The sequence below is a fragment of the Acidocella sp. C78 genome (assembly GCF_907164655.1).
On record NZ_CAJQZK010000070.1, the window covers coordinates 54,966 to 108,761 of the forward strand.

Consider the following 53,796-nt stretch of genomic DNA (forward strand, 5'->3'; position numbering starts at 1 on the left):
TGTGTCCATCTCCGCGTTGTCGAACGGATCCATGCCCGGCAGATCGATCAGTGTCGGCCGCAGCGCGGCCGGCCGCCGCCGGATGGCCTTGGTATTTGCCGCAGTGTCGATGAATTCGGCCCGCAGGATCCGACAAAGCGCCGCCAGCTGGGCAGAGGCCCCCGCGCGGTTCTGATCGGCGTTGATCACGGTCGGCCGGATGCCGGAGAGTGTAAAGCGCGTGGCGAGTTTTACCGTTGTCATCGTCTTGCCGGCGCCCGGCGGCCCGGCGATGATCAGCGGCCGATCGAAATCAAGCTTGCCGAAGGCAAAGGCGCCCGAGACGGCTTCGTCCGGTGACTGATCCGCCCACGCAGTCGCGATCTCGGCCGGCACGCCGTGAAACGATAGCGCCTGCCGCCAGGGATTGGCCGCATCCTGCGGCACTTCAGGATCGAGTGCGACGGTGATTTCGAACTCGCGTCCGCGCCGGCGGCTGTCGAGGATCAGCGCATCGGGACCGAGGAGGCGATGGGCCTCGGCGAATGCCTCGCGCATGGAGGCCGACCTGATCACTTTGACTTTCATTCAAATCGCTCCAACGGTTCTGATGCGCGCGCGCGGGAAAATTTCGGTCTGGGCAAGCACCGGGGTGGACGGGCGGATACGTTCGAGGATCGCCCGCACATGGGCGCGAAGTTGCGGACTGGTGAGCAGCACGGGCGTCTCGCCCTCGGCGCCAGCGGCCTCGAAAACCTGGGCGAGCCGGCGGGTGAACTCGGTCAGCCGGTTTGGCGGAAGCGAAAGCTGCCGCGCCTCCGCAGGCCCCACCAGCGCCTCGCTGAGCTCGGTTTCCCATTCCGGGCCGATAATCACGAGCGGCACATATCCGTGCATGCCGGTATGGGCGTCTGTGAGCTGGCGAGCGAGGCGGGTGCGGACATGCGCGGCAATGACCGGGATCGCCCGCAACTGCATCGAGACCGCCTCGTGAATGCCCTCGAGGATTGTCGGGAGATCGCGGATCGATACACGCTCGGCCAGCAGGGCTTGCAGCACGCGCTGCACCCCGCCGACGGAGAAATGAGTCGGGATGAGGTCGGTAACCAGACGCTGCTGTTCACGCGGCAGATCGTCGAGCAGCTTCTGGGTTTCGGCGAAGGAGAGCATCTCGGCCATGTTGTCCTTGACCACCTCTGTCAGATGCGTGGTCAGCACGCTTGCCGGGTCGACCACGGTGCAGCCGAGACCGATCGCCCGTTCACGGTCGACCTGATCGATCCAGATCGCCGGCAAGTTGAAGGCAGGCTCCGTGGTCGGGTCGCCTGGCAGTTCCGGCAGGGTCCCCGAAGGCGTCATTGCCAGCAACCGGGTCGGCTGCAGAACGCCGGATGCCGCCTCGATCTCCTTGATCCGCACGGAATAGGTCGTTGCGGCCAGTTGCATGTTGTCCTGAATCCGCACCGGCGGCAGGATGAAGCCCATTTCGGTGGCAATGGCCCTGCGCAGCGCCTTGATCTGCTCGGTCAGGCGGGGCGTGTCGCCACCCGCCAGCACAAGCAGCGCATAGCCGAGTTCAAGCCTGATCTGGTCGATCTTCAGCGCATCGGTAATCGGCGGCTCCGCCGGAATGGCGGGTTCCGGCGTCGCCTCCTCATGGCCGGACGGCGGCGGATTCTTCCAACGGTAATAGGCCCCCCATCCCGCAAGGCCGGACAAGGCGAGAAACGGGATGAACGGCAGCCCCGGCAGGATTGCGAGCACGAAAGCACCTGCCGATGCGATCGCGAGCGGCTTGTGCGAGCGGCTGAGCTGGGCCACCAGCGCCGCATCCGCGGTGCCTTCAGCGCTGCCTTTGGTCACCACGATACCAGCGGCCACCGAAACCAGCAGCGCCGGGATCTGCGACACCAGCCCCTCACCGATCGAGAGGGTGGTGAATGCCGATGCCGCGTCATGCACGGACATGCCGCGCTGCACGACGCCAATGGCAAAGCCGCCAACGATATTGATCGAGGTGATGATCAGCGCCGCGATCGCGTCGCCGCGCACGAATTTCGCGGCACCGTCCATCGCGCCGTAAAAGCCGCTCTCCTGCTCCAGGTCCGCACGTTTGCGGCGGGCTGTCACTTCGTTGATCGCGCCGGAATTGAGCTCGGCGTCGATCGCCATCTGCTTGCCGGGAATGCCATCCAGGGTGAACCGCGCCGCGACCTCGGCGATGCGGGTTGAACCCTTCGTGATCACGATGAAATTCACCACGATCAGGATCGCAAAGACGATCAGCCCGATCAGCAGGTCCCCCCCCATGAGGAAGCCGCCGAACGCCGCGATGACGTGGCCGGCGGCTTCGGGGCCTTCATTACCATGCGAGAGAATTTCGCGTGTCGCCGCGATGTCGAGCGAGAGGCGAAGCAGCGTCGTCAGCAGGAGGACTGTCGGAAAGCTCGTGAAATCGATCGGCCGGCGGATGAACAGCGCGACCATGAGCACGAGGATGCTGCCGGTAAAGGACAGCGACAGGCCGGTATCGAGCAGGAAGGGCGGCAGCGGCACGATCAGGATGGTGATGATGCACACCACTCCGATCGCGAGACCGATATCGGTGCCGATCCGGATTTCCTGCAGACGCCCCCGCAGGGTCGCGATGTCCGTCGCGGCCATCAGGCGGCAACACCGTTATGCGGCGCCGGAACATCGGCGCCGCGCGCGGCATAGTCACGCAGCTTGTTGCGCAGCGCGCGGATGGAGATGCCCAGAATGGTTGCCGCATGCGTGCGATTGCCGAGGCAGCGGTTCAACGTCTCCAGGATCAGCGCCTGTTCGACATCCTCGACCCGCCGCCCGACCAGCGCGCCGATCGTGCCACCGGACGAACGGGCTTCGCCGGCTTCATTCATGCCCGGCGGCTCTCTCGCTTCACCGGAGAGTCCGATATGCTCGACATCGATCATCGGCCCCGGTGACAGCAGCACCGCACGGTGCATGATGTTTTCAAGCTCGCGCACATTGCCGCGCCACGAATGGGCAATCAGCCGCTCCACCGCGCGGCTGCTCAGGTGCTTCACCCCCGCCTCGTTCAACCGGGCATAATGCGCGACGAAATGATGCGCGAGCGGCGCAATATCACCCGGACGCTCACGCAGCGGCGGAATCCGCAGGGCGACGACATTGAGACGAAAGAACAGATCCTCGCGGAAACGGCCATCCGCAATCGCGGCACCAAGGTCGGCATTCGTGGCGGCGAGGATACGCACGTCCACCGGCACCGGGCGGTCGCCACCCAGGCGATCGACCGTTCGTTCCTGCAACGTGCGCAACAGCTTGGCCTGCAGGCGCACATCCATCTCGCCGATCTCGTCAAGCAGAAGGGTGCCGCGATCAGCCGCCTCGAACTTGCCGGCGCGCCGCGCGACGGCACCTGAGAAAGCCCCTTTTTCATGACCGAACAGCTCCGATTCCAGGAGCGTGTCGGGGATCGCGGCGCAGTTGAGAGCCACGAAAGGCCCCTTGCTGCGCCGTGAGCGGCCATGGATGTAGTGCGCCAGCACCTCCTTGCCGGTGCCGCTCTCGCCGGTAATCAGGATCGACGCGGTGGACTGCGCCACCTGATCCGCCTGGGCCAGAACCGCCCGCATGGCCGGATCGCGCGCAATGAACTCACCCTGCTGCTCTGCCGAAACTGCCGACAGAATGGCCGCGATGAGGTCGGAATCCGGCGGCAGAGGCAAATACTCCCGCGCTCCGGCACGGATTGCATCAACCGCTGCATCCTCGTCATCCTCGGCGCCGGCTGCGACCACTGTTGTGGTAAACCGCTCGGCCGCCAGCCGCTTCATCAGATCGCCCAGATTATGTGCGACATCGCAGATAATGAGGTCGGTTCGTGCATCCGTACGCAGGCTGTGCAGGGCCGCATCGATGGTCTCCGCCTGGGAAAGCGTCGCACCGCGGGCGGCGGCAATCCGCGCCGCGACGCCGAGTTCACCCGACAGGGAACCGATGATGAGAACCCGCATGGCCGTCTTACCCGTTACGGTCGGACTTGACGATTTCGGTCATCGTGATGCCAAGCTTGGTTTCATCCAGCATCACGACCTCGCCGCGGGCAATCAGGCGGTTGTTGACAAAGATGTCGATCGGGTCGCCCGCCTTGCGGTCAAGCTCGACAACGGCGCCGCGACCCAGCTTGAGCAACTGGCTGACCTGCATGGTCGACCGCCCCAGAACGGCGCTGACAAGCACGGGGATGTCGTAAACCGCTTCCAGATCACGATTCGGACGCTGGGAGTCGCCGCCCTCACCTGCCGGTCGGCGGGAAACGGGGGCGAGTTGCAGATCCGACAAGGTCTGCCCGTTGGGGGTCGGCTCAGTGATGTCAGATGACAAGGTCGTCTTCCTTTCCGGTACCGATCTCGATTTCGCCCTGGGCTGCGAGTTCCTTGGCGGTATTCACGATCGTGAGTTGTGCAGCATCGACATCCCGCAGCCTGACGGGACCAAGTGCCTCGATATCCTCGCGCAGCATCTTCGCGGCGCGTTCGGTCATGTTGCTCATGAACAGGTCGCGGATCTTTTCCGAAGCCCCCTTCAGGGCAAGCGGCATGATGTCACTGTCGACCGAGCGCAGGACGGTCTGGATGTCGCGCGGCGCGAGGCGGATGAGATCCTCGAAGGTAAACATCAGCGAGCGGATGCGGCTTGCGGCTTCCTGATTCCGGCTTTCCAGCGCGCTGAACATGCGGCTCTCGACGGTACGATCGAAGGAGTTGAAGATTTCTGCGAGCTTCTCGTGGGGGTCGCGCTGAATGCTCGAGGCGAGGTTGACCATGAAGTCGACCTTCAGGGTCCGCTCGACATCATCGACCGCTTCGCGCTGCAGCCCTTCGATCGTCAGCATCCGCTCGATCACCTCGATCGCCAGAGGTTCCGGCAGCAATGCGATGACCCGGGCGGCATGCTCGGCTGTCACCCGGGACAGAACCATTGCCGCCGTCTGCGGGTGTTCATGGCAGAGATAATCGGACAGGACCGACTCGTTCACCTTGCCGAGCTTGTCCCAGATGTTCTTTCCCGCCGGCCCGTGGATATCCTCAAGAATTTGGTCGACCCTGCCTGGCGGGATCATCTTGCGCAGCAGCCTCTCGGCCAGCTCCGCCGAGCCCGATACACCCGAAGTCCGCCCCATTCGCCCGGCAAATTCAAGGCAGAGCGCCTCAATGGTCGTCGCGGGCACCGAACGAAGGGCTACCATGGCGCGCGACACCTCGCGCAGCTCGTCGTCATTGAGCATCGCCATCAGCTTTCCGCCGGCTTCCTCGCCCAGGGCAAGAATCAGCGCCGCCGCGCGCGCAGGCCCCTTGAGCTGGAGCTCATCCGTCTCGCTCATTGCACCGGTTCCTGGCCGATCCAGTCACGCAGCACAGCTACGCTCGCGTCGGGATGCCGCTCGATCAGGTCGGCAATCACCTTCACCGGGTTGGTCTCCTCAACGCCGGCCGGGCCCGCAATGGCCGCAACTTGATCGCCATCCGCCGCCGATTGTTGTTCGATCGCGACCACGGCCGGTTCAAGAATTCGGCGGACCATCGGCTTGAACACCACCAGCAGTGCCGCGATGGCAACGCCGGCCGCCAGAACCAGGCGCAGCAACGGCATCAGCAATCCGCTCGAAAGGAACCGGTCGAGGAACGACGGCGCGTGCACCGCCGGTAGCTGGTTCGGCGCAAACTGCAGCGACTGGACGTCGACGACATCGCCACGCGCCTTGTTGTACCCGATGGCGGTTTTGACGAGGTCGCGGATCTGCGCGATCTGCGCGGCCGTGCGGGGTTTCCAAGTCACTTGCCCCTTGGCCCCCTTGGTCGGCACTTCATCAAGCATAACGGCAACGCTGATCCGGGTGATCTGCGGTGTCGCGTGCACGATATGTTTCACGCTCTGGCTGATCTCGTAATTCGTTGTCTGCGTCGACTTGCTTTGCGTATCCAGCCGCGTCGGCGACGAACTCTTCGCCTGGGCACCAGGCAGGTTGTTCGAAACGGAAACGGTCTTGTTCGCCCCGTTGCTGCGCGAGCTCTTCGAGCGCGTCTGCTCCTGGCTGCGCACGACCTGTCCGTTCGGATCGTAGGTGGTCGAGGTCTGGTCGCTGCGGTCGAAATCCATCGAGACGGCAGTAACAACCCGCACCGCGTTCGGCCCGACGACGGCGGCCAACATCGACCGCACCGCGTCCGACAACTGGCGTTCGGTCGAGCGCTTCAGCGCCGCATCGCGGGCGTTGAGCAGGGAGTCATCGGTGCGTCCGGCCTGGGCAAGCAGATCGCCCCGGTTGTCGACGATCGATATGTTGGTCGGCTTGAGCCCCGGAACCGCCGAGGCCACGAGGTTGAGAATAGCATCGACACTTTCATGATCGAGCGGTGCGGCGCCAGCCAGCGAGAGCATGACACTCGCCTGCGCCGGCGCCGTGCTGAGACTGAATTCGTCCCGTCTTGGCAGCACAACCTGCACGCGGGATGCCGACACGCCATGGATCAGGTCGATTGTTCGCTCAAGCTCCGAATCGAGGGCGCGGGTTTCGTCGATCCGGTTCAGAAAACTGGAGCCAAGGAGGGGGTTCTTGTGATCGAATATGGCGAAACCATCGGATGAACCCGCCGGAAGGTTGTGTTGCGCCAGCAGCAGCCGTGCCTCGTCGAGCTGGGCGGGCGTCACGAGGACGCTATGCCCCCCCTCCCCGATCGCATACGGGATATGTGCAGCCTTCAGTGTCGCGGTGATCTGGCCGGCATCCTTGAGGCCGAGACCCGAATACAGCGTTGCCGACGGGGACGGCCCGCCGGTCAGCACCAGCGCTGCCATCAGCCCCAGCACAGCAACCGCCACCGCACCCATGGCACCCAGTTTCACCGGGCCAAGTGCCTTCAGGTTCGCAATCAGCTGTTTCATCGGCCGTGGGACCCTGATTTTGAGTCCCGACGCAGCCAGTTGTTGAACTGCATATATCCATCCTGCGGTTACGACTTTTTGTCGCAGGATCAACATCGCTCAACAGAGTAACTGTTCGGTTAACACTCGGCAGAATTTGCCGAGTCGCGTCGCTCCCGAAAAAATTGTTGCAATAATGACGCGGCTGCCGTCTCCCCGACGCCGCCAATCACCTCCGGCCGATGATGGCAGGAGGATTGAGCGAAAACCCGTGGCCCGTGCTCGACTCCACCGGATTTCGGATCATAGGCGCCGAAGATCAGGCGCTGGATGCGGAACAGCGAAATCGCGGCGGCGCAGAGCGGGCAAGGCTCAAGGGTCACATAAAGCCGGCAACCCTGCAGAAATTTCCCACCACGCCGCTGCGCCGCCGCCCTGAGCGCCAGCAGCTCGGCATGCGCGGTCGGATCGGCGCGTGCCTCCACCTCGTTGCCGGCGGCAGCGAGCACGGCGCCCGCGGCATCGACGACGACTGCGCCGACCGGCACTTCGCCGCGGCGAGCGGCGGCCTCGGCCTCGGCGAGGGCTTGGCGCATCGGGGTCACATCCGCTCTCTTGCCTTGAGGGCGGGATGAGGTCTAGCTCTGCCCATGAAAAACCGTCCCCTGATCGGACTGACGCTGGATGCTGAGCAGCCTGGCGGCTACTCGAAATTCCCCTGGTATGCCCTGCGCGCCAACTATATGGATGCGATCGCCGATTGCGGCGGTGTGCCCGTGGCCTTGCCGCACCGGGCGGAGCTGGCGCCGGACATGCTGGATGCGATTTCGGCATTGGTGGTTACCGGCGGCGCGTTCGATGTCGACCCCACGCTCTACGGCGAAGCCGGGCGGCATGAAACCGTGACGCTGAAGGAGGGCCGCACCGCGGCGGAGGCCGCGCTGATCGGCGGCGCGCTCGCCCGCGACATGCCGGTTCTGGGTATTTGCGGCGGCGAGCAGCTGCTAGCTGTGGCCCTCGGCGGGACGCTCATCCAGCATATTCCCGATTCGGTGCCCGACGCTCTGCTCCACGAGCAGCCCAACCCGCGCAACAAGCCCGGGCACGAAATCGCCATAACGCCCGGAACCCGCCTTGCCGCCATTGTCGGCACAGCCACGATGCTGGTGAACTCGGCGCATCACCAGGCGGTGCGCACGCCCGGCCCACGCCTCACCGTCAATGCGCTGGCGCCGGACGGCGTGATCGAGGGGGTGGAATCGGCAACGCACCGGTTCTGCCTCGGCGTGCAGTGGCATCCGGAATTTCTGATCGACCCGGGCGACCGACGCCTGCTGGAAGCCTTTGTCGAGGCGGCGCGATGACGGATCCGGAAAATGGCGAACGTGGCGAGAGGATTGCGAAATTTCTGGCTCGTGCCGGTATCGCCAGCCGCCGGGACGCCGAACGCATGATCGAGGCCGGGCGGATCTCGCTGAACGGCGCCAAGGTTCTGCACCCGGCAACCTTCATCGCGGCCGGCGATATCGTGCTTGTCGACGGCACGCCGGTGGCAGCCCCGGCGCGCACCCGGCTCTGGCGCTACCACAAGCCGGCGGGTCTGCTGACCACGCATCGCGATCCCGAGGGCCGGCCCACAATCTTCGAGCGGATGCCCGCCGAACTGCCCCGCGTGGTGAGCATCGGCCGGCTCGATCTGAACAGCGAGGGCCTTCTCCTGCTCACCAATGATGGCGCTCTCGCCCGCCAGCTCGAACTGCCGGCGACCGGCTGGCTGCGCCGCTATCGCGTGCGGGTGCATGGCACCATCGACCCGGCGCGGCTCGCGGCGCTGAAAGGCGGCCTCGTGGTCGACGGCGTGCGATTTGGCCCGATCGCGGCTGAAATCGACTCCACCAAGGGTTCGAATTCCTGGCTGTCGGTTGGTCTCAACGAAGGCAAAAATCGTGAAATCCGCAAGGTGATGGCGGCTCTCGGGCTGGACACGACCCGTCTCATCCGCATCGCCTATGGCCCATTCCAGCTCGGCAACCTGCCACGCGGCGCGGTCGCGGAGGTCAACCCCAAGGTGCTCCGCGAGCAATTGCCGAAAGCCGGTTGATGAGCGGCCCGCGGATCATCGCCGGAGCCTGGCGGGGACGTGCCCTTGCCGTGCCGGAGGGCGTCATCACGCGGCCAACCTCCGGGCGGGTGAAGCAGGCGCTGTTCGACATCCTTCTCCACGCGCCCTGGGCGGAGGGCGCTGTCGCCGATCAGTCGGTGCTGGATGCCTTCGCCGGCTCCGGCGCGCTTGGGCTTGAAGCCCTGTCGCGCGGCGCGGCAGTCGCCACTTTCATCGAGCAGGATCGCGCGGCGATCGCGGCACTTCACCGCAATGTCGCCGCATGCCGTGCGGCGGATCGCAGCCGGATCGTCAGCGCCGACATACTTGCCCCGCCCCGTGGCACGCCGCATGGCCTCATCCTGCTGGACCCACCCTATGGCAAGGGCCTCGTGCCACGGGCGGTCCGGGCACTCGCCGAGGCCGGATGGCTCGCCCCTGGCGCGCTGATCGCCGCCGAATTCGGCAAGGCCGACCCCCCGCCGGCCGACCTTTCCGTGCTCGCCGAACGCGCCCACGGCGCGGCGCGGCTGGCCATCTGGCGTCACGCCGCCTGACCATCATGGTCAGGTCATGATGACCGCGACATGCCCCTTCTCGCCGGCATAGCCGAGATAGCGATAGCTCCGCCCGCCCCCGGCGCAGAATTCGTGGAACGCCTTGTATTCGTGCTGCCGCCAGCCGGGATAGTTGAAATACTCGTCGAACACGATGACCGTGCCGGAGCGGATGCGGTCGGACAGCAGATCGAACACGGTTTTCGTCGAGGAATAGATGTCGCAGTCGATATGCAGCAGCGCGACCGGCTCCACCGTCTCCGCCAGGAAAGCGGGCAGTGTCGCGTCGAACCAGCCGACATGCAGGCGCACATTGGCCGGCACTTTCGGCAGCGCACCGCGCCGGTCGAAGGCGCCGCGGGCCGAGGCGGTGCCAGCCCAGTCCTCCGGCAGGCCTTCGAAGGAATCGAACCCGTGCACCGTGCGCTGCGTCGCCCGCGCCAGGCAGTTGACCGACAACCCTTTCTCGACCCCGAATTCGAGCACGAGACCATGTTCCGGCGCACGCGACAGGGCGAAGCGCAACAGGTCGAACCGGTCGCGCAGCATCATCGCCGCCTGCATGTGTGTCATCACATAATCCACCGCTTCCCGCTTGGCCGCGAGGCGGATGTCGAAGGCAAGGTCGTTGAGATACCACGAGTGCAGGATCTTCCTGTACGCCCGTGCCAGAAGCCCGCCGCGCAGGCCGCGCTGAAGAATCGCCATGGTCAGAGCGGCTTCGGCACGCCGGCGCTGGCCAGGGCAGCCTCCTGCCGCGCCTCCAGCGATGCGGCATCGAATTCCGCAACCGTCTCCTGGAACAGCTGGTGCCAGTTCAGCTCTGCCCGCAGCCGGAGGAACACGCTGCCGAGCCCGATCGCCGAGCGGTCCATCAGCACGAATTCGCGCGGCGGCCGAACCCCGCCGGTCCGCTTCAGCCCCTCATGCACTTTTTCGGCAACGCTGCGGCCGAACGTCACGTCGTTGGTCTCCTGGATCGCCCGCACCCGGTCCTGCATCAGCGGCTCGTAGAGAAAGCGCGCCCATTCGTTCAGCACGTCCAGCTTCTCGCGGGTGATGTCGGTGAACCCCCAGGAGGTGTAGGCATGATGGGCAAGCTCATCATCCCTATCGCGGATCGCCCGGAAAAGGTCGATCACGCCGGCAACGAAGCGCGCGCCGAACACGCGGATGGCGCCGAAATCGAGCAGGTTGATGCCGCCAGCGGCGTTCACCTGGTAATTGCCCAGATGCGGATCGCCGTGGATCACGCCATAGCGGTAGAACGGGACATACCAGGCGCGGAAGAGTGCGCGCGCGACCCGGTTGCGGCTCTCCTGGTCGGGATCGGTATCGAGAAACGCCTGCATGCCGATGCCATCGAGCCAGGTCATGGTCAGCAGGCGGCGGGAGGAATATTCGGGGATCGGTTCGGGAATGACGATATCCGGCTGCCCCTCGAGCATGATCGCGTAAAGCCGTGCCTGCGCCGCCTCGCGTGTGTAGTCGAGCTCCTCGCGCAGCCGCGTCGCCAGTTCGACATAGATGTCGTCCTGGTGGATCGCGTTGTCCATCCGCTTGTAGACGGCCATCGCGAGCTTCAGCTGCCGGAGATCGGATTCCACCGTGCTCGGCATATCCGGATATTGCAGCTTGCAGGCGACGATGCGGCCATCCGGCAATTCGGCCTTGTGGACCTGGCCGAGACTGGCCGCCGCCGCCGCCTCGCGACCGAACGTACGGAATTTTCGTTCCCACTCCGGGCCAAGTTCGGCGGTCATCCGGCGGCGGACGAACGCCCAGCCCATCGGCGGCGCGTTGGCCTGCAACTGCGCGAGTTCCCGCGCATATTCCTCGGGCAGCGCGTCCGGCACGGTGCTGAGGATCTGGGCGATCTTCATCATCGGCCCCTTGAGGCCGCCGAGGATGGTCTTCAAGTCTTCGGCGTGGCGTCCGCGATCGGTGCGGATGCCGAAAACCCGCTCGCCGGCCACCCGCGCGGCAATGCCGGAGACGGCCCCCGACGTGCGTGCGAAGCGCCTGATTTCGCCGAACAGCGTGCCGCCATTATCCGCTTCGTTGGCCATGTATCCCCGGTTTCCCTCAGTGTTCCAGTTCGTCGATGAAGCCGGCGATGACATCGAGCCCACGGCGCCAGAAGGCCGGGTCCGATGCGTCGAGGCCGAACGGCGCCAGCACCTCGCGATGCCGCCTGGTGCCGCCCGCGGCCAGCATGTCGAGATAGCGGTCGACGAATCCGGCCGCTTCACCCCGTGCCGCGGCATCATGGTAGACGCCATACAGGGCGTTCACCAGACAGTCGCCGAACGCGTAGGCATAGACATAGAACGGCGAGTGCACGAAATGCGGCACATAGGCCCAGAACATCCGATAGTCATCGGAAAATTCGAAGGCGGGACCAAGGCTTTCACGCTGCACCGCGAGCCAGATGGCGCTGATCTCATCGGGCAGCAGCTCGCCGCGCCGCCGTGCCGCATGCAGGCGCTGTTCGAACTGGTGAAAGGCGATCTGCCGGACCACCGTGTTCAGCATGTCCTCCACCTTCTGCGCCAGCATCAGCCGCCGCCGCTGCGGGTCGGTCTCGGCATCGAGCAGCGCGCGGAAGGTCAGCATCTCGCCGAACACGCTGGCGGTTTCCGCAAGCGTCAGCGGCGTCGACGCCATGAGATAGCCCTGGCGCGCGGCAAGCACCTGGTGCACGCCGTGGCCAAGCTCATGGGCCAGCGTCATCACGTCCCGGGTGCGGCCGTGATAGTTCAGCAGGACATAGGGATGGACATCCGGCACGGCGGGATGGGCGAACGCACCGCCGGACTTGCCGGGGCGGGGCACGGCGTCGATCCAGCCGCCGTCGAAGAACCGGGCGGCGACCGTGCGCATCTCGGGGCTGAAGGCGCCATAGGCGCCAAGTACCGTCTCGCGGGCCTCGGGCCAGCCGATCCGCCGGTCGGGCTCGCCCGGCAGCGGCGCGTTGCGATCCCAGTGCTGCAACCGCTCAAGGCCCAGCCATCCGGCCTTCAGCGCGTAGTAGCGGTGCGCCAGCCGTGGATAGGCATCCGTCACCGCCGTCACCAGCGCCTCGACCACCTCGGGCTCGACCCGGTTCGCCAGATGGCGCGCCGCCTCGGGCGAGGGATAGCGCCGCCAGCCATCCTCGATCGCCTTGTCCTTGGCGATCGTGTTGAGGATCTGGGCGAAGAGCCGCGAGTTGCGTTGCAGTGTTGCGCCGATCGCCCGGCCGGCGGCCTCGCGCCGGGCACGGTCCGCATCGGACAGCCGGTTGAGCGCGGCCGACAGCGTCAGTTCCTCGCCGGCCACCGGCACCCGCAGGGCGGCTGTCGTCTCGTCGAACAGGCGGGACCAGGCGGCATGGCCGGTCACTTCCTTTTCGAGCAGCAGCCGCTCTATCTCGCCGGAGAGCTGATGCGGGCGCAGCGCACGCAGGTCGCGCAGCCACGGCGCATACCGGGCGAGCGCGGGATCGGCGAGCGCCGCCTCAAAGGCAGTGTCGTCGATCAGGTTGATCTCGAGCGGGAAGAAAACGAGATTTCCGCCAATCGCGGTCGCCCGTTCCGCGATCGACTGGTAGAACGGCCCGGCGGTCGGCACCGTGGCATCGGCGCTGAAATTGAGCTGCGCGAATGTATGCAGCCGTCCCAGCCCCTGCTCGATCGCCTCGTACCGCGCGATCGCCGCCGCGAGGCCCGCCCCGTCAAGCCCGGCGACAGTTCCGCGCAGCGCTGCCGCGAAGGCGACGGCATCGGCCTCAAGTCGCGCCAGGTCCGCCTCGATCGCCTGGTCCTCGGTCCCGCGATAGAGATCCGTCAGGGTCCAGGACGGCAGGGCAAAGGCGGCATCAGTGCCGGTCTCGGGTCGCACCGTCACGCCAGCCATGTCGTCGGGCAGGGCCAGTGGGCGGGTCAGCGTCATCGAAAACTCCTTGGTGCCAGCCTTGTTCGAGCCTCGAACCCGGCGGATCTCGAATCCGGGGCCGAAGCCGGCGCGTTCAATCTCTCAGTCCCCCGCCAGCCGGATCCACCCGCGTCGCTCAATGGCAGGGCCTTAGAGCATCATCCGATCAGATGGAATCATCTGATCGGATAAAGATGCTCTGAATATCAATATCATAGAGCACTACATCCGATCCGGATGGATCGGAGAGTGCTCTAGAAATAGGCCGGAAAATCCACCCGTCAAATGCCAGGCTCTGGCGCGGCCCGCCGAGGGCGATTATCAGCCGGGACGAGATGAATTACCGCCACGCCTATCATGCCGGCAATGCGGCCGATTGCCTGAAGCATGCCTTGCTGGTCCTGCTGCTGCGCGCGCTGACCCGCAAGGCGAAGCCGCTCTTCGTGCTCGATACCCATGCAGGACTCGGCGCCTACGATCTTGCCGGCCCCGAAGCCGGCCGCACCAGCGAATGGGAAAGCGGAATCGGCAGGCTGCGCGCCGCCTCACCCGCCGCCCTCGCCGACTATCTCGCGCTGGTGCCACCGGGCCTTGCCTATCCGGGCTCACCCGCCATCGCCCGCGCCCTGCTGCGTCCCGGTGACCGCCTCGCCCTTTGCGAGCTTCACCCCGAGGATGCGGCGGCGCTGAAACGCCGGTTCCGCGGCGACCCGACGGCACAGGTTCACGCCCGCGACGGTTACGAGGCCGTCTCCGCGCTGCTGCCACCCGCCGAGCGCCGCGCCCTCGTGCTGATCGATCCGCCCTTCGAACGCCCCGACGAGTTCGCCGTGCTGGCGAGGACGCTCGATGCCGGGCGGCGCAAATTCCCCACCGGCGTCTTCGCTGCCTGGTATCCTGTCAAGCATCGCGCGCCGGTCCGTGATTTCATGGCCGACATCGCCGCCAGGGGCATCCCCGATGTCATCGCCTGCGAAATGCTGATCCGCCCGGCGCTCGACCCGGCGCGACTGAACGGCAGCGGCCTGCTGGTGATCAATCCACCCTACGGATTCGAGGCCGCGGCATCCCCGGTGCTGGAAGCGTTGCGCGCCACACTGGGCGAGGAAGAGGCCAGCACCGCCATCATTCGGCTTGCCGGAGAGGACGTGAGATGACGCAGCATCCCGAGATCGTGGTGATCGGTGCCGGAGCCTGGGGAGCCGCCCTCGCCGCGCTGTACGCCGCGCAGGGATTGCGGGTGACGCTGATCGCGCGCGATGCCGCGAAAGCCGCGGCGCTCGCGGCCACACGCACGAGCCCGCATTTGCCCAGCCTCCGCCTGCCTGACGGCCTCGCCATCGCGGCACGGCCGCCCGAAGCACCCGTCACGCTGCTCGCCGTGCCCTTCCAGCACTTGCGGGAAACGATCGGCCGCCTGCCGCAAGGCGATGGCACGCTGGTTCTCTGCGCAAAGGGCGTGGAGCGCGAAACCGGCGCGCTGGGGCCGGAAATCGCCGCCGAACTGGAGCCGCGACGGCCCTGCGCGATCCTGACGGGCCCGAACTTCGCGCACGAGATCGCCGCCGGCCTGCCGGCCGCCACCGTGCTGGCGATGACGGATGCCGTAGCCCGGCGCGACCTCGTCAAACGTCTCGCAACACCACGCCTGCGCGTCTATGGCAGTGCGGACCCGATCGGCGCAGCACTCGGGGGGGCTGCGAAAAACGTCATCGCCATCGCCGCCGGCGCGGTGATCGGCGCTGGACTCGGCGAGAATGCGCGCGCGGCGCTGATCACCCGCGGTCTCGCCGAGATTGCCCGCCTCACCGAGGCCATCGGCGGCGCTGCGGAGACGATCTCGGGCCTCGCCGGGCTGGGTGACCTGATCCTGACCGCGACGGGCGGCGCCAGCCGGAACTATCGCGCCGGGCTTGCCCTTGGCCGGGGCGAGCGCCCCGCAGCGGAGGGCGGCGTGATCGAAGGCCTCGCGACCGCTCCTGCACTGCTCGCCCGCGCGCGGGCGGCCGGGTGCGAAATGCCCGTCACGGAGGCGGTGACGGATCTGATCGGAGGGCGCAGCACGCTGGAGGCCAGCATGCACCGGCTGCTTGGCCGCGCCTTGCGGGACGAGCGCTGAACCGCGTCAGACGCCGAATTCGGCAGCCAGCGCCTCAACCGAGTTGACGACAATCTCCCACGGCCCGGACGGATTGGCGCGATCCCCCGTGGCGGCGCCGAATTCGAGCGGACGACTGATGAACGCCGTCCGCAGGCCGAAGCTGGACGCGGCGGCGAGGTCATCATTGTGCGCAGCAGCCAGCATCACTTCGTGCGGCGCGAGGCCGAGATAGTCGCAGGCCCCGAGATAGACCTCGGCATCGGGCTTGTAGTGGCGGAAAATGTCAGACCCGAAGGTGACATCCCAGGGAAAACCGTTTCGCCGCGCCAGCGAAACCTGCAACGCGACATGCCCGTTCGACAGCGGACCGATGATCGCCGCCTGCCGCAGCCGCGTGAGCCCGGCGACCGTGTCGGGCCAGGGCGCCAGCCGGTGCCACAATTTGACCAGGTGCTCGCAATCGGCGTCCTCCAGCGGGCCGAAGCCATGCCGCCGGGCGAGATCGACGATCGCATCGCGGTGCAGGTCATCGAGCAGCGTCCACGGTATGGCGCCGCGGCGCACCCGGTCCATCGAGGGGCGATAGGTCCGGCGCCAGGCATCGGCAACCTCGGCCCAGTCGGCGCTGCGGCCGCGGGCGGAGCCGAAAGCGGTCAGCCCGGCGATGACGCTGCCGCGCCAGTCGACCAGCGTGCCAAATACATCGAACAGCACGGCGCGAGGCTGTGCCATGCGCGTCAGCCGGTCACGATCAGGATGACGACGAGCGCGACCGCGACGGCCTGCAGGCCGACGCGCCAGCGCATCAGGCGGTTTTGCCGACGCGGGTCGGCGCCGCGGGTCATGCCGACGGCGCCCGCCAGCAGCACGGCCACCACCGCGATCATGTCGATACCAAGCAGGATCAGGAGAATATCACGCATGACGATCATAATAATGGGGGAATCCCGATGCTGATAGGGGGTGACTGTTGACATCGGCCGCAATGACCCGTTTCTCCCGAACCATGGTCCGCGTCCTGACGCTCGTCATCCCGCTCCTCGCCATGCTCGTCGCCGCCATGCCACAGGCCGCAGCGGGAAGCGCCGCGCCCGCCGGCCGGACCACAGCCGCGCCGGCTGCCGCCCCGGCGGCGCTCACGCCGGCGCAGATCAACACCGCGATAACCACGTTGCAGAACCCGGCGCAGCGCAGCGCCCTCATCGCGACGCTCGAGGCGATGAGGGCTGGCAAGGCCGTGAGCCCCGCGCCCGTCGCAGCCGCGCTCGGCCTGGGCATCACCCAGAGGGCCGAGGCCTGGACGAAACAGACCTTGCAGGGCGTGGGCCGGGCGCTGAGCGATGCCACCGACGTGTCGCTGATCTGGCACTGGATCACTTTCGTCGCGACCGATTCCTGGCTCCGCCACACCGTGCTGAAGGCCACGTGGCGCCTCGCCGTGGTCATGGCCACATGCCTTGCGCTGGAATTTGTCACCCGCCGGGCCTTGCTGAAGCCGCGAACGCGGCTCGCGCACGGGCCAGCCAGCGCGCGCGGTGGCGACAAGCCCGACCCGCCGAAAGCCAATGCCGGCATTGCCGCGGCGGAAGCCGGCGAAACCGAACATCGCCGCCGGCGCCAACCGCTGCGGCACTGGCTGCGCCGGGTTCCGCGCGCTCTCGCCCATTTCGGCCTTGAACTGGCGCCCGTTCTTGTCTTCGCGCTGGCCGGCTTTGCCCTCATCTCCAGTGACATCGCCGACGATCGGGTCTCCCGCCTCGTCATCATCGCCGCGCTGGAAGCCTATATCGTCTCCCGCGTCGCCATGGAGTGCCTGCGGCTGCTGTTTGCTCCGCATGCGCCGGAACTCCGCCTGACCGGCCTTGACGATGCACGCGCGCGATGGCTCGATCGCTGGCTGCGCACGATCGTCGGCACTGTCGCCTTCGGCTACGCCGCGATCGCCACCGGCGGCCTGTTCGGGCTCTATCCGGCAGCCAGCAGGGTGATGATCAAGATCGTCTCGCTGGCGGTGCATCTGATGCTCGCGGTGATGATCCTGCAGGCGCGGCGGCCGGTCGCGGCCTTCATCCGCGGCGAAACCGCCGCCACCGGGTTCACCGCGACACTGCGCGTCGGGCTCGCGCATACCTGGCACATACTCGCACTCTTCTACGTGATCGCCCTTTGGGTCGCCTGGGCGATCGGCATTCCGCACGCTTTCTTCATCATGCTCCGCATCGTGATCGTGCTCGGCCTGGTGACCATCATCGCGCGCGGAATTGCGGCGAGCATCGCCTCCGCCCTCGATCATGCGTTCGACGAGCGCGGCACGCTGCACCTCCAGCATCCCGGCATGCACGCGCGGCTGCGAACCTATCTGCCGGTCTTCAAGCTGGCGGCGGCGGCTCTCATCGCCGGGCTTGGCCTGCTGGTCACCCTGCAACTCTGGGGCATCGGCGTGTTCGCCTGGTTCACGGGCACCACGATCGGCCGGCAGATCGCCTCCGCCATCGTCACCATCGCCACGGCAATTCTCGCGGCGCTCATCGTCTGGGAAGCCGCGAACGCGGCGCTGGAGGCGCATGCCGAGCGTCTTGAGCGCCAGGGCCGTGCCGGGCGGGCCGCGCGCTACCGCACCGTGATGCCGATGCTGCGCTCAACGCTCATGGGCGCAATCCTCGTGGTGGTGACGCTGGTGGTGCTTGACACGATCGGCGTCAATGTCACCCTGCTGCTCGGCGGTCTGTCGATCTTCGGCCTCGCCATCGGCTTCGGCTCGCAGAAGCTGGTGCAGGACATCATCACCGGCCTGTTCCTGCTCCTCGAAGACGCCGTGCAGGTGGGCGACTGGGTGACGCTCGCGGGTGTTTCCGGCAGTGTCGAGAAACTCTCAATCCGCACGATCAGGCTGCGCGCCGGCGACGGGTCGCTGAATGTCATCCCGTTCAGCGCGGTCAGCACGGTGTCCAACTTCTCGCGTGAGTTCTCCTTCGCGCCGATCAGCGTCGGCGTCGCCTACAAGGAAGACATCGACCGGGTCTTCCAGGTGATCCGCGACGAATTCGCGACCATGCGCGCCGATCCGGACTGGGCGCCGAACATCCTCGGCGACATCGAGCTCTGGGGGCTCGACCAGTTCGGCGCATCCTCGCTCGACATCGTCGGCCGGATGCGCACCCCGGCCGGGCAGCAACATGCGGTGCGCCGCGAATTCAACCGCAGACTGAAGAACAGGTTCGACGCCGAGGGGATCGAGATTCCCTTCCCCTATCAGCGGCTTACCATCGATCCCGCTGAGTTCCGCGCCGCATTCGGCACGCCGCCTCGCCCCGCCAGCTCACCGGCGCCCGACCCCGCGTCCGGGAATGGCTGAGTTTACCGCCGCGCGCCCTGTTACCCGGCCTGGAACGTGTTATTTCTGATGCATGGACCCCGTCGGCACTCGCAGTGAACTCGGCCTGAACCTCGTCGCCGAAGGCTTTGCCTTCCTGCCAGGGGCGGCGTTTGACCGCATGCTTCCCGCCGAGGCTATCGCCCCTGCCGCGTGGGGCGCGTTCGCGGCGAGTTGGGACGCCATGCCGCTCGATCAATACATGGCCGATGGCGGCCGCTACCGCCGGCGCCGCTTCGGCGTGTTCGCCGCGGTGCCGGATCAGCCCATCCGCCGCGCCACGCACCAGCCGCATTTCCAGACCCGCGAATACAACGCCCTGAATGGCGGGGTGGAGCGCTGGTTCGAGCCGATCCCCGACGCCATTGCCAATGGCGACACGTTCCAGGCCCTGCTCGGCTTCACCCGATCCCTGTTCGAGGAACGAACCGGCAGCATCGCCTGGCATATCGAGGCGCACCAGTTCAGGATCGAGGCGAATCCGGACGGCGCAGGCCTGCCCACGCCGGAGGGCATGCACCGCGACGGCGTTGATTTCGTGCTGGTCCTGATGGTCCGCCGCGAAAACATTGAGCAGGGCACCACAACCATCCACGATCTGCACGGCAACGATCTCGGCAGCTTCACCCTGACGGCGGCGCGAGATGCGGCCCTGGTTGACGATCAGCGGGTGTTTCACGGCGTGACGCCGGTCATCCCGCTCGATCCCGTGCGTCCAGCCTTCCGCGACGTGCTGGTGCTGACCTACCGAAGGGTCTGACCCGCCAGCATCGGCGCCTCGCGGTTCGGCCGATCCGCAAGGCGTCCGTCGCCGTTCAGGCAATCCAGGGCGGTGTGGGCAGTCCCTTGCTCTGCAGGAATTCCGGGTTGAAGAGCTTCGACTGATAGCGCGAGGCGCCGTCGCACAGGATGGTAACGATCGTGTGGCCCGGCCCCATCTCACGCGCGACGCGGATCGCCGCGGCAACGTTGATCCCGGCGGAACCGCCTATGGAAAGCCCCTCATGGATCATCAGGTCGTATACCTGTTCGAGCATCTCCGTATCGGGCACGCGCACCGCATCGTCGATCGGCGCGCCTTCCAGATTGGCGGTGACCCGCCCCTGGCCGATCCCCTCGGAGATCGAGGAGCCGGTCGCCACGATCTCGCCCGTCTTGATCCATGAGTGCAGCGCGCTGCCTTCCGGGTCGGCAAGCACGATTCGTACGGCCGGATCCTGTGCCTTCAGCGCCATGGCGACGCCGGCCAAGGTGCCGCCGGTGCCGCAGGCGCAGGTGAAGGCATCGATCCGCCCGCCGGTCTGCGCCCAGATTTCCGCCCCCGTGGTGCGGCGATGACCCTCGCGGTTGGCGGTGTTGTCGAACTGGTTCGCCCAGCAACCGCCGACCTCCTCGGCGATTCGCCGCGACACATGCACGTAATTGCCCGGATCGCGATAAGGTTTGGCCGGCACGAGGCGCAGGTCGGCACCGATCATGCGCAGGAAATCCTTTTTCTCCTGGCTCTGCGTCTCCGGCATCACGACGATGCTGCGATAGCCGCGGGCATTGGCGACCAGCGTCAGACCGATCCCGGTATTGCCGGCCGTTCCCTCGACGATCGTGCCAGGCGTGCCCGGGATGAGCAGGCCGCGCGCCTCGGCGTCCTCGATGATCGCGAGCGCGGCGCGATCCTTGACCGATCCGCCAGGATTCATGAATTCGGCCTTGCCGAGAATCTCGCAGCCGGTCGCCTCCGAGGCGCGGCGCAGCCGGATCAGGGGCGTATTGCCAATGGCGCCGACAAATCCATCGGCGATCGAGGTCGCTGCTTGCAGTGTCACGCTGTTCTGTCTCCCGTGTAACCGTCTTGCATCAGATCCGGCCGTCGGACAACAATGCCGCAACGCCAGAACGGTGATGATCCGGAGGATGATATGGTTGACGATGTGGCTCCGAAACAGGTGTGGGAAGTGCTGATGAGCAACCCTGACGCCATGCTGTGCGATGTGCGGACCAGTGCGGAATGGACCTTTGTCGGCCTGCCGGACCTGTCCCAGGCCGGCAAGCAGATTGTGCCGATCGAGCTGCAGACCTTCCCCAGCATGCAGCACAACCCGCATTTCCTCGACGAGATGCGGCGGGCGGGCCTGCGGCCGGAACACCATGTCTATTTCATCTGCCGCAGCGGCGGGCGCAGCATGGCCGCCGCACGCATCGCGCAGGAGCACGGCTTTACGCATGTCTACAATGTGCGGGACGGGTTCGAGGGCCCGCACGACCAGCGCGGCCATCGCGGCCTCGTCGCGGGCTGGAAGCACGATGGATTGCCCTGGGTGCAGAAATAGGCGCCGCTCCGCCCCGGCAGGGAGGCTGACCTGCGCGGGCCGGGCTGGAAAACCGCCCTGCCCTGCCGCCATTCAGGACGGATGAACGACCCGACACCGCCGGCCGCCATCCCGTCCCGCATCAGCCGGGGCACGCCCGAATTCCGCCGGACCACGCTCGCGATGTTCGCCGCCGGCTTCGCGACCTTCGCGCTGATGTATTGCGTCCAGCCCCTGCTGCCGGTCTTTGCGGCGGATTTCCGTGTCCGCCCGGTCTCTGCGAGCCTGGCACTCTCCCTGACAACCCTCACCCTTGCCGGATCGCTGCTCGTTGCGAGCGCGCTCTCGGAAGCCTGGGGCCGCAAGCCGATGATGGCGGCCTCGATCATCGGTGCCGCGCTGCTCACCCTCATCTCGGCGGCCATCCCGGATTGGGGAACCTTTCTCGCGCTGAGGGCGCTGATCGGCCTCGTGCTCTCCGGCCTGCCCGCCGTCGCCATGGCCTATCTGGCCGAGGAGATCGATCCGAAATCGATGGGCCTCGCCATGGGACTCTATGTCGGGGGCAGCGGCTTCGGCGGCATGAGCGGGCGCCTGATCGCCGGCATCCTCACCGATGCCGCCGGGTGGCGCGCCGCCCTTGCCGGTGTCGGCGCGATCGGCCTCGCCTCGGGCCTGCTGTTCACCGCAAGCCTGCCTGCCTCTCGCCATTTCATCCGCCGGCCGCTATCGATCGGCGCCCTCGCGCGCAGCTATGCGGCGCATCTCGCCGATCCGGCTCTGCGCCTGCTCTATGCCGAGGGCTTCCTGTTCATGGGCGGCTTCGTGACGGTGTATAACTACATCACCTTTCGCCTGCTTGCGCCGCCGTTCAGCTTGTCGCAGGCAGAAGTCGGCACGATCTTCGCGGTCTATCTGGTGGGTGTCGGCGGTTCCGCCTGGAGCGGGCAGCTTGCCGGCCGGGTCGGCAGGACACGAATGCTCCCCGCGGCGATCACGCTCGAACTGGCCGGGGCATTGCTGACCCTTTCCGGCGCGCTCTGGCTGGTCGTTCTCGGCATCGCGCTGGTCACGCTCGGGTTTTTCGCGAGCCACGCCACGGCGAGCGCCTGGGTCGGTGCGGTTGCCCGCGGCGCGAGGGCGCAAGCCGCTGCGCTGTATCTTTTCCTTTACTATCTCGGCTCCAGCCTCGCGGGTTCACTTGGCGGCGTCGCCTGGAGCGAAGCGGGCTGGAATGGCGTTGTGGCAACGATCGCGGCAATGCTCCTCGCCGGTCTCGCACTGTCGGTCCGGCTCGCCACCTTGCCATCGCTGCGCGCGGAGGTCATTTAACGGCGATGAAACGTAAAGCGGTCAACCCGGCGGAGTGCGGCTGATGGACGGCGGTTCCGAACAGCGGCAGATCACGATCCACAAGCCAGAGGATTTCGCGCCCATGCGCGCCGCAGGGGCGCTTGCGGCCGAGGTGCTCGACATGGTCGGCGCGCTTGTCCGCCCTGGCATCTCGACAGGTGAGATCGACCGGATCTGCCATGACTACATCGTCGCGCGCGGCGCCATCCCGGCGCCGCTCAACTATCGCGGCTTTCCGAAATCGACCTGTATTTCGATCAACCATGTCGTCTGCCACGGCATCCCCGGCGATCGCGTGCTGATGGATGGCGACATCCTGAATATCGACATCACCGTCATCCTCGATGGCTGGCATGGGGATTCGAGCCGGATGTATGTCGCCGGCACGGCGCCGACCAAGGCCCGCCGACTGATCGATGTCACCTACAACTCCCTGCTGGAGGGCATTCGCGCGGCCCGGCCCGGCGCGCATTTCGGCGACATCGGCCATGCCATCCAGACCTATGTCGAGGGGCAACGCTTCTCGGTGGTGCGGGATTTCTGCGGCCACGGCATCGGACGCCACTTCCACGAGCCGCCGAACGTGCTGCATTTCGGCCGCAAGGGCGACGGGCCCGAATTGCGGCCAGGCATGTTCTTCACCATCGAGCCCATGGTCAATGCGGGACGCCCGGAAGTGAAGGTTCTCGACGATGGCTGGACCGCCGTCACCAGGGACCGCAGCCTGTCCGCGCAGTTCGAACACATGATCGGCATCACCGAAACCGGTTGCGAGGTGTTCACTCTCGCCGCCGGCGAGACGATCTGACCGGCAAGGCCGAAAGCGGCTTTTCAAAATCGCCTCAATATGACAATCTCCGGTTGTGATTTCTTCCGGAGATGTGTCGCGCGAACCGGCCGCCCAGCCGGATCTTCTACAGGATGAGGACCCCTCACGGCCCGGGGACACAACCCCTCCCGCTCACGGCGCAGCCGGCCATCGCGCCCGGCTGCGGGCGCGCCTGCTGAAAGCGGGACCGGACGCGCTGGCAGACCATGAGATTCTCGAAATGCTGCTGTTTCTCGCCGTCCCCCGTCGGGATACCAAGCCGGTGGCGAAGGAGCTCATCCGGCATTTCGGCTCCTGCGCGGGCGCCATCACCGCACCGGCCGAGGCGCTGCGCGGGGTCGAGGGGCTGGGCGAGGCCGGCGCCGCCGCCCTCAAGCTCGTCCAGGCCGCGGCACTTCGCCTCACCCGGGCGGAAATCGCCTATCGGCCGGTCCTGAACCATTGGGACCGGCTGATCGAATACCTCACCGCCGTCCTCGCCCGCGAAAAGATCGAACAGGTCCGGGTTCTGTTTCTTGATCAGCGCAACCGCCTGATCGCGGACGAGGCACTTACACACGGCACGGTGAACCATGCCCCGGTCTATCCGCGGGAAATGATGCGCCGGGCGCTCGAACTGCACGCAACCGCACTCATCCTCGTGCATAATCACCCGAGCGGCGACCCCACCCCCTCGGAGGACGACGTGGCGATGACCCGGGAGATCAAGCTCGCGGCTGCGACACTCTCGGTCGTGCTGCACGATCATCTGATCATCGGCAATGGCAGGTGGGTCAGCCTGAAGCGGCTCGGCCTGTTATGAGCCCCAGCCGGTGATGACGCCCATGGGCCATTCGAGCCGCAGCCGGCCATCGGCATCCGCCAGCGCCGCCAGCGCCATCGGAAACAGCGCGCGCGGCGGGCAGCGGCGTGAGCGGTCGCGCAGCGCGTTGGTCTCCCCGGCATCCCGCAGATCGCGAAGCAGGTCGAGCGGCGCGGCATATTCGAGATGCACGATCTCCCGCTCGGCGATCGGCAGCGCGAATCCCGCCCGTTGCATCAGCCCCGCGGCATCGGCGAGCGTGGTAAAGGGCGAGACCCGTGGCGATGCCCCCGCAGCGAGATGGTCCTCCGCCTCGATCAACGCGGCCCGGAGGTCCGCGAGCGTGCCGAGCAAAGGCAGGCTGGCAATGAACAGCCCTTCCGGGCTCAGCGCGCGGCGCAGCTGGATCAGCGCGCCTGGCAGATCATTCACCCAGTGCAGCGAGAGATGCGCGACGATGAGGTCGAAACACCCCTCGCCGAACGGGAGATATTCGGGGTCAGCAGCAACTCCACCTCCGCCGGCGAGCTGCGCGGGCGCGAGATCGGCGGAAATCACCTCGAGCCCGCGTGCCGCCAGCAGCGGGGCCACGGCGCCGCGCCCACCGAAATCGAGCGCGCGGCGAAACTGCCGCCCGGTATCGTCCAGCCGATCGAGAACCCGTTCCGCAAGCTCGTCAAGCACCGGCCTGATCCGCTCAAGGTGCCGCGCCGCACGCGTGCGGTGCAAGGCAACCGCCCTGCGGTCGAATATATCGATATCGCTCATGGCCCCACTTGTGCCGCTTTTGCGCCAGCCGGCAAAGAGCCGCCGATGCTGAAGCATCTTGCCCGCGCGACGCTTGATCTCCTGCTGCCGCCGCATTGCCTCGCCTGCGACGAGGACGTGTCGGGCGAGGGCGTGTTTTGCGTGTCCTGCTTCGCGGCGGTGAAGTTCATCACTGGCACGGTCTGTGGCCAGTGCGGGCTGCCCCTCGAAGAACCGGCCCCGCTCTGCACCGGATGCGACTGGGCGCCACCGGCATTCCGCACTGCGCGCGCCGCTCTTGTCTACAACGACGCCGCCCGAAGGCTGATCCTGCCCTTCAAATATGCCGACCGGCCAGAGCGCGCCGCGGGGCTTGCGCGGCTGCTGCTGCGTCCCGGCGCGCCCTTGCTCGCCCGAGCCGATCTGCTGGTGCCGGTGCCGCTGCACCGCGCACGGCTCGCCCGGCGGGGCTACAACCAGGCTGGATTGCTGGCCCGCGCACTCGGCCGCATGGCCGGGCGAGATACGCTGATCGACGGCCTCGTCCGCCTGCGGGCCACGCCCCCTCTCTCCGAACTCGACCAGTTCGGCCGGGAACAGGCAATGAAGAACGCAATCGGCGTGCGCGGCGGGCGGGCAGCGCGGTTCGCCGGGCGCACGGTGCTGCTCATTGACGATGTGCTGACGACCGGCGCCACCGCGTCCGCCTGCGCCGAGGCCATCCTCGCCGCCGGCGCCGCAGCGGTCGACGTACTGGCTCTCGCCCGCGTCGCAACGCAGGACGATGATTAAGACTTTCGTGACCGTCTTGCACTAAACTCCGTCTTGCGTATGTGAAGCATCGGAGACATCACATGCCGAAAATCGAAATCTACACCCAGGCCTTCTGTCCCTATTGCAGCCGTGCGGTAAGCCTTCTGCGCCAGAAGGGATTCGCCTTCACCGAGATCGACGCGCCCCGCGGTTCCGCCGCGCGCCGCGAAGCCATCGAGAGATCCGGCGGTGGCACCACCGTGCCGCAGATCTTCATCGACGACCGGCCGATCGGCGGTTGCGACAACCTGGTCGAGCTGGAGCGGAGCGGCCGGCTCGATCCGCTGCTTTCGGCATGATCCATTACCAGCTCCGCTGCTCCTGCGGCCATGAATTCGATGGCTGGTTCGCCAGCAGCGAGAGTTTCGACCGCCAGGCAAAGCGCCGCCTGCTGAACTGCCCGCGCTGCGGCGGGGACGACGTCAACCGCGCATTGATGGCGCCGAGGATCGGCAAAGCCGTGGCCGCGGAAACCGCCCCCGCCCAGCCGCCCGCGAAGGCAACCCAAACGACCGCCGTCGCCGGCCGCATACCGGACGAGCTTCGTGCCGCGCTGGCCGGGTTGCGGCGCGAGGTCGAGACTCAGTGCGACTTCGTGGGGGACGAATTCGCCGCCGAGGCACGCCGGATCCACCGCGGCGAAGCCCCCGCGCGCGGAATCTACGGCGCGGCGACCGAGGCCGAATCCGAAGCGCTGGCGGACGAGGGGATCGCATTTGCGAAAATCCCCTGGGTGCCGCTCGCGGATAGCTGAACCGGAAGGATAGCCCGATGCGCCACGATCAACCGGCCCTGTTCGAACTCGACGGCATCCACCCGGAGATCGACCCGGATGCCTGGGTGGCCCCTGGCGCGGTCCTGATCGGGGCGGTGCGGATCGCTGCCGGCGCGAATATCTGGTTCAACTGCACCCTGCGCGCCGACAATAACGACATCACGGTCGGCCCGCGCACCAACATCCAGGATGGCACGGTCGTCCACGTCAATGCCGGCGAACGCTTCGCCGCGCGCATTGGCGCCGATGTCACGATCGGTCATGCGGCGGTCATCCATGCCTGCACGCTCGAGGACAGGGCCTTCGTCGCGATGGGGGCCGTGGTGCTGGATGGCGCGATGATCGAGGAGGGCGGTGTGCTGGCGGCGCATTCCTTGCTCGCCCCCGGCAAACGAATCGGCCGCAATGAGCTCTGGATGGGCTCGCCGGCCCGCTTTGTCCGTCTCCTGCCCGACGAGGAGCGCAGCCGCTTCGACCAGACCGCCCCGCATTACGTCGAACTTGCCGAACGCTTCCGCAAGGGGTTGCGCCCGGCCTGATCCGGCCGGCGCGATTGTCAAGGCACTGCCATGCGCCAGAATTTCCGCTCTCACCGCATGTTCCGTTCTGCCCTCGCCCTCGTGGTGATCGGCCTCTTCCTCGCCGGCTGCGCGATGGTTACCCCGCCGCCATCGACAGGATATCTGCCCGCGAATGCGTTCGATGGGCGGGTGATCGGCGAAGACCCCGCGATCGCCGCAACCAATGAGGCGCGCTGGGCGTTCTCGCATCCTGCGGCAATGCGGGGGCGTCCTGCGGAAATGGCGCTGGCCGCCGCTTCGCTCGACGCCATGGCGGGCCAGTTCTCCACGGTCGGCCGTTGGCTTGGCATGAACAGCCTCACCAAGCTCGAGATGCTGCGCGCCCGCAAGGTCGTGCGGGCGGAACTCGGATCAGGCCAGGCGCCGCCTCGCAGACCGTCATCGACGCGCTGGTCACGATCAGCCTCGACCTTCGCCACGGCGACCGGACAGCGGCCCTCACCGCCGCAGGCGGACCGGCATTCACCCTTCCGCCGCGCCGGACGCTGGCGATCCTCGCGCATTTCCCCGCCACTCCCATCGCCGAACGAGCAACCGCTGCTGCCAGCCGCGACCTCTATCCGGGCGGATCGCGGCCATTCTTCGCCCGCTGAACTGCGGCTGCGGGAATTTTAGGACCATCGCGGGCGCAGGATGGCAACCAGATGTCGGCATGCAGAATTCGGCATGGGGCCGGGCCTGAAAAGAAGTTGGAACGCCGAACTGGCTGGAACCGGCTGATAATCCGGGTTCCGCGCCTATTTCCCGGCTCCCGACATTCGGCCTCCGCCCCCGGCCGGTTCGAAACGATAGGGGCTGGCGCTCGTGGTCGACACGTCGAGCGAGAGGCGATGGGCCAGCGGCGGAAACGCGCGCGAGCGGCAGTCCGGCCGGTCGCAGAGCCGGCACGATAGACCGATTCCAACCATCGCCCTGTCGAGGTCGATCCCGTCGGCGTAAACCACCTCTCCGGCACGGCCGATATCGCATCCCATCGCCACCACCCGCGTCGCCGGTGGTTCGCCCCAATGCGAAGGCGATGAGGTGATGGTCCGCGCGAAGCACAGATAGGTGGCACCGTCGGGCAACTGCGCCACCTGCACCCGCACGCTGCCGGGCGTGGCAAAGGCCGAATGCACGATCCAGCGCGGGCAATTTCCGCCATAGCGGGCGAAGGGAAACCCCGCTGCCGAAAACCGCTTCGACACATTCCCCGCCGGATCAACCCGCAGAAAGAAGAACGGCACCCCCCGCGCGCCCTGGCGTTGCAGGGTCGATAGCCGGTGGCAGGCCTGTTCGAACGAAACGCCGAAACGCATCGCCAGATGCTCGACATCGTGGCGCAGCTCCGACGCTGCCCCAGAAACGGCGCATAGGGCATCAGCACCGCGCCGGCGAAATAATTGATCAACCCGATTCGCAACAGTTCGCCCGCGTCGTGGGTGGTGAGCGTGGCACGCCGGACGATCTGCTCGATCAGCTCTCGCGCCTCGATCAGACCGAGCTGGAACGCCATCTGGAAGCCCCTGCTCTCCCGCGGCAGCGTCTCGGAGAGAACAAGCTGCCGCCGCGCCGGGTCATAGACTCGCAGCGCACCAGGCAGCGGTGCGACGGACACAACGAGCCCGTGCTTGTGCCGGAGCCGCTCCGCCAGCGCATGGTTCATGCCCAGAGTTGCCGCCGGCAATTCCGCTCCCAGCGCCTCGGCCGCCGCCTCGATCTCGGGGAAGTGGTTCGCATGTTCGTGAAAGAAATCCCGCACTTCCTCATTCGGCAGCAGGATCTTCCGACCCGAGGGCAGCGTGATGCCGCCGGTCTCCTCCCGCACCGCCTGATACGCGCGGTAAAGCCCCAGCACCGCCTGCGCCGCCGCCGGCGCCGAAGCGGCGATGAGCTGGGCTTCCGAGTCCGGCACCTGCTCGCTGCCGATCAGCGGGTCGGCAAACGCTTCGCGCAGCGCCTGTTCCATTTGCCGCTCATCGGAGCCTGACAGCGCCGCCAGATCCACGTTCAGCGTTTCGGTCAGCTTGATCAGCAGCGCCGCGGTGATGCCCCGCTGATCGTGCTCGATCAGGTTGAGATAGGACGTCGAAATCCCGAGCCGCGCCGCCAGCCTCTGCTGCGTCAGCCCCTGTTCCTGGCGCAGGCGTCGGACGATGCGGCCAATCAGCGGCTTGGACATGCGGGCACTCCATGACAACGAGCGGTATTTTTCATCTTTTACATATTGTAAAACTTTACAGTCAATACGGCCACCTCTTTCATCATTTTATGCCATTTTCACCGGTGACTTTCGCGGGTGCAGCGTAAATAATTCACCTACCGACGCTATCGGATTGCAAGTTCCCGGCGCCTCCGGACGCCGCCACAACACGCCGCGAGGCGACAAGGAGAGACCATGTCGAACTTCCCCACCCCGACCCATTCCCCCGAAGGCCTGCCGGGCGGGCTCTCCGTAGCGCCCGACCGCTTCGATGGCATCCGCCGTGATTACACCCCGGCCGAAGTCGAAAAACTCGCGGGCTCGTTCCGCGTGCGCCACACCCTCGCCGAAATGGGCGCCAACCGCCTGTGGCACCTGCTGAAGACCGAGCCTTATGTGAACACGCTCGGCGCCCTCACCGGCAATCAGGCGATGCAGCAGGTCAAGGCCGGCCTGAAGGCGATCTATCTCTCCGGCTGGCAGGTGGCGGCCGATGCGAACCTCTCGGGCGAAATGTATCCCGACCAGTCGCTCTATCCGGTGAATTCCGTGCCGATGGTGGTCCGCCGCATCAATTCCGCGCTGCGCCGCGCCGATCAGATCGCCCGGATGGAAGGCGATACGTCACAATACTGGATGGCTCCGATCATCGCCGATGCCGAAGCCGGGTTCGGCGGCGCGCTGAATGCGTATGAGCTGATGAAGGCCATGATCGAGGCCGGCGCCGCGGGCGTGCATTTCGAGGACCAGCTCGCGTCGGAAAAGAAGTGCGGCCATCTCGGCGGCAAGGTTCTGGTGCCGATCGCCCAGCACATCCGCACCCTGACCGCGGCTCGCCTTGCTGCCGATGTGGAAGGTGTGCCGACGGTGCTGCTCTGCCGCACCGACAGCCACGCCGCACAGCTGCTCACCGCCGATGTCGACGAGCGCGACCGCCCCTTCATCAGCGGCGAACGCACGCCCGAGGGCTTCTATCGCATCAAGCCGGGCATCGGCGTCGAATACGCGATCGCCCGCTCCCTCGCCTACGCCCCTTATGCCGACCTACTGTGGTGGGAAACCTCGGAGCCGAACCTTGAGGAAGCCCGCCAGTTCGCCGAAGCGATCCACAAGCAGTTCCCCGGCAAGATGCTCGCCTATAACTGCTCGCCGAGCTTCAACTGGCGCAAGAAGCTCTCCCCGGAGAAGATCGAGAGCTTCCAGCGCGAGATCGGCGCGATGGGCTACAAGTTCCAGTTCGTTACCCTCGCCGGGTTCCACTCGCTGAACTACTCGATGTTCCAGCTCGCCAAGGGCTACGCGGAGCGCGGCATGGGCGCCTATTCGGAACTGCAGCAGGCCGAGTTCGCCGCCGAGAAGGATGGCTATACCGCGACGCGCCACCAGCGCGAGGTCGGCACCTCCTATTTCGATGCGGTGGCGATGGCGGTCAGCGCTGGCAAGGCCTCGACCACGGCCATGGCGGGGAGCACCGAGACCGAGCAGTTCCACGATCAGGACGATGCGGCGGGCCACGACCACGATCACGACGACGGCCTCGTGCATCACCACAGCTGGGCGGTCAGCTCGCCCGACCGCTGAACCCTTCCCCCGCGGTGCCGGCGCGAGCCGGCACCCGTTCTGTCACCTTACCCCGGATCTCACGATCCGGGATTTTTTTTGCCAGAGTCATCGTCATCGAGCGCCGCGAGACCGGCAACCAGCGCCTTGCGCATGACCGTAGGCAATGGCGTCTCCGGCGGCCTTGCCTCAAGGCCCGGTGGCAGCGTGGAAACCTCGGCCGCCAGCACCAACAGCCGCAACTCGAAATGGGTGAAGACGTGTCCGATGCTCCCGGCCTCCACCCAGTCGGCCGGGCAAGGCGGATCGGTGTCCCCTGGCGCCGCGTCGAGACCGGTTCCCGGCAATTCGAGCATGCCGCCCAGCAGCCCGCGCGGCGGCCGGCGGCGCAGGCCGATCGCGCCACTCCGGTCGCGCATCACAAAAACCGTGCCATGCCGCATTGGCCGCGCCGCCCTCCGCGCCTTGCGCGGCAGATCGGCCGCAATCGCCCGTGCTTGCGCGGCGCACCGTTCGCACCAGGGGCAGATCATGCAGGACGGGCTGCGCGGCGTGCATACCGTGGCACCGAGATCGAACAGTGCCTGGGCGAAATCACCCGGGCTCGCGCAGGCCGCCTCCTGCGCGCCGAGACGGGCCGCGGCGGTGGCGATCTCCACCTTCGCGGCCGGTAGCGGAGTCTCGATCGCGAAAATTCTTGCGGCAACACGTTCGACATTGCCATCCACAGGCACGACGGGCAGACCGAAGGCGATGGCGCCGACAGCCGCCGCCGTGTAGGGACCAATCCCCGGCAGGCGGCGCAGCTCCTCCAGCGTTGCCGGAAATCCTCCCGCGGCGGCGACGGCGCGGGCGCAGCGCGTCAGGTTGCGCGCCCGCGCATAATAGCCGAGCCCGGCCCACAGGCCGAGAACCTCCTCATCCGCCGCCGCTGCAAGATCGACGATCGTGGGGTAGCGCTCGATGAACCTGTGGAAATACGGTATTACCGTTGCGACGACGGTCTGCTGGAGCATGATTTCGCTCAGCCAGACGTGATACGGATCAGGACGGTTTCCGGGGGCGGCCCGCCATGGCAGGACGCGCCGATGAACATGGTACCAGCGGAGCAGGCAATCGGCTGATGGCAGCGACATACTCACGCAACACCCGCACGCGCCCAATACCGGCAAGCAAGGCAGCGGGTGGCGACACGCTGGCGAAGCCGCGCCCGGTTGCGCCGGAGCCGCCGCGCCACGGCGCACCGCGGGGCATCTCGGCCCTGCTGGCGCCGGTGTTGCGGCCGGTCCTCGCCCGGCGGGGTGCAATTCTCGGAACCCTGATCGCCGATTGGCCGGACATCGCCGGGCCTGAACTCGCATCTCGCAGCCAGCCAACCAAATTCGTCGCCGGAACGCTGACCCTTGGTTGTGCGGGCCCGGACTCTCTGGCCCTGCAACACCTTGCGCCGGTACTGATCGGCAAGATCAATCTCGCCCTCGGCGGCGCGCCGGTGCAGCGGCTGCGCTTCACCGACATGACAATCCCCGCCCCCATTCGCCCGGCAACACCAGTTGCCGCGGCCGACGAACCGCCTCCCGCCGGGTTGCCATCGGGGGATCTGGGAGATGCCCTCGCCAGGCTGCATCGCGGTCTTCGGCAACGGCGCAACGCGCGTCGCGCCTAGGCGCAGATACATCCCCACTCAGTGCGCGTCCGACCAGTTGGAACCGATCCCGGTTTCCACCAGCAAGGGTACAGAAAGCGCCGCAGCACCCTGCATCACCTCCCGCGCGAGTGAAGCCGTCGCCTGCGCCTGGTCGAGCGGCATTTCAAAGACGAGTTCGTCATGCACCTGAAGCAGCATCACCGCCTCCAGCCCGGCATCGCGAATCGCCGCTGGCAGCCGCACCATCGCGCGCTTGATGATATCCGCAGCACCGCCCTGCAACGGCGCATTGATGGCCTGCCGCTCAGCGTAACCCCGGCGCGCCGGATTTTTCTCGGCAATGCCGGGAACATAGCAGCGCCGGCCGAACGGCGTCAGGACATAACCGTGTGTGCGCGCGAATTCGGCTGTTTCATTCATGTAGCGTCGAATTTCCGGATAGCGCGCGAAATAGGCATCGATATAGCGCTTCGCCTCGCCGTTCTCGATTCCGAGCTGGCGGGCGAGGCCGAAGGCCGAAATGCCATAGATGATGCCGAAATTGATCGCCTTGGCGCGACGCCGGATCATCGGGTCCATCCCCTCCATCGGCAAGCCGAACACTTCGGCCGCGGTGCGGGCATGGATATCTTCACCTTTGGCGAAACTCTCCTTCAGCGCCGGTATGTCGGCGACATGCGCCAGCAGGCGCAGCTCGATCTGCGAATAATCAGCCGAGACCAGCGCCTTGCCGGGGGCGGCGATGAAGGCGCGGCGGATTCGCGCTCCCTCGCTCGTGCGAATCGGGATGTTCTGAAGGTTCGGCTCGTTGGACGAAAGCCGACCCGTCGTCGTGATCGCCTGGGAAAAGCTGGTATGGACCCGCTGATCCCCGATATCGATCTCGCCCACCAACGCGTCGGCATAGGTGGATTTGAGTTTCTGCAGCTGCCGCCACTCCAGCACGCGGGCCGGCAGGTCGTGGCCGGACGCCGCTAGATCCTCAAGCACTGCCGCATCGGTGCCCCATGCCCCGGTCTTGGTTCGCTTGCCGCCCGGCAAGCCCATCTCGTCGAACAGGATCTCGCCGAGCTGCTTCGGGCTGCCTGGGTTGAACGCCCGGCCGGCGAGACGCTCGATCTCACGCTGTATATCGTCCATCCGGCGGGCAAACTCGGCCGACATCGACTCGAGATCACCGCGATCGACCATGATGCCGGCACGTTCCATCGCGAGCAGCACGCTGAGCAGCCGGCGCTCGATCGTCTCGTAAAGCCCGAGCGCTCCCTCCGCGCGCAGGCGGGGGCGCAGCAGCATCCAGAGCCTGAGCGTGATGTCGGCATCCTCGGCGGCATAGGCGGTGGCGCGGTCGATGGGGACGGCGGCAAAGGAAATCCGGTTGCGACCGGTGCCGGTCACCTCGTCATAGGACACCGGCCGGTGATCGAGATGCAGAACCGACAACTCGTCCATACCATGCCCATGCCGTCCGGCCCCGAGCGTGTAGGAGAGGAGCATCGTGTCATCGACCGGCGCGGCATCCGCAAGCCCGCATCCGGCCAGAATGTGAATGTCGAACTTTGCGTTGTGAAAAATCTTCAGGATCGCCGGATCGGCAAGCACCGGCGCCATCCGCCCGATCACCAGGCTCCGCGGCAGCTGCGCCCCATTCTCGTGCCCGAGCGGGATATAGGCAGCCCGGCCCGGCGCGGTGGCCACTGAAATCCCCACGAGTTTCGCATGACGGGGGTTGAGGCCGGTGGTTTCGGTATCGATGGCGAAATATCCGGTCTGCCGTATCTCGGCGATCCAGCGGTCTAGCTCGGCCTCGTCATCGATCGTGACATAAGGCCCGAAGGGCATATCGGTCGCAACGGGCGCAGCCGCCGGTCCGGCGGGCGGATCGGGCGCATCGCCCCTCTCCGCTGCGGCGAGCCGCTCGCCGTTCCGCCGTGCCACCCCATCGAGCCCAAGGCGTGCCTTGATGCTTCTGAAACCCTGGGAATCAAGGAAATCGTTCAGATCGCCATCATGCAGCGGCGCAACCACAAGCTCGTCAACCGGCACGGGGAGCGGAACATCCCGCCGCAACTCCACAAGCCGGCGTGAGATCCGGGCCTCCTCGGCATGGGCCACAAGTGAGTCTCGCCGCTTGGAAGGCTTCATCGCTCCGGTCGCCGCCGCGGCGAGGATGGCTTCCAGATTGCCGAATTCGGCAATCAACTGCGCCGCCCCCTTCGGCCCGATCCCCGGCACGCCAGGAACGTTATCGACCGTATCGCCCATCAGGGCCTGCGCATCGACCATCTGCACCGGCCTGACGCCGTATTTCGCAATTACCTCATCCGGCCCGATCGGTGTCGACTTGATCGGATCGAGCATCGAAACGCGGTCATCGAGCAATTGCATCAGGTCCTTGTCGGAAGAGACGATCACCGTCTCCCCTCCCGCCCGCTTCATCGCCTCGGCATAGCTTGCAATTAGATCGTCCGCCTCGACCCCCTCAAGCTCGATCGCCGGCACCGCGAAGGCGCGCGTCGCCTCCCGCACCAGCGCGAACTGGGGCACGAGTTCCTCGGGCGGCTCAGGACGGTGCGCCTTGTATCTGGGATCGATCTGGCTGCGGAATGTGGTGCGACCAGCATCGAAAATCACGGCCAGGTGGGTGCCGGAATGCTCCTTGAGCAGCCGCGCCAGCATATTGCAGAAGCCGAATACCGCATTGACCGGTGTGCCATCGTCGCGGGTCATCGGCGGCAAGGCGTGGAAAGCCCGGAAAATGAAGCCCGAGCCGTCAACCAGGACAAGCCGCTGCGTCAATGTCCGGCGCCCGGTCTTGCATCTCCGGCCAGGCGGTAATGGCGGGAGCAATAAGGACAGGCGATCTCGCTGCCCTCGATCTTCAGATAGACCCTGGGGTGTCCCAGCGGACCACCACCGCCATCACACGCAACCACCCGCTCATGCACGAGGATTGGCTCCAAGCTAGTCGCATCTCTTGTATCGGCCATGAGTTCCTCTCGCACAGCAAACCGTTACACAGAGAATATCGCCAAAATGCACCGCTGCCTATCGTTGCCACAGGTGGCCCCCGTGCAACCACATAGTTCAGCGCCAACAGGCATTGAGCCCCAGGCCGATCCGCGCTATGCGAAGTTCATTGGACCCGTAGCTCAGCTGGATAGAGCGTTGCCCTCCGAAGGCAAAGGTCGCGCGTTCGAATCGCGCCGGGTCCGCCAGGTTTTTCAATGGCTTATGAGACTTCCCTACAAGCCGGAAAATCCGCCCGATACCAGCCTGATACTACCAGCCCGGATCATAGGCTTTTTCGGCCTCAGCATCACGGTTGCGTGATCGTTTCCGCTGCTCTGGATTCGCCGCCTCGCCGGTCGCGGATCAGGCGGGCCAGGTCGCACATGCCCGGCAACTTTGGGTCCCTCCCCAGCCAATCGCCCGGCGGGGATTTCGCCCGCTCTTTTTTTCGCTAGGCGCAGGTCCGCAAAACCTGTCCGCAGTCCGCACCGGGCGCGGCCCCGCTCATGACGGCGGCCCCTGCTTTTCCCCTGTTAAAACAGCGACCCTACGCGCGCGTAGGGCGTTGCCTTTCATTCATCGCCACGTCACGGGGAGCATGGGCTGAACCCGCGCGCGGCGGTGATCGGTCACGGCGGCCCGATCACTGACCGCAGTGATCCAGCCTTGTAGCCTCGCACCCGGATTGCAGGATTTCCGCGCCTCTCCCGCCATTGGAGATGCTTCCACCCGGCGGCGGACAGGATCGCCCCGATTTCGGCGGGCGTCACTGGGGGGCATGGGCTGGACCCGCGCGCGGCGGTGCTGGGGGTGCGCTAGAAACCTGACCCCAGGTAAGGGTGGGGCGGATTACCCACCGTGACCAGAACGCGCGCGCGGGGCAGCGCGGGGCGGATACCGGCCCATCTGCCACCCTTGCCGCGCGTCATTTCATAGAGTTCAGCACGCCGGAGGGTGGCGATACGGCCCGTTGTCTTATCGAACGGCGGTGCGACGGGGTTGCCGGTGCCGCGTCCCTTCGCTGGCCCTTGCCCTTGGCCTCGCTTGCCGGTCACGTCTCGATCACCCGCACCGGCCCGGCACCGTGCGGCGGGTGGCACGCCATGCAGCGCCAGCTAGCCCTTCGCCTCTCCGCCTCGCACCACCATGACGCACCCCGGCAGCACCGGCACCGCGCGCCCGGTGTTGGGCTATGGCTGGGTCCGCCCATGAGACCGGCAGATGATGCAGCACCTCCGCCGCCGGGCCTCCCCCAGCCTCGGCCATGATCGCGGCGCGCTCGGTCGCGTCATGGGCGGCGTCGTTCGGATCGCCCGGCCAGCATGCAGCACATAGCCAGAGATCGAAATTCACCACCTCGATAGGATCGGATGCGGCACCGCAGCGGGTGCAGGGGATCGGTCGCTCGGTATCGTTCGCGATATCTCCCTTAGTGACACTGTTGACTGTGTGGACTCTGTGGCGGCCCTTTCGGGTCTCCGCGCCCACTGTGTCCACTGTGTCCACTGTGCCCACTGTGTCCGCTATAGAGAGAGCGCGATATCGGGCGCTCCACCGGCTCACGATGCACCGTCCACAATCGGCGGGTTGACCGGATAGATTGCCTTCGGACGGGTCTGGAAACCACGTTGAGGCGGCGGCGGGCGTAGCCAATCCGCCTCTATCAGCTCTTCGGCGGCGGCATGGATCGCGGCGGCGTTGTTCAGGCCGGACAACCTCACTTCGCGCTGTAGCGTTCGGACATGAACGGCCTCGGGGCGGGCCTTGCGTATCCACCGGGCCAGCGTGGCGGCGTTCCGCTCCGGCTCGGTCGCGGTTGCGTCACCGTAAACCCGCTCGGCCATCGGGATGAGGTAATCCGCCACCAGGTCACAGGCGGCGGCCAGATCGTCCGGGGAAATGGTCGAGGGCGGCGCGTCAAACCCGCCCTTTCCGCACCACCGCAGCATCGCCAGCACCAGGGAGAGGCGCAGCGCCAGGCCGCGCGCCTTGCCCAAGGTCGAGCGAAGCAATCCACCGGCCTCCTGTTGCCGGTCCTGCATGTCCCGCCCGAATTGCTCCATCATGGCAACGGCGGCCTCGGCCAGCGGCACATAGACCGGGCGCGCAATCCCTTCATCATCGCGGGCGAGGTCGAGCATCCGCAGCCGGTCGAGGGCTTCGGTTGCCCATTCGATGCCGGGCGCGGCGCGGCTCAGGCGAAACGGGCGTTGATCCGGCCAGAACCAGCAGAACCGGGGCAACAGCCCATCGTCCGGTTGCCGGAACATCTCCGCCACCTTCTCCGGCTGGGTAGAGCCCATGACGGATACGGCAAGGCGCGGGATGATGACCGGCTTTGCCAGCTTTTGCCGATCCACCCGGAAGGGGCGGCCTCCATGCGCCTCAAGCCAGAATTGGCGGCCCGCGTCGTTGTAGGTATTCAAGCCCAAGAGCCAGCCGCTCAACTCATCGCGTGCAATGATGACGCCTTTAGGGGCGGCCTCGGCCAGCGTCATTGCGATTTTCTCAATCGTAACGTCTGACATGGTAAGGTGCGGCGCTTGCGGTTCCGGCGGCTCGGCGTCGGTCGGGGCGGGCGGCGGCGGATTGCCGTTTGCGACGCTGCCGACGGACGGTTCGATGCCGGTCTCCATCAGGCGCTCGGTGTATTTGATCGAGACATACTGGCTGCCCCGATGGCTATGATGGACGAGACCGCCGCTACGTACCGGGCGTCTGTCGTGAAGAGCCTGTTCCAGGGCATCGAGGACGAAACCGGCATGCGCGGTGCGGCTTACCCGCCAGCCAACGATACGCCGGGCGAATGTATCGATGACAAACGCCACATACACAAAGCCCTGCCAGGTCGCGACATAAGTGAAGTCGGAGACCCAGAGCATATTCGGCGCCGGCGCCTGGAACTGGCGGTTGACGCGGTCCTGTGGGCAGGGTGTCGCCCTGTCGCTGATCGTCGTCCTGACCGGCTTGCCGCGGATCACGCCCTGCAGGCCGATGATCCGCATCAACCGCTCCACCGTGCAGCGGGCAACAGCGCATCCTTCCCGCTGCAACTGCCGCCAGACCTTGCGAGCACCGTAGACCTCGAAATTCTCCGCGAACACGCGCCGGATATCCGCCTCGAGCGCCTCATCCCGCCGGGCCCGTTCTGACCGCCTCTCGGGGTTGGCCCGCTTCGCGACATGCTCGTAGTAGGTCGATGGGGCGATCGGCAGGACCCTGCAGATCGGCTCGACCCCATAAGCCCGCGGTGATCATCGATGAACGAGATCATGGTTTGAACCGGCGGTCGAGCTCCGCCTGGGCAAAATATGCCGACGCCTTGCGCAGGATCTCATTCGCCTGGCGAAGCTCGCGGTTCTCGCGTTCCAGTGCCTTCAGCTTCGCCGACACTTCCGACGGAACACCAGGCGAGCGGCCGCTGTCGCGATCCACCTTCTGCACCCATTCACGCAGCGTATGCGGTGAGCAGCCAAACTTCGCGGCTATCGACACCATCGCCGCCCACCGCGAGGGATGTTCGCCCTCGTGCTCCAGCACCATCCGCACCGCCCGCTCGCGGACTTCAGGAGAAAACTTGTTCGTCGTCGGACTCGTCATGGCTCCATCCTATTTGGGAGTTGGAGCCTCCGGTAAACCCAGGGCGGTTCAGGGCGGTTCACTCAGACCACCCCAGACCCAGGGCAAGATCGAGCGCTGGCACCAGACCCTGAAAAACCGCATCCTCTTGGAAAACTACTTCCTGCCCGGTGACCTCGAGGCCCAGATCAAGGCCTTCGTCGAAAACTACAACCACCGGCGCTATCACGAAAGCCTGAACAACGTGACGCCCGCAGACGCCTACTTCGGCAGGGCCCCGGCCATCATCAAGCAGCACGAAAGGATTAAATGGAAGACCATCGAACATCGGCGCTTGCAACACCGCAAGCTTGCCGCCTAGCATTAACCCCCAGACGAGGCCCCCTCTCCGCTAATCTACGCCGCAATCTGCGCCAAATGTTCTGACGACGGACAATCAGCTTCCATCTTAAATCCCGCCCCCAGTGGTCCACACCAAAGAGTCCACCTCAGTATGCACACGACTCTTATCTTTGTGTTCATACATTCATGATAAAATCATACAACGAATAAATGATTTGTTAACGTTTAAAAAATGCTATATATCTCAAGGAGTGAAGATGAAAATTCTGTACTATTCAGTTCATCATATCCTAGAAGATGATGAAGTACGTATGTTTAAATCTCTTGGGCATAGCGTTTGCGTCCTTGGCGTCAATAATGATCGTGGCGCAGTACAAAATTTTCGTCCTCATATCGAATTTAACTTAGAAGAACTTGATTTTTACAAAAAATTTCGTGAGATGGGATGTGAATTTAATTTTTTCACAAGATATGCAAAATTAAAGAAATCATTTATTGATTTGTTTGATGTTGTAATCGTTATGGATGATGTTGATTTTATTATAAATAACTGGGAATTATTTAGTAATATACAAGTTATTTGGCGTACTATAGGCCAAAAATTAGATTATTCTGAAATAAAAATTCGTAAATATCGCGAAAATGGTCTAAAAATTATTAGATATTCAGAAATTGAGAAAAAAGTACCTTATTATTGTGGCGAAGACGCAATAATAAGATTTGGCAAGGATCCACTTTTATACTCGAATTGGAATGGAAAAAATGGTTTTATTTTAAGTTTTTCAAATAATTATAAACAACGATATCCATTAGATGCTTCTGATTACATTTCGATAACAGATGGATTTCCTAATATTCTTGGTGGAATAGATAATGATGGATTTCCATGCTCAATAGGATATTTAGATCCAAAAGACCAAATCGAATTTTATCGAGGTGCTGCAGTATATCTTTACGCATCTGGACTTAATATTCCTTACACTTTAAATTTTATAGAAGCTTGGATGATGGGCGTGCCTCTTGTTGTATATGCCCCCCCGGAAAGATGCGGTCCCTATTTTGAGATTGAAAAATTTATTAAGCACGGAAGCAACGGTTTTATTTGTCGAACAATTGGAGAATCCCGTGATGTTTTATATTCTTTATTAAATGACCAAAATTTATCAAATAAAATTAGTAAATCAGGACGTAGCGATGCTATAAATAGATTTAGCATCAATACAATATCAAAACAATGGGACATTTTTCTCAATTCTTTAGAAAAAAATCAAGAAAATTATAATAATAATTTTTACAATGGTATTATGAATGATAATAATTTCATAAAAAATAATTTTTCTATAATCAATAATTATAATGAAATTTTTAATACACTATCTCTTCTCCGTCCATTTGATATTGATTTGAAAAAAGTGAGGTTTGGCAATGAGCGAGATGGCGGCTATGTCCTTGCTGATCGAGAGTTAAACGAAAACGTAATTTCATTTGGCGTAGGGCCGGATGTAAGTTTTGAGTTTGACCTTGCAGAACGTGGCGCAAATGTCTTTTTACATGACCATACCGTTAACGAATGCCCGCAAACTCATGAACGATTCAATTTTAAAAGAATAGGAATTTGTGGTGAGAATGAAAAAATACCAAAATGTATACCGTTAATTGATCATCTTGATAATATTCCAAATAATAAAAAATCTATGCTATTAAAGATGGATATTGAAGGTGGTGAATGGGATATTTTCTCTACTATTAGTCATGAAATATTATCTATATTTGATCAAATTGTTTTAGAAATTCACTTTCTTGAGCGTATTTTAAATCCAGATTTTAATATGAAGGTTCGAAAATCACTTCAATTAATAAACGAACAATTTACACTTTTTCATGTACATGGCAATAATTGTATGCCTTTATATATAGTGGAAGGATTTACAATAGCTAGCGTTCTTGAGCTAAGTTTTATACGCACAAATTTGGTCAAAAGAAGCGCTTCGTCGACCGTATATCCATCACCTTTAGATAAAGCAAATAATCCTAAGATGCGTGATCTACCACTTCTTTTTTTTCCATTTCTTCCAGTATCAGCAGATGCTCAGTTGATTACAGAGATGATTGAAAGACTACCCCGTTAAGAGCCTATTCGACTAGGTTCTGGACTCAACTGATCCAAGATGTGACGGCGAGGACGAGGCAGATACCTGCGAGGAAATTTCGTGCGGTTTTGTCGTAGCGTGTGGCGATGGCGCGCCAGTCCTTGAGCCTGCAGAAGGCGCGTTCGATGAGATTGCGCTTTCTGTAGGCGACGGGGTCGAAGGGCGGAATGGCGCGGCGGTTGGGCATGGGCGAGATCACGGGCCTGGTGCCTTGGCGGGTGAGGAAGGCGCGCAGGTCATCGGCGTCGTAGGCTTTGTCGGCGATCAGCTCTTCTGGTGGCGGTATTGTGGGCAGAAGCGCCCTGGCGCCGCTGATGTCGGAGGCCTGTCCCGGCGTCAGGAGGAGTGCGGCGATGCGCCCCTGCTCATCCGCGACGGCGTGGATCTTGGTCGTCCGTCCACCCCTCGACCGGCCGATAGCCTGGCTTTGCGCCCCCCTTTACCGCCCGCGGCCGCGCGATGTGCCCGAACCGAGGTGCTGTCCACCATGGCGATGCGTGAACCGCCCTGGGTTTACCGGAGGCTCCAACTCCCAAATAGGATGGAGCCATGACGAGTCCGACGACGAACAAGTTTTCTCCTGAAGTCCGCGAGCGGGCGGTGCGGATGGTGCTGGAGCACGAGGGCGAACATCCCTCGCGGTGGGCGGCGATGGTGTCGATAGCCGCGAAGTTTGGCCCGACTTGAACAGCGACCTGAAAATAGTCCAATGAAAACAGCCATGTATTGTGGGCGCGTGGTTTCTTAGCACCACACCCTGCGGCTTTCGGGAGGATTTGGATCAGGAAGCGGATGCGTCTCGCACGTTGGCTGGCAGGGCGACGCCGGCGGCCTTGAAGATCGGCCCGATCGAGTTGGTTGCTGGGGTGCGCAGGACGATCTGCTGCCCGCGCTTGCTGATGGTGACCTCCTGGAGGCGGTCGAGATCACGCAGGAGATCGGCCCATTCGACGCGCTTGCCGGCCCGGCGGAGTTTTTCGTCGAGCGCCTGGTGCAGGATCAGCGCGAGGAACGAGCAGAAGACGTGGCCGCGGATGGCGGCGTCGGAGGAATGGTAGATTGGCCGGGTGCGCATTGTCGCCTTCGCGACACGGAACAGCCGTTCGACATTCTGCAGGTCCCGGTAGCGGATCACCGCCTGCAGCGGTGAAATCCGGGCGTTGGAGCGCAGCACGAAGACGCCGTCGAAGCGGGCTTCCTCGGCGAGCTTGCCGGCGTCGATCTCGAACAGCTTGTGCTTGCGGCCGGGCTTTGCGTCACTGACCGGGCGCAGGAAGCGGCGATAGGCGGAGTTGCCGATCAGCGCCTTATCGCCGCGCGTCAGCTGACGATCGAGGGCGGCGACCACCTTGCGCCTGGTCTCGGCCTCTTCGATGGCCACCGCCTCGTTGCGGCAGACGATATAGCGCTTGCCCGCGACCTTGACCTCCTTGATGAAGAGCTGGGTCTCGTCGCCACCGGCGCGCTCGAGGCAGAGCGGGGTGTAGGGGCGCTCATCGGCCAGCACCACCTCGCGGACGATGCGGTCGGTGCGTTCCCTTGCGCCGAGCACGTATTCCAGCCCGCGCTCCTCCAGCGCGGCGATCGTCGCGGCACTGATCATGCCGCGATCGGCGACGACGCAGACCCGGCCGATGCCGAAGCGCGACCGCAGGCGGTCGATCACCGGCACCAGCACCGAGACATCGGCGGTGTTTCCTGGCCACATCTCGGTGCAGATTGGCCTTCCGTCCTGATCGATCACCACGCCGAGGATCATCTGCGCGAGCTGTGGGCGGTAATCCTTGGAGTGGCCCCGCGCGCCCAGCGTCTCGCCGCCGGCACCTTCGAAATACAGCGAGGTGGTGTCCATGAACACGACCGAGAGGTCGGTGAACAGATCATGCCGTCGGGCGAAGAGACGCTCTTCCACCAGATCCTTCACCGTCCGTGGCGCAAAGGGCGTGGCATCCCCCTGTTCCTCGTCCGGCAGCTCTTCGCCGAGCCAGGCCATGGCGCGGTAGAGGTGATGCAGGCCGAGCTCCTCGGTGCCGGGAATGTCGTAATCCTCGAGCCATTTGTCGCAGGCGCGATCCGAGCCCGAGACCATGATCCGGTGGAGCACGGTGGCGAACACCGCGCGCTCGACCGGGAACTCGAACTGCCGCCCGGCCAGCAGCTCCTCGAACACAGCAGCGATCCCGCTCTCCTGCCACAGTCGGCCGAACAACAGCGGCGCGCCGATCCGCTTGCAGCTCAGCCCGTCCGGATTGCCTGCCGCCAGCTGGGCCAGGACCGAGGCACGGTCGGCATAGCGCGCGATCGAGGCGGCGAGGCGGTCGAGACCTCCATCGGCCAGGACGACTTCCTTCCGGCCCAGGTTCTTGATGATGCGCTGCTTGCTGCGCCCGTCCTCACGGACGCTCTCGACCAGATAAAGGTAGCTGTAGCCGTTGATTCGCTTCTCGCGCACGAACATGCCGAATTGGCAGCCGAAAACCAATCATAAATCAAGTTAAAAGAAGCAATTTGCGCAATTATTTAGCACCACGTTTTTGCAAAATCCCGACGTGCCTACGAAAATCTCGAGTGAAATCAAAGATCTCAACTTACGATACCGTATCGTTCCGGGTTTGACTGTTTAAGTCGGGTTTGGCTGCTCACCGCATACGCTGCGTGAATGGGTGCAGAAGGTGGATCGCGACAGCGGCCGCTCGCCTGGTGTTCCGTCGGAAGTGTCGGTGAAGCTGAAGGCACTGGAACGCGAGAACCGCGAGCTTCGCCAGGCGAATGAGATCCTGCGCAAGGCGTCGGCATATTTTGCCCAGGCGGAGCTCGACCGCCGGTTCAAACCATGATCTCGTTCATCGATGATCACCGCGGGGCTTATGGGGTCGAGCCGATCTGCAGGGTCCTGCCGATCGCCCCATCGACCTACTACGAGCATGTCGCGAAGCGGGCCAACCCCGAGAGGCGGTCAGAACGGGCCCGGCGGGATGAGGCGCTCGAGGCGGATATCCGGCGCGTGTTCGCGGAGAATTTCGAGGTCTACGGTGCTCGCAAGGTCTGGCGGCAGTTGCAGCGGGAAGGATGCGCTGTTGCCCGCTGCACGGTGGAGCGGTTGATGCGGATCATCGGCCTGCAGGGCGTGATCCGCGGCAAGCCGGTCAGGACGACGATCAGCGACAGGGCGACACCCTGCCCACAGGACCGCGTCAACCGCCAGTTCCAGGCGCCGGCGCCGAATATGCTCTGGGTCTCCGACTTCACTTATGTCGCGACCTGGCAGGCTTTGTGTATGTGGCGTTTGTCATCGATACATTCGCCCGGCGTATCGTTGGCTGGCGGGTAAGCCGCACCGCGCATGCCGGTTTCGTCCTCGATGCCCTGGAACAGGCTCTTCACGACAGACGCCCGGTACGTAGCGGCGGTCTCGTCCATCATAGCCATCGGGGCAGCCAGTATGTCTCGATCAAATACACCGAGCGCCTGATGGAGGCCGGCATCGAACCGTCCGTCGGCAGTGTCGGCGATAGCTACGACAACGCTCTCGCCGAGAGCATCAACGGCCTTTACAAGACCGAGGTCATCCGTCGTCGCGGGCCGTGGAAATCGTTGGAAGCCGTCGAGTTCGCAACGCTCGAATGGGTCGACTGGTTTAACCACAGGCGCCTTCTCGAGCCGATCGGCAACATCCCGCCCGCCGAAGCCGAACAACGATATTTCGCCACACTCGACCAGATGAAGATCGCCGCTTAGCTTAACCCAAATGGCCTCCGGTAAACCCGGGGCGGTTCACTGCCACATTACCATTCAGATTCGGGGGATCAAAGGCATCAAGGGTCGGCCGCTGATGTGTCTTTATGCTGATTTATAAAAATAAATTTTTTAATAAAAAATAAATTATCAAGTTATATAAATATACACAATCACTTTGAGCCACCAGAAATATCCGGATTCTACCATGAAAAATGAAAAACTTAGTTGGATTTTTTCGTCTGAATATCGTGGCAGCAAGCCTTATCAGAAGATACTAGAAAATGCATTAAAAAAAACAGTGAATGTTTACAATGGATCAATTGATATTGCGTTAAATATAATTAAATCCCATCGATCTGTATTTCATTTGAATTGGGAAGATTTATTGTATTTTGATATCGATAGCGAAATCGAAGCATCATCAGCAATATCTAAAATTTTAGAAAAATTTATTGCATTTCAAGCACAAGGCGGCCATATCGTATGGACTGTGCATGACGACGTACCACATGATGGCAGGTTTCCTAATCTTTACGCGCGCTTGAGAGAAGCAATAGCGCAAATTGTTGATACTATTCATGTGCACTCTTACACCGCTAAAAGTTTAGTATTAAATATTGGCGCAAATGAAAAAAAAATAATTAATTCATATTTTCCAAATATCGCGGTAGCGTATCCAAACGATATTAATGAAAGTGCAGCAAAAAAATATTTTGAATTTGAAGAATCAACTATTGGATTTTCTTTTGTTGGAAATAATAATAACAATAAAGAAATAGATAAATTATTTAATAGTTTTATTGCTCTTAACTCAATATTTCCTCAAGCGCGCCTGGTTGTTGCAGGACGAAGAGGTGGATATTTTGAAGAACGTTACATAACTATAGAGAATTGTATTCACATTATACCTAGATTTATTGAAGATGCGGTCATGCAATATGTAATAAAATCAGCTGATTTTGTTATACTTCCTTATCGGCGCGCGTTGACATCGGGAACTTTGTCTCTAGCGCATGGTTTTGGTCGTCCTACAATCGTTCCTGATCTGCCCGCCCTTCTTGATTTTATTAGACCAGAAGAAAATTCACTTGTTTATCATGCTGGCGATACAGAAAGTATGCTTGAAACCATGATTAAGGCTATTGAACTGTCAGAAAGAGACCGATATCGGATGCGTGATTTGGCTTTGCAGTCAGCGAAGCAGGCAGATATTGAGATACTAGCGGCGTCTCTTATATCTAGAGTATTGGATTAAAAATTTTCTCTATGCTCCCAATCCACCATAAAAAATGATAATAATTTATATAAAATGGTAAAAATGTCATCAAAATTTCCGTTCTCACAAAATTTAAATAAAATCAGACATCGTCAGCTTCTTGTCGATGTATCGGCAATCTGTCGTATAGATATTAACACAGGAATACAAAGAGTTGTTCGTGAAGTTCTTATAGAACTATTTAAAAATGAATTATTTGGATATCGAATTGAGCCAGTATATGCAGGATCATCGCACGGATATCGCTATGCTCGCCGTTTTACAGCAAAATTTCTTGGTTTTGATCCAGGTTCACTTTACGATGATCCAGTAGAAGTTTGGAAAAATGATGTATTCTGGGGTCTTGATTTATCAACATATACGACTATTTTAAATAAAAATCAAATTTTTAGTTGGAAAAAAATAGGTGTTAAGATTGTATTTACTGTATATGATTTGATGCCGGTGCTTCACCCTGAAACGACATTGCCAATTGTCACTGAAAATCATAGAGTTTGGCTTGAAACTATATCAAATGCGCATGGTTTGCTCGCTATATCACAGACTGTAATGAACGATCTTCGTAACTGGTTAAATTTATTTCATTTTCAAAAAAATCATGAAATTAAATTAGGTTGGGCGCATCTTGGAGCAAATATTCATTCATTAAAGAAAAATCGATATGAAATTTTTAATATTTTACAAAAATACAATTTAAATACAAAGAATTTAAAATTTTTAATGGTTGGTACAATTGAGTTAAGAAAAGCGCATGGGCAAGTAATTGATGCATTTGAGCATCTCTGGGCGTCTGGAATGGACATTCAACTTGTCATAGTTGGAAGGCCTGACTGGAAGACCGACATTCCTGCCGTGCGCATACGTAAACACCCTGAATTTCAACGTCGTCTAATTTGGATAGAATCACCAGACGATAATATATTAGAAAATATATATAAAATTTGCGATTGTCTAATCGCGGCAAGTATAAATGAAGGATTTGGGTTGCCCTTAATTGAGGCAGCTATGCGTGATATGCCGATAATTGCACGTGATATACCTGTTTTCCGAGAGGTTGCAGGCGATAATGCCTTCTATTTTTCAGGAAGTAATTCTTCTAAATTAGAAAATATAATTCGAAGATGGACTCATGATTACGAGCATGGGTCTTTGCCCAATTCTTCTAAAATAAATTTTTTAAAATGGGAACAAAGTACTAAAATTATGTTAGATTTTATTTTAATGAAAAATTTTAATAAATACTGATATACTAGGCAGCGTGGACAAACCTGAACCAGAGGCGGATTGAGACGAGGAGAGTGAAACCTAGGAAGCTGTTGGCGGTTTGGTCGTATCTGGTGGCGATCCGGCGGCTATTCTTGAGTTTGTTGAAGCCGCGCTCGATGCGATTTCGTAGTGCGTAGAGGGGGCGGTCGACGGAATGCTGGATACGACGGTTTTTCTTGGTCGGGATTTCGGGGATTGTTCCGCGGTCGCGTGCGTCCTGCCTGATCGCGTCGCTGTCATATCCCCGATCGGCCAGCAGGATGCCGGGATCACTGTCGCGCTCATCCATCAGGTCGGCATAAGCCGTGCTGTCGTGAGCCTCGCCGGGGCTCAGGATGATGCCTATGGGCAGCCCCTCGGCGTTGGCTCGGAGATGGATTTTGGTCGAGAAGCCACCTCGAGAACGACCAAGAGCCTGGCTCTGAGTCCCCTTTTTAAGCCGGCGGCGCAATGGTGCGCCCGGACGATGGTGCTGTCGATCATCTGCAAGGTATCCGCCGGCCCACCGCTATCGGCCAGGGCTTCGAGCATCACGTCCCAGACCCCGCTTGCGGTCCAGCGCCGGAATTGTCGGTGCACGGAGTTCCATCTTCCGAATTCCGACGGCAGATCCCGCCACGGAGCGCCGGTTCGGGCAATCCAGAAAATCGCGTCCAGCACACGGCGATGGTCGTACGGCGGTCGGCCCCCTGCCGCTCCAGGCTCAGCCAGAAACGGTCTGAAAAACGCCCATTCCTCGTCACTCATCAATCCACGAACCAACCCTGACCTCCGCTCCAGAAGTCAGTGTCGAATCACATCTCAGAGCCCGAATCTGAATGGTAGTGCGACTATCGGTGACGGGCGATTTTTCGTGTGAGCAGGCGGATATGGGCGAGGAAGAGCCATGCGGTGGCGCTGGTAACGGTGGCCTCGAAATCCCTTGCGAGACGTCGGCATCTGCCGAGCCAGGCGAAGGTTCTTTCTACCACCCAGCGCCGCGGCAGGAGTTCAAACCCGCTCGCGGCGTCGGAGCGCTTTACGATCTGTATGGTCCATTTGCCGATTTTGGCGAGGCGTCCATTGAGTTTAGGACCGGCATAACCGCCGTCAGCGAATATGTGCCGCAACCAGGGATACAGGGATTTGACGGATTTGAGCACGTCGGGCGCCCCGTCGCGGTCCTGAATACCGGCATGATGAACGACGGCACCGACGAGGTGGCCGATTGTATCTGTGATGATGTGGCGCTTGCGGCCCTTGATCTTCTTTCCGGCATCGAACCCGCGCGGCCCGCCGGCTTCGGTGGTCTTGACCGACTGACTGTCGATCACACCGGCTGTGGGCGAAGCCTCGCGTCCGGCCATTTCCCGCGCCTGCATGACTAGGACGTGATTGATGCGATCGAACGTGCCGTCACGACAGAAGCGGTAGAAATACCCCTGCACGGTGGTGAACGGAGCGAATTCCTTCGGGATCTGGCGCCACTGACAGCCGGTTGCCAGCATGTAGAAGATGGCCTCCACAATCCTTCGAAGCGCCACCCTTCGGGGTCGGCCTCGATGCTGCGGAGCGGGCATGAACGGCTCGATCATGGCCCATTCAGCGTCGGTGAGGTCGCTTGCGTAGCGCAATCCGGCCCGGCAATATCGTCGCCGAGCGATTTCAGTCCAGGTCATCGTGTCTCCGTCCGTCTTCGCAAACGAACTGAATCACAACTTACTGAAATCGCTCAACTATCTTTTTCGGTCCGGCTCTCACCGTGTCGTGGGAATCCCCCCCCCCGCGGTTTGTCCACGCTGCCTAACCGCCGGTACCGCCACGACAAATGGGAACCTGCCCCCCCCTTTTCCACGCCCGCTCAGACCACCCCCAACGCCGCCAGCGCAGGCACCGCCAGCGCGGTCGCCACCGCCGTCAGCCCGACGCCGAGGGCCGCGTAAGCGCCTGCTTCCGAATCGCGCGCTACCGCTTCCGCAGCGCCGATTCCGCTGCCTGCCACCCCCGCCGCGAGACCGAAGGCCCGATGATCCTCGATTCCGAGCCAGCCCAGCAGCGGCCGGGCCGCAATTGCCACGATGACCCCGCCGGCGATCGCAAACACCGCCGCGAGCGCGGGTGCCACACCGATCTCGCGCGCCACCGCCATGGCGATCGGGGTTGTCGCCGCCTTCGGCGCCATCGCCAGATCCAGTGCGCCGGTACAGCCGCATGCAACCAGAACCAGCGGCCCCGCAATCGCCGCGGTCAGCGCACCGGCGGCGAGCGAGACGAGAACAGCCAGGCTGTCCCGCGCGATCGCGCCGAGATTACGCGCGAGCGGCACGCCCAGCGCCACTGTCGCCGGCCCGAGCAGCCAGGAAACCGGCGCCGCCCCGCGCGTATAGACCGGATAAGGTACGTGCCCCGCCACCAGTCCCGCCATCACGGCGAGGATCGCCACGAGAGTCGGGTTCAGCACCGGGTGCCCGACCCGCCGCGCCAGCCACAGCGCCGCCTCGAAGGCCAGCACCGTGGCGGCGGCAAACCCGAGTCCCGACAAGGTGCCGCTCCATATCTCATTCATGGCCGCACCCCGCCGGCAACGCCGCCCGCGGCACCGAAGCCCGCAACCCGATCAGAAGCCGCATCGTCAGCCCCGTCACAGCCAGCGCCAGCAGCGAGGAGACGACCAGCGCCGCCAAAACCGCCGGCCAGGCCGTCCGCAGCGCGCCGGCGCTGGTCATCACTCCCACGCCCGCCGGCACGAAGAACAGCGCGTAGCGGCGCAGCAGCAGCGCCCCCGCCTCACCGGCCGCCACCGCCACCCATCCGCGATGCGCGGCGAGCAGTGCCGCCAGCATCACCATGCCCACCAGCGCCCCCGGCAGCTTCACCGGCAGCAACGGCGCCACGGCGCCTCCCGCCGCGAGACAGCCGAGCACAACCGCGAATCCCGCCGCAAGCCGCACCGCCGGCGCAAATCCCCTCGTCCGAAATTCCGAAATCCGGCGCATGTCCCTCACTCCTCATCGCCCGATTCCATTTGCGCCCGCCGCCGTCCGTGCTGTAGAGGCAGAAATCGCAATTCATTTTTGTCCCTCCAGCACAAGCCCGCCCGCCCGCCCGATGGATGAACTCGCCCGCCTCCGCGCCTTCGTCCGCGCCGCCGAGCTCGGCAGCTTTTCCGGCGCCGCGCGCGAGGCCCGGCTGCCGCCCTCCTCGGTCTCGCGCGCCATCGCGGCGCTTGAGGCCGAGCTCGGCGCCGCGCTGTTCAACCGCTCGACCCGCAAGCTGCATCTCACCGAGATCGGCTTCGCCTTTCTCGAACGCGCCCGCCGCGTGCTCGCCGAACTCGACGAGGCCCGCGCCGTCGCCGCCGATCTCAACGCAAGACCGCAAGGCCTTTTGCGCCTCAACGTTCCCTCCGCCTTCGGCCGGCTGCACGTCATGCCTTTCATGCCCGGCTTCGCCGCCGCCTGGCCGGACATCCGGATCGACATCACCTTGAGCGATACGGTGGTCGACATCATCGAGTCCGGAACCGATCTCGCCATCCGCATCGGCGCGCTGGAGGAAAGCCGGCTGATCGCCCGCAAGCTCGCGCCGCACCGCCGGGTCCTCTGCGCCGCGCCCGCCCTGCTCGCCCGGCACGGCCCGATCGCCACCCCGGACGATCTCGCCCGCCTGCCGCATCTCCTCTTCGCCCTGCAGCAGCATGACCGCTGGCTGCTGACCGATCCGGCAGGACAACGGCACGACATCCCGCTTGCCGGTCGCCTCCGCCTGAACGACAGCGAGGCTCTGCTCGCCGCCGCCCGCGCCGGGCTCGGCGCGGCGCTGCTGCCGGGCTGGATCGCGGGGGCGGCGCTGCGCACCGGCGAACTGGTCCGGCTGCTGCCCGATCACCTGGCGATGTTCTGGCCCGGCGAGCGCTTCATCTGGGCGGTCTACCCGCCCAAGCGGGTGGTTCCACCCAAGGTCCGCGCCTTCATCGACGGCTTTGCCGCCTATCTCGGCACACCGCCCTACTGGGAACGTGGCGTGGCACCGCCCTGATTCCGCACGGCACGGCCTATTGCCTCACGCGCGCATGATTGCCAGAACAACCGCAAGGCGAGTCAGGAGAGCTGAACGTGTTGAAAATCGCGATCATCGGCGGCGGCTATGTTGGCCTGGTTTCGGCGGCCTGTTTCGCCGAATTCGGTGTGAGCGTGATGGTCGCGGAAACCGACCCAAGGCGGCTCGACCGGCTGCATCGCGGCGAGATCCCGATCTATGAACCCGGGCTCGATCCGCTGGTTGCGCGCAACCGCGCCGCTGGCCGGCTTGGCTTCACCGGCAACATTGAGGAGGCCATCGCCGGAGCCGAGGCTGTATTCATCGCGGTGGGCACACCCGCCCGCCGCGGCGGCGGCCATGCCGACCTGTCCTATGTTTTTGCCGCCACCGAGCAGGTGCTGGCAGCACTCGACCACCCGACAGTGCTTGTCACGAAGTCGACCGTTCCGGTGGGCACCGGCCGCCGCCTTGCCGCCCTCGCCGCGGCCCGCCGCCCCGACCTCACGATCGACGTCGCCTCGAATCCGGAATTCCTGCGTGAGGGCAGCGCGATCAGCGACTGCATGCGGCCGGACCGCGTCGTCGTCGGTGCCGAGACCGAGCGCGCCCGCGAGGTTCTGCGCGCACTCTATCGCCCGCTGAACCTGATCGAGACGCCGATCCTGATCACCACCCTCGAGACCGCCGAACTCATCAAATACGCGGCCAACGCCTTTCTTGCGATGAAGGTCACCTTCATCAACGAAATGGCCGATCTCTGCGAGGCTCTAGGGGCAGACGTCCACGGCGTTGCCCGCGGCATGGGGCTCGACCGGCGGATCGGCCCGAAATTCCTGCATCCCGGCCCCGGCTTCGGCGGCTCCTGCTTTCCGAAGGACACGCTCGCTTTAGCTCGCATCGCGCAGGACGCCCGCGCCCCCTCGCGGCTGACCGAGGCCGTGGTCGCGGTGAACGAGGCGCGCAAGGCCGGGCTCGGGCGCCGCATCCTCGATGCCGCCGGCGGCTCGGTGCGCGGCATGCGCGTCGCCGTGCTCGGCCTCGCCTTCAAACCCGAGACCGACGACATGCGGGACTCGCCCGCCATTCCCACAATCGAGGCGCTGGCAGATGACGGCGGCGAAATCATCGCCTATGATCCCGCAGCGATGGCAGCGGCGAAGCCGTTGCTGCCAAGCTCGGTTCGGTATGCCGAAACTGCTACCGCGGCGATTGACGGTGCCGCGATTCTGGTCGTGCTGACCGAGTGGAACGAATTCCGTGCCCTCTCGCCAGATTGGCTGGCGGCGCGGATGCAGGGACGACTGATTGTCGACCTGCGGAATATTTTTGATCCGGAGGCAATTCGTGCCGCCGGCTTTGTTTATCATGGCGTGGGCCGTGGCGGCGTTTCACATTTTGCCGCCGGTCCGGAATTTGAGCGGGACAGGGAGTATTTTGATGAGTGAATTGATCGCCGCGGCCCCTGCCGCGGCCGCGCAGCCGGAAATCGCGATGGCTGGCGCCTATCCGGACTTTGCCAATCCCGAGTTGCTTGCCGCCATCCCGCTGGATGCGCGAACGGTCGTCGATGTCGGCTGCAGTGGCGGCGCTCTCGGCGCCGCCTACCTCCGGCTCAACCCGCGCGCCCGTGTCCTCGGTGTCGACGCCGACGCAACGGCGCTCGAACTGGCCCGCACACGGCTGACCGATGTTGCCCTCTGCGACATCGAGACAGAAGACTTTCCTTTCGACCTGTCAGATGGCGTCGACGTTCTGGTTTATGGCGACGTGCTCGAACACATGGCCGATCCCTGGGCGGTGCTGTCAAGGCATCTTCGCCACCTCAATCCGGGCGGATCGGTGATCGTATGCTTTCCGAATG

General features: G+C 63.3%; 47 protein-coding genes, 1 tRNA gene, 6 pseudogenes and 2 other annotated features (1 of these 56 cut by a window edge). Of the genes and pseudogenes, 28 read left to right on the forward strand and 26 right to left on the reverse strand.

The genetic code is table 11. The features are described from left to right. From ACIDOCELLA78_RS85805 to ACIDOCELLA78_RS85835, 7 genes are all read right to left on the reverse strand, one after another. Window positions 1-537, reverse strand: the 5' portion of a protein-coding gene (locus tag ACIDOCELLA78_RS85805) for a GTP-binding protein (RefSeq protein WP_249675400.1). 315 nt of this gene lie to the left of the window's left edge; only the first 537 of its 852 coding nucleotides appear in the window; its start codon is at window positions 535-537; the stop codon falls past the left edge of the window. A gap of 30 nt (window positions 538-567) precedes the next feature. Further along, window positions 568-2,643: a flagellar biosynthesis protein FlhA gene (gene flhA, locus ACIDOCELLA78_RS85810; protein ID WP_201728181.1), complete on the reverse strand. Its 2,076-nt coding sequence runs from the start codon at window positions 2,641-2,643 to the stop codon at window positions 568-570. Then, complete coding sequence (locus ACIDOCELLA78_RS85815) at window positions 2,643-3,998, reverse strand: sigma-54 dependent transcriptional regulator (RefSeq protein ID WP_201728182.1); 1,356 nt, start codon at window positions 3,996-3,998, stop codon at window positions 2,643-2,645. The genes flhA and ACIDOCELLA78_RS85815 overlap by 1 nt, the downstream gene beginning before the upstream one ends. A 7-nt stretch (window positions 3,999-4,005) precedes the next feature. Continuing rightward, complete coding sequence (gene fliN / locus ACIDOCELLA78_RS85820) at window positions 4,006-4,317, reverse strand: flagellar motor switch protein FliN (RefSeq protein WP_374223238.1); 312 nt, start codon at window positions 4,315-4,317, stop codon at window positions 4,006-4,008. A gap of 40 nt (window positions 4,318-4,357) precedes the next feature. Next, window positions 4,358-5,368 (reverse strand): flagellar motor switch protein FliG, encoded by a 1,011-nt coding sequence (locus ACIDOCELLA78_RS85825; protein WP_201728184.1) that lies wholly within the window; start codon window positions 5,366-5,368, stop codon window positions 4,358-4,360. Next, window positions 5,365-6,930 carry a flagellar basal-body MS-ring/collar protein FliF gene (gene fliF, locus ACIDOCELLA78_RS85830; protein WP_201728185.1) on the reverse strand — a complete coding sequence of 522 codons (1,566 nt, stop codon included), beginning with the start codon at window positions 6,928-6,930 and terminating at the stop codon, window positions 5,365-5,367. The genes ACIDOCELLA78_RS85825 and fliF overlap by 4 nt, the downstream gene beginning before the upstream one ends. 119 nt (window positions 6,931-7,049) lie before the next feature. Then, window positions 7,050-7,505 (reverse strand): nucleoside deaminase, encoded by a 456-nt coding sequence (locus ACIDOCELLA78_RS85835; RefSeq protein WP_201728223.1) that lies wholly within the window; start codon window positions 7,503-7,505, stop codon window positions 7,050-7,052. A gap of 54 nt (window positions 7,506-7,559) precedes the next feature. On the opposite strand from ACIDOCELLA78_RS85835, the gene ACIDOCELLA78_RS85840 reads away from it, so the two are divergent. Genes ACIDOCELLA78_RS85840 through rsmD form a run of 3 tightly spaced genes read left to right on the forward strand, consistent with a single transcriptional unit; the run spans window position 7,560 to window position 9,567 of the window. Continuing rightward, window positions 7,560-8,273 (forward strand): gamma-glutamyl-gamma-aminobutyrate hydrolase family protein, encoded by a 714-nt coding sequence (locus ACIDOCELLA78_RS85840; protein ID WP_201728186.1) that lies wholly within the window; start codon window positions 7,560-7,562, stop codon window positions 8,271-8,273. Beyond that, entirely contained in the window at window positions 8,270-9,010 is a 741-nt protein-coding gene (locus ACIDOCELLA78_RS85845) for a pseudouridine synthase (protein ID WP_201728187.1), read from the forward strand. Before ACIDOCELLA78_RS85840 ends, ACIDOCELLA78_RS85845 begins: the two co-directional genes overlap by 4 nt. After that, the gene (gene rsmD / locus ACIDOCELLA78_RS85850) at window positions 9,010-9,567 is read left to right on the forward strand and encodes a 16S rRNA (guanine(966)-N(2))-methyltransferase RsmD (protein WP_201728188.1); all 558 of its coding nucleotides are present in this window, start codon (window positions 9,010-9,012) and stop codon (window positions 9,565-9,567) included. The genes ACIDOCELLA78_RS85845 and rsmD overlap by 1 nt, the downstream gene beginning before the upstream one ends. A gap of 9 nt (window positions 9,568-9,576) precedes the next feature. On the opposite strand, the gene ACIDOCELLA78_RS85855 is transcribed toward rsmD, so the two are convergent. The 3 genes from ACIDOCELLA78_RS85855 to ACIDOCELLA78_RS85865 are packed head-to-tail and all read right to left on the reverse strand — an operon-like array spanning window position 9,577 to window position 13,500. Then, window positions 9,577-10,275, reverse strand: coding sequence for a class I SAM-dependent methyltransferase (locus tag ACIDOCELLA78_RS85855; protein ID WP_201728189.1), 699 nt, complete (start codon window positions 10,273-10,275; stop codon window positions 9,577-9,579). A gap of 2 nt (window positions 10,276-10,277) precedes the next feature. Further along, the gene (locus tag ACIDOCELLA78_RS85860) at window positions 10,278-11,636 is read right to left on the reverse strand and encodes an AarF/ABC1/UbiB kinase family protein (RefSeq protein ID WP_201728190.1); all 1,359 of its coding nucleotides are present in this window, start codon (window positions 11,634-11,636) and stop codon (window positions 10,278-10,280) included. A 16-nt stretch (window positions 11,637-11,652) separates the two neighbouring features. Further along, complete coding sequence (locus ACIDOCELLA78_RS85865) at window positions 11,653-13,500, reverse strand: M3 family oligoendopeptidase (RefSeq protein ID WP_201728191.1); 1,848 nt, start codon at window positions 13,498-13,500, stop codon at window positions 11,653-11,655. 317 nt (window positions 13,501-13,817) lie between these two features. Between ACIDOCELLA78_RS85865 and ACIDOCELLA78_RS85870 the strand changes: the two genes are divergently transcribed. Continuing rightward, window positions 13,818-14,639, forward strand: a complete 822-nt coding sequence (locus tag ACIDOCELLA78_RS85870) for a 23S rRNA (adenine(2030)-N(6))-methyltransferase RlmJ (protein WP_201728192.1) — start codon at window positions 13,818-13,820, stop codon at window positions 14,637-14,639. Beyond that, complete coding sequence (locus ACIDOCELLA78_RS85875; protein ID WP_201728193.1) at window positions 14,636-15,601, forward strand: NAD(P)H-dependent glycerol-3-phosphate dehydrogenase; 966 nt, start codon at window positions 14,636-14,638, stop codon at window positions 15,599-15,601. Before ACIDOCELLA78_RS85870 ends, ACIDOCELLA78_RS85875 begins: the two co-directional genes overlap by 4 nt. 6 nt (window positions 15,602-15,607) lie before the next feature. Here the strand turns inward: ACIDOCELLA78_RS85875 and ACIDOCELLA78_RS85880 are convergent, their stop codons facing one another. Next, window positions 15,608-16,315, reverse strand: a complete 708-nt coding sequence (locus tag ACIDOCELLA78_RS85880) for a haloacid dehalogenase type II (RefSeq protein ID WP_201728194.1) — start codon at window positions 16,313-16,315, stop codon at window positions 15,608-15,610. A 5-nt stretch (window positions 16,316-16,320) separates the two neighbouring features. After that, window positions 16,321-16,560, reverse strand: coding sequence for a twin transmembrane helix small protein (locus ACIDOCELLA78_RS85885; protein ID WP_249675403.1), 240 nt, complete (start codon window positions 16,558-16,560; stop codon window positions 16,321-16,323). An 8-nt stretch (window positions 16,561-16,568) separates the two neighbouring features. Here ACIDOCELLA78_RS85885 and ACIDOCELLA78_RS85890 point away from each other — a divergent pair, with 8 nt between their 5' ends. Together ACIDOCELLA78_RS85890 and ACIDOCELLA78_RS85895 are read left to right on the forward strand one after the other, a co-directional pair. Then, window positions 16,569-18,938: a mechanosensitive ion channel domain-containing protein gene (locus ACIDOCELLA78_RS85890; RefSeq protein ID WP_249675421.1), complete on the forward strand. Its 2,370-nt coding sequence runs from the start codon at window positions 16,569-16,571 to the stop codon at window positions 18,936-18,938. A gap of 52 nt (window positions 18,939-18,990) precedes the next feature. Next, window positions 18,991-19,716, forward strand: coding sequence for a 2OG-Fe dioxygenase family protein (locus tag ACIDOCELLA78_RS85895; RefSeq protein WP_201728195.1), 726 nt, complete (start codon window positions 18,991-18,993; stop codon window positions 19,714-19,716). A 55-nt stretch (window positions 19,717-19,771) separates the two neighbouring features. On the opposite strand, the gene ACIDOCELLA78_RS85900 is transcribed toward ACIDOCELLA78_RS85895, so the two are convergent. Then, window positions 19,772-20,779 (reverse strand): cysteine synthase A, encoded by a 1,008-nt coding sequence (locus ACIDOCELLA78_RS85900; RefSeq protein ID WP_201728196.1) that lies wholly within the window; start codon window positions 20,777-20,779, stop codon window positions 19,772-19,774. Between the two features lie 93 nt (window positions 20,780-20,872). Here ACIDOCELLA78_RS85900 and ACIDOCELLA78_RS85905 point away from each other — a divergent pair, with 93 nt between their 5' ends. From ACIDOCELLA78_RS85905 to radC, 4 genes are all read left to right on the forward strand, one after another. Continuing rightward, the gene (locus tag ACIDOCELLA78_RS85905; protein WP_201728197.1) at window positions 20,873-21,283 is read left to right on the forward strand and encodes a rhodanese-like domain-containing protein; all 411 of its coding nucleotides are present in this window, start codon (window positions 20,873-20,875) and stop codon (window positions 21,281-21,283) included. A gap of 81 nt (window positions 21,284-21,364) precedes the next feature. Further along, a complete protein-coding gene (locus ACIDOCELLA78_RS85910; RefSeq protein WP_201728198.1) occupies window positions 21,365-22,594 on the forward strand; it encodes an MFS transporter in 1,230 nt (409 codons plus the stop codon). 43 nt (window positions 22,595-22,637) lie between these two features. Beyond that, window positions 22,638-23,423, forward strand: a complete 786-nt coding sequence (gene map, locus ACIDOCELLA78_RS85915) for a type I methionyl aminopeptidase (RefSeq protein WP_201728199.1) — start codon at window positions 22,638-22,640, stop codon at window positions 23,421-23,423. A 73-nt stretch (window positions 23,424-23,496) separates the two neighbouring features. Beyond that, window positions 23,497-24,246, forward strand: a complete 750-nt coding sequence (gene radC, locus ACIDOCELLA78_RS85920) for a DNA repair protein RadC (RefSeq protein WP_201728200.1) — start codon at window positions 23,497-23,499, stop codon at window positions 24,244-24,246. Here the strand turns inward: radC and ACIDOCELLA78_RS85925 are convergent. Next, window positions 24,241-25,014 (reverse strand): methyltransferase domain-containing protein, encoded by a 774-nt coding sequence (locus ACIDOCELLA78_RS85925; protein WP_201728201.1) that lies wholly within the window; start codon window positions 25,012-25,014, stop codon window positions 24,241-24,243. The genes radC and ACIDOCELLA78_RS85925 overlap by 6 nt on opposite strands. A 45-nt stretch (window positions 25,015-25,059) precedes the next feature. On the opposite strand from ACIDOCELLA78_RS85925, the gene ACIDOCELLA78_RS85930 reads away from it, so the two are divergent. The 5 genes from ACIDOCELLA78_RS85930 (at window position 25,060) to ACIDOCELLA78_RS85950 (ending at window position 27,777) form a co-directional block, all read left to right on the forward strand. Further along, window positions 25,060-25,785 (forward strand): ComF family protein, encoded by a 726-nt coding sequence (locus tag ACIDOCELLA78_RS85930; RefSeq protein WP_201728202.1) that lies wholly within the window; start codon window positions 25,060-25,062, stop codon window positions 25,783-25,785. A 62-nt stretch (window positions 25,786-25,847) separates the two neighbouring features. Further along, window positions 25,848-26,105 (forward strand): glutaredoxin 3, encoded by a 258-nt coding sequence (gene grxC / locus ACIDOCELLA78_RS85935; RefSeq protein WP_201728203.1) that lies wholly within the window; start codon window positions 25,848-25,850, stop codon window positions 26,103-26,105. Then, complete coding sequence (locus tag ACIDOCELLA78_RS85940) at window positions 26,102-26,560, forward strand: DUF1178 family protein (protein WP_201728204.1); 459 nt, start codon at window positions 26,102-26,104, stop codon at window positions 26,558-26,560. The genes grxC and ACIDOCELLA78_RS85940 overlap by 4 nt, the downstream gene beginning before the upstream one ends. 17 nt (window positions 26,561-26,577) lie before the next feature. Beyond that, window positions 26,578-27,120: a gamma carbonic anhydrase family protein gene (locus ACIDOCELLA78_RS85945; protein ID WP_201728205.1), complete on the forward strand. Its 543-nt coding sequence runs from the start codon at window positions 26,578-26,580 to the stop codon at window positions 27,118-27,120. A 57-nt stretch (window positions 27,121-27,177) separates the two neighbouring features. Beyond that, window positions 27,178-27,777, forward strand: a complete 600-nt coding sequence (locus ACIDOCELLA78_RS85950) for a hypothetical protein (protein WP_249675424.1) — start codon at window positions 27,178-27,180, stop codon at window positions 27,775-27,777. Between the two features lie 122 nt (window positions 27,778-27,899). On the opposite strand, the pseudogene ACIDOCELLA78_RS85955 reads toward ACIDOCELLA78_RS85950, so the two are convergent. Further along, a pseudogene (locus tag ACIDOCELLA78_RS85955) lies at window positions 27,900-29,323 on the reverse strand (short-chain fatty acyl-CoA regulator family protein). 216 nt (window positions 29,324-29,539) lie between these two features. On the opposite strand from ACIDOCELLA78_RS85955, the gene aceA reads away from it, so the two are divergent. Further along, window positions 29,540-30,925 (forward strand): isocitrate lyase, encoded by a 1,386-nt coding sequence (aceA, locus tag ACIDOCELLA78_RS85960; protein WP_201728206.1) that lies wholly within the window; start codon window positions 29,540-29,542, stop codon window positions 30,923-30,925. Window positions 30,926-30,984: 59 nt separating this feature from the next. Here aceA and ACIDOCELLA78_RS85965 read toward each other — a convergent pair whose 3' ends face one another. Beyond that, window positions 30,985-32,040, reverse strand: coding sequence for an A/G-specific adenine glycosylase (locus ACIDOCELLA78_RS85965; RefSeq protein ID WP_201728207.1), 1,056 nt, complete (start codon window positions 32,038-32,040; stop codon window positions 30,985-30,987). Between ACIDOCELLA78_RS85965 and ACIDOCELLA78_RS85970 the strand changes: the two genes are divergently transcribed. Then, complete coding sequence (locus ACIDOCELLA78_RS85970; RefSeq protein WP_201728208.1) at window positions 32,028-32,570, forward strand: DUF721 domain-containing protein; 543 nt, start codon at window positions 32,028-32,030, stop codon at window positions 32,568-32,570. The genes ACIDOCELLA78_RS85965 and ACIDOCELLA78_RS85970 overlap by 13 nt on opposite strands. 18 nt (window positions 32,571-32,588) lie before the next feature. Here the strand turns inward: ACIDOCELLA78_RS85970 and polA are convergent, their stop codons facing one another. Continuing rightward, entirely contained in the window at window positions 32,589-35,351 is a 2,763-nt protein-coding gene (gene polA / locus ACIDOCELLA78_RS85975; RefSeq protein ID WP_201728209.1) for a DNA polymerase I, read from the reverse strand. Then, window positions 35,348-35,542, reverse strand: coding sequence for a zinc-finger domain-containing protein (locus tag ACIDOCELLA78_RS85980; RefSeq protein WP_201728210.1), 195 nt, complete (start codon window positions 35,540-35,542; stop codon window positions 35,348-35,350). The genes polA and ACIDOCELLA78_RS85980 overlap by 4 nt, the downstream gene beginning before the upstream one ends. Window positions 35,543-35,693: 151 nt before the next feature. On the opposite strand from ACIDOCELLA78_RS85980, the gene ACIDOCELLA78_RS85985 reads away from it, so the two are divergent. Further along, window positions 35,694-35,770: transfer RNA gene (locus ACIDOCELLA78_RS85985), tRNA-Arg, on the forward strand. Between the two features lie 1,353 nt (window positions 35,771-37,123). On the opposite strand, the pseudogene ACIDOCELLA78_RS85990 reads toward ACIDOCELLA78_RS85985, so the two are convergent. Beyond that, window positions 37,124-38,119 (reverse strand): annotated as a pseudogene (locus ACIDOCELLA78_RS85990) (DUF3987 domain-containing protein); the annotation flags it as partial. 39 nt (window positions 38,120-38,158) lie between these two features. After that, window positions 38,159-39,164, reverse strand: a pseudogene (locus tag ACIDOCELLA78_RS85995) (IS3 family transposase); the annotation flags it as partial. Then, window positions 38,765-38,880, reverse strand: a sequence feature (AL1L pseudoknot). It overlaps the preceding pseudogene by 116 nt. Before the next feature lie 70 nt (window positions 39,165-39,234). Here ACIDOCELLA78_RS85995 and ACIDOCELLA78_RS86000 point away from each other — a divergent pair. Both ACIDOCELLA78_RS86000 and ACIDOCELLA78_RS86005 read left to right on the forward strand, forming a co-directional pair. Then, window positions 39,235-39,504 (forward strand): annotated as a pseudogene (locus ACIDOCELLA78_RS86000) (integrase core domain-containing protein); the annotation flags it as partial. 238 nt (window positions 39,505-39,742) lie between these two features. Continuing rightward, the gene (locus ACIDOCELLA78_RS86005; protein ID WP_201728211.1) at window positions 39,743-41,614 is read left to right on the forward strand and encodes a glycosyltransferase; all 1,872 of its coding nucleotides are present in this window, start codon (window positions 39,743-39,745) and stop codon (window positions 41,612-41,614) included. A gap of 25 nt (window positions 41,615-41,639) precedes the next feature. Here ACIDOCELLA78_RS86005 and ACIDOCELLA78_RS86010 read toward each other — a convergent pair whose 3' ends face one another. Beyond that, window positions 41,640-42,053: an IS5 family transposase gene (locus tag ACIDOCELLA78_RS86010; RefSeq protein WP_201728226.1), complete on the reverse strand. Its 414-nt coding sequence runs from the start codon at window positions 42,051-42,053 to the stop codon at window positions 41,640-41,642. Window positions 42,054-42,184: 131 nt separating this feature from the next. On the opposite strand from ACIDOCELLA78_RS86010, the pseudogene ACIDOCELLA78_RS86015 reads away from it, so the two are divergent. Further along, window positions 42,185-42,313 (forward strand): annotated as a pseudogene (locus ACIDOCELLA78_RS86015) (IS3 family transposase); the annotation flags it as partial. A gap of 103 nt (window positions 42,314-42,416) precedes the next feature. Here the strand turns inward: ACIDOCELLA78_RS86015 and ACIDOCELLA78_RS86020 are convergent. Further along, a complete protein-coding gene (locus tag ACIDOCELLA78_RS86020; protein WP_201727475.1) occupies window positions 42,417-44,093 on the reverse strand; it encodes an IS1634 family transposase in 1,677 nt (558 codons plus the stop codon). Window positions 44,094-44,286: 193 nt separating this feature from the next. Between ACIDOCELLA78_RS86020 and ACIDOCELLA78_RS86025 the strand changes: the two are divergent. From ACIDOCELLA78_RS86025 to ACIDOCELLA78_RS86035, 3 genes and pseudogenes are all read left to right on the forward strand, one after another. After that, window positions 44,287-45,373: pseudogene (locus tag ACIDOCELLA78_RS86025) on the forward strand (IS3 family transposase). Further along, window positions 44,427-44,543 (forward strand) — a sequence feature (AL1L pseudoknot). It overlaps the preceding pseudogene by 117 nt. A 205-nt stretch (window positions 45,374-45,578) precedes the next feature. Beyond that, window positions 45,579-46,628, forward strand: coding sequence for a glycosyltransferase (locus ACIDOCELLA78_RS86030; protein ID WP_201728212.1), 1,050 nt, complete (start codon window positions 45,579-45,581; stop codon window positions 46,626-46,628). 54 nt (window positions 46,629-46,682) lie between these two features. Next, window positions 46,683-47,894: a glycosyltransferase family 1 protein gene (locus ACIDOCELLA78_RS86035; protein WP_201728213.1), complete on the forward strand. Its 1,212-nt coding sequence runs from the start codon at window positions 46,683-46,685 to the stop codon at window positions 47,892-47,894. 4 nt (window positions 47,895-47,898) lie between these two features. Here the strand turns inward: ACIDOCELLA78_RS86035 and ACIDOCELLA78_RS86040 are convergent. The 4 genes from ACIDOCELLA78_RS86040 to ACIDOCELLA78_RS86055 all read right to left on the reverse strand — a co-directional run bounded on the left by ACIDOCELLA78_RS86040 (window position 47,899) and on the right by ACIDOCELLA78_RS86055 (window position 50,890). Further along, window positions 47,899-48,662, reverse strand: a protein-coding gene (locus tag ACIDOCELLA78_RS86040) for an IS5 family transposase (RefSeq protein WP_201728214.1) whose coding sequence is annotated in 2 segments (ribosomal slippage) — window positions 47,899-48,353 and window positions 48,353-48,662 — 765 coding nt in all. Because the reading frame shifts where the segments join, the coding sequence is not laid out codon by codon here. An 83-nt stretch (window positions 48,663-48,745) separates the two neighbouring features. Further along, a complete protein-coding gene (locus ACIDOCELLA78_RS86045) occupies window positions 48,746-49,573 on the reverse strand; it encodes an IS5 family transposase (protein ID WP_201727504.1) in 828 nt (275 codons plus the stop codon). Between the two features lie 182 nt (window positions 49,574-49,755). Continuing rightward, complete coding sequence (locus ACIDOCELLA78_RS86050) at window positions 49,756-50,460, reverse strand: LrgB family protein (RefSeq protein ID WP_201728215.1); 705 nt, start codon at window positions 50,458-50,460, stop codon at window positions 49,756-49,758. Continuing rightward, entirely contained in the window at window positions 50,453-50,890 is a 438-nt protein-coding gene (locus ACIDOCELLA78_RS86055) for a CidA/LrgA family protein (protein WP_201728216.1), read from the reverse strand. The genes ACIDOCELLA78_RS86050 and ACIDOCELLA78_RS86055 overlap by 8 nt, the downstream gene beginning before the upstream one ends. 112 nt (window positions 50,891-51,002) lie before the next feature. Here ACIDOCELLA78_RS86055 and ACIDOCELLA78_RS86060 point away from each other — a divergent pair, with 112 nt between their 5' ends. The 3 genes from ACIDOCELLA78_RS86060 to ACIDOCELLA78_RS86070 all read left to right on the forward strand — a co-directional run. Next, complete coding sequence (locus ACIDOCELLA78_RS86060) at window positions 51,003-51,932, forward strand: LysR family transcriptional regulator (RefSeq protein WP_201728217.1); 930 nt, start codon at window positions 51,003-51,005, stop codon at window positions 51,930-51,932. Between the two features lie 80 nt (window positions 51,933-52,012). Next, window positions 52,013-53,380 carry a UDP-glucose/GDP-mannose dehydrogenase family protein gene (locus ACIDOCELLA78_RS86065; protein ID WP_249675436.1) on the forward strand — a complete coding sequence of 456 codons (1,368 nt, stop codon included), beginning with the start codon at window positions 52,013-52,015 and terminating at the stop codon, window positions 53,378-53,380. Beyond that, the coding region (locus ACIDOCELLA78_RS86070) for a bifunctional 2-polyprenyl-6-hydroxyphenol methylase/3-demethylubiquinol 3-O-methyltransferase UbiG (RefSeq protein WP_201728219.1) at window positions 53,373-53,796 on the forward strand (424 nt) is incomplete at its 3' end. The genes ACIDOCELLA78_RS86065 and ACIDOCELLA78_RS86070, both read left to right, overlap by 8 nt.

Bases quoted from the DNA above. Each gene is read 5' to 3' on its own strand.
- ACIDOCELLA78_RS85885 (WP_249675403.1), bottom strand. From the start codon at position 16,560: ATGTCAACAGTCACCCCCTATCAGCATCGGGATTCCCCCATTATTATG.
- ACIDOCELLA78_RS85875 (WP_201728193.1), top strand. From the start codon at position 14,636: ATGACGCAGCATCCCGAGATCGTGGTGATCGGTGCCGGAGCCTGGGGA.
- ACIDOCELLA78_RS85930 (WP_201728202.1), top strand. From the start codon at position 25,060: ATGCTGAAGCATCTTGCCCGCGCGACGCTTGATCTCCTGCTGCCGCCG.
- flhA (WP_201728181.1), bottom strand. From the start codon at position 2,643: ATGGCCGCGACGGACATCGCGACCCTGCGGGGGCGTCTGCAGGAAATC.
- map (WP_201728199.1), top strand. From the start codon at position 22,638: ATGGACGGCGGTTCCGAACAGCGGCAGATCACGATCCACAAGCCAGAG.
- ACIDOCELLA78_RS85855 (WP_201728189.1), bottom strand. From the start codon at position 10,275: ATGGCGATTCTTCAGCGCGGCCTGCGCGGCGGGCTTCTGGCACGGGCG.
- ACIDOCELLA78_RS85895 (WP_201728195.1), top strand. From the start codon at position 18,991: ATGGACCCCGTCGGCACTCGCAGTGAACTCGGCCTGAACCTCGTCGCC.
- ACIDOCELLA78_RS85910 (WP_201728198.1), top strand. From the start codon at position 21,365: ATGAACGACCCGACACCGCCGGCCGCCATCCCGTCCCGCATCAGCCGG.
- ACIDOCELLA78_RS86050 (WP_201728215.1), bottom strand. From the start codon at position 50,460: ATGAATGAGATATGGAGCGGCACCTTGTCGGGACTCGGGTTTGCCGCC.
- aceA (WP_201728206.1), top strand. From the start codon at position 29,540: ATGTCGAACTTCCCCACCCCGACCCATTCCCCCGAAGGCCTGCCGGGC.
- ACIDOCELLA78_RS85905 (WP_201728197.1), top strand. From the start codon at position 20,873: ATGGTTGACGATGTGGCTCCGAAACAGGTGTGGGAAGTGCTGATGAGC.
- ACIDOCELLA78_RS85980 (WP_201728210.1), bottom strand. From the start codon at position 35,542: ATGGCCGATACAAGAGATGCGACTAGCTTGGAGCCAATCCTCGTGCAT.
- grxC (WP_201728203.1), top strand. From the start codon at position 25,848: ATGCCGAAAATCGAAATCTACACCCAGGCCTTCTGTCCCTATTGCAGC.
- ACIDOCELLA78_RS85865 (WP_201728191.1), bottom strand. From the start codon at position 13,500: ATGACGCTGACCCGCCCACTGGCCCTGCCCGACGACATGGCTGGCGTG.
- ACIDOCELLA78_RS85840 (WP_201728186.1), top strand. From the start codon at position 7,560: ATGAAAAACCGTCCCCTGATCGGACTGACGCTGGATGCTGAGCAGCCT.
- ACIDOCELLA78_RS85970 (WP_201728208.1), top strand. From the start codon at position 32,028: ATGGCAGCGACATACTCACGCAACACCCGCACGCGCCCAATACCGGCA.
- ACIDOCELLA78_RS85890 (WP_249675421.1), top strand. From the start codon at position 16,569: ATGACCCGTTTCTCCCGAACCATGGTCCGCGTCCTGACGCTCGTCATC.
- ACIDOCELLA78_RS85880 (WP_201728194.1), bottom strand. From the start codon at position 16,315: ATGGCACAGCCTCGCGCCGTGCTGTTCGATGTATTTGGCACGCTGGTC.
- ACIDOCELLA78_RS85845 (WP_201728187.1), top strand. From the start codon at position 8,270: ATGACGGATCCGGAAAATGGCGAACGTGGCGAGAGGATTGCGAAATTT.
- ACIDOCELLA78_RS85860 (WP_201728190.1), bottom strand. From the start codon at position 11,636: ATGGCCAACGAAGCGGATAATGGCGGCACGCTGTTCGGCGAAATCAGG.
- ACIDOCELLA78_RS85965 (WP_201728207.1), bottom strand. From the start codon at position 32,040: ATGTCGCTGCCATCAGCCGATTGCCTGCTCCGCTGGTACCATGTTCAT.
- ACIDOCELLA78_RS86005 (WP_201728211.1), top strand. From the start codon at position 39,743: ATGAAAATTCTGTACTATTCAGTTCATCATATCCTAGAAGATGATGAA.
- ACIDOCELLA78_RS85945 (WP_201728205.1), top strand. From the start codon at position 26,578: ATGCGCCACGATCAACCGGCCCTGTTCGAACTCGACGGCATCCACCCG.
- ACIDOCELLA78_RS86020 (WP_201727475.1), bottom strand. From the start codon at position 44,093: ATGTTCGTGCGCGAGAAGCGAATCAACGGCTACAGCTACCTTTATCTG.
- ACIDOCELLA78_RS86055 (WP_201728216.1), bottom strand. From the start codon at position 50,890: ATGCGCCGGATTTCGGAATTTCGGACGAGGGGATTTGCGCCGGCGGTG.
- ACIDOCELLA78_RS85870 (WP_201728192.1), top strand. From the start codon at position 13,818: ATGAATTACCGCCACGCCTATCATGCCGGCAATGCGGCCGATTGCCTG.
- ACIDOCELLA78_RS85925 (WP_201728201.1), bottom strand. From the start codon at position 25,014: ATGAGCGATATCGATATATTCGACCGCAGGGCGGTTGCCTTGCACCGC.
- ACIDOCELLA78_RS86045 (WP_201727504.1), bottom strand. From the start codon at position 49,573: ATGACCTGGACTGAAATCGCTCGGCGACGATATTGCCGGGCCGGATTG.
- ACIDOCELLA78_RS85815 (WP_201728182.1), bottom strand. From the start codon at position 3,998: ATGCGGGTTCTCATCATCGGTTCCCTGTCGGGTGAACTCGGCGTCGCG.
- ACIDOCELLA78_RS85825 (WP_201728184.1), bottom strand. From the start codon at position 5,368: ATGAGCGAGACGGATGAGCTCCAGCTCAAGGGGCCTGCGCGCGCGGCG.
- fliF (WP_201728185.1), bottom strand. From the start codon at position 6,930: ATGAAACAGCTGATTGCGAACCTGAAGGCACTTGGCCCGGTGAAACTG.
- ACIDOCELLA78_RS85835 (WP_201728223.1), bottom strand. From the start codon at position 7,505: ATGCGCCAAGCCCTCGCCGAGGCCGAGGCCGCCGCTCGCCGCGGCGAA.
- ACIDOCELLA78_RS85940 (WP_201728204.1), top strand. From the start codon at position 26,102: ATGATCCATTACCAGCTCCGCTGCTCCTGCGGCCATGAATTCGATGGC.
- ACIDOCELLA78_RS86035 (WP_201728213.1), top strand. From the start codon at position 46,683: ATGGTAAAAATGTCATCAAAATTTCCGTTCTCACAAAATTTAAATAAA.
- ACIDOCELLA78_RS85950 (WP_249675424.1), top strand. From the start codon at position 27,178: ATGTTCCGTTCTGCCCTCGCCCTCGTGGTGATCGGCCTCTTCCTCGCC.
- ACIDOCELLA78_RS86030 (WP_201728212.1), top strand. From the start codon at position 45,579: ATGAAAAATGAAAAACTTAGTTGGATTTTTTCGTCTGAATATCGTGGC.
- rsmD (WP_201728188.1), top strand. From the start codon at position 9,010: ATGAGCGGCCCGCGGATCATCGCCGGAGCCTGGCGGGGACGTGCCCTT.
- ACIDOCELLA78_RS86060 (WP_201728217.1), top strand. From the start codon at position 51,003: ATGGATGAACTCGCCCGCCTCCGCGCCTTCGTCCGCGCCGCCGAGCTC.